Below are 42,779 nucleotides of genomic sequence, written 5' to 3'. Positions count from 1 at the left end.
CGACTGGCCCCGTTCGCCACGCGCCTGCCGCTCGGCCTCGCGCCGGGCGCGCTGCTCGGCGGCCATCTCGTCGCGCAGGCTGGCGCGCTGCGCAGCCGGCATGGACAGGAGCCGCGCCTGCTCGGCCGAAACGATCTGGTCGCCGGGCCGCAATGTCGGATCGACGCGGTTGGCAAAGCTCGCGGCCCACGATCCGCCGGGAGGCCGGCAGGTGCAGGCCGCGTCGAAACGGGTGCGGAAGCGCAGCGCATTGGGCAGCGAGGTATAGGACCTGCCGGTGGAGGACACCGCATTCTCGATGCGGTCGTCGCGCATGCGGAACAGCGCCACCTCGGTGCCGGGGCACTGCAGCTGGCACATTTCCTCCTCGTCCACCGCCGCGCCGGGGCGGGGCGAAGAGGTCATGGGGAAGAAGGCGCCGTCGCACAGGCGCACGCAGACGGCCCGATGGCCGACGCCGCGCGGCCGCTGCTCCTGGTCCTCGCCGAGCGGGCTCAGCGGCCGGTCGGACGGCGGCCGCTCGGCCACGGCAGGCTCCTCGGGCGGCAATTCGCGCCGGCCGCCACCGAACAGATGCTCGATGAAGCCACCAAAGCCGCCGCTCGGCGCCTGATAGGCGGTTTGCGGGCGGCCGCCGGGGCTTTCGTAGCGCCGGTAGATCTGCCGTTCCGGCGGCTCGTCGCCGAACCAGCCGCCGCGGGCCGCCTGGCGCGTACCGCCCCGACAGCCATTGGCGTCATAGGCCGCCATCAGCCGCGCCCGCTGGGCGCTGTTGCCGCCGCCGGCGCTCTGGGCCTGCAACTGGCCGAGATTGGCCTGCATGCGGCCGATATGCTGGCCGAGCGCGGCGCATTGGCCGCTCTGGAAGAAGCCGCCGCAGCCGGCCGCCTGGTACTGGCGTTGCGCATTGGCGATCTCGGCGCGCTGGCGATTGGCGAGAGCCGCGAACCGCCGGTTGCCGCCCGAAGGGGCCTGGTCGAGCCGGGCGAGCTGCGCCTGGATGTCGCGGCACACGGCCGGCGCCTGTGCCGAAGCGCTCCCGACCGTTGCGGCGAAAACCGCGACGGCGAAGGCCGCGAGCCGGATGCCCGCCGCTCGTGTCGTGCCCGTCTTGTCCTCGCCCATGCGCATGACCGGCCCGGTCACCTCCCGCTGACGTTACGCCCTCAAGCGGTCTAACCGCTTCATCAAGCCTTGTCATGGTCAAGACGGCGTAAAAATGAAGGCAATTTGATGTGATGCCGGCGAACCACAGCAAGGCTTGACTGTGGCAGCCGGCGCGCCGGCGCGGATGCCCGGAAAATGCAGGAAGCCCCTGCCTTGACGGAAGCCCGGCAGCGCCGGACAGTGGCCGGATCACCGCCATCGAGGCCTGCCATGACGACATCTGCGACCAAGCTGCTCACCGGATCCTTCGTGGCGCTCGTCACGCCCTTCGACAAGGCCGGGCAGGTCGATTTCGGCGCATTCCGCGAGCTTCTCGCCTTCCAGCGCGCCCACGGCACCGGCGCCGTGCTGATCATGGGCTCGACCGGCGAGACCTCGCTCCTCTCGCCCGAGGAGAAGCGCGCGATCATCGTCGAGACGGCCAGGATGAAGACCGCCGACATGCCGCTGTTCTACGGCTGCACCGGCAACAACACCGACACGACCATCGCCAATGTCAATTTCGCCCGCGACAACGGCGCCGACGGGGCGATCCTCGCCGCCCCCGCCTATATCTGCGCCGCGGAGGCCGATATCGAGCGCTTCTTCCTCGACGTCGCCGATGCGACCAGCCTGCCGCTCGGCATCTACAACAACCCGCCGCGGGTGAAGACGGACCTGCACTGGGACAATCTCCTGCGCATCTTCAAGCATCCGAACTACGTGGTGCACAAGGAATCGACCACCCGCGTCGGCCAGGTGGCGCAGGTGCTGGCGGCCCGGCCCGACGTTTCGGTGATGTGCTGCGACAGCCCCAATCTCGGCCTCGTCGTGCCGACCATGAGCCTCGGCGGCCACGGCACCGCCAATATGACCGGCAATCTCGCGCCGGCCGAGCTCGCCACCATTTCCAAGCCCTGGACCGGCTATGCCGAGGCCGACGGCTTCCGCACCGCCTATCTCGGTCTTCTGCCCCTGCTGCACTACACCTATTCGGCGATCAACCCTGTGGCGGTGAAATCGCTGATGAAGGCGGTGGGCCTGCCGGTCGGCGATCTCCGGCGGCCGCTGACCAACCTCGAGGGCGAGGCGCTGGCCAAGGGCCTGCGCGTGATCCAGGAGCTCGGCCTCGACAAGCGCTATGGCTACAAGCTCAAGTCGCCCCAGGCGATCGCGGCCTGAGACGTTCCGGGACGCCACCGACGATGAAACATCTGAATCGCCGTCGCCTGCTGGCGCTCGCCGCCGCGGCCCCTGTCGCCCTGCCCCGCCTCGCTCATGCCGAGACCTATCCCGCCCGGAGCGTCACCATGGTCGTGCCCCATGCCGCCGGCGGGCCGGTCGACGTCGTCGGCCGGCTCGTCGCCCAGGGGCTCGACGCTGAACTGCGCCAGGGCTTCGTCGTGGAGAATCGCGCCGGCGCCTCGGGCGTGGTCGGCGCCGGCTATGTCGTGAAGCAGCCGGCCGACGGCTACACGCTCTATTTCAACGCCTCGATCCACATCGTGAACCCGCTGACGCGCAAGGAGCCGGCCGGCTTCGACGTGATCAAGGATTTCACGCCGATCGCCAAGGTGGCGCGCGGGCCGGTGGTGTTTTCCGTGCCGCCCTCGCTCGGCGTCGAGACGCTTCCCGCCTTCGTCGCCAAGGCCAAGGCCGATCCGGCCAAGATGAACTTCGCCATTTCGGGCTTCGGCTCGGCCGGCCACATGATGACAGAGCTGTTCCGCCTGCGCTCCGGCCTCAGCCTGCCGCTGGTGCTCTATCGCGGCGGTGGCCCGGCGGTGAACGACCTGATCGCCGGCCATGTCTCCGCCTTCATCGACCCGATCCTGTCGGCCCTGCCGCAGATCCGCGCCGGCCGCGTCAAGGCGCTGGCAATCGGCGCCAAGGCACGCTCGCCGCACCTGCCGGACGTGCCGACCTTCGCCGAGCTCGGCTATCCCGGCCTCGACCTCGAGACTTGGTACGGCGTCTGGGGCCCGGCCGGCCTGCCCGCCCCGGTGGTCGCGACGCTCGAGACCGCGATCGCCAAGGTGGTCGCCGGCGAAACCTTCCGCTCGCGCCTTGGCGATCTCGGCTTCGAGCCGGATTCACTCGGATCGAGCGCCTTTTCCAGCTTCATATCGGCCGAATATGCCCGCTATGTCGCGCTGGTGGCGGAAGCGGGAATCGCGCCGCAGTAACGGCAGCCGATCGCACAACCAAGCCCGCCGGACCTTGGGTCAGGCCGAGCCCCATCTTGCCAAGGGACGCTCGCCTGTGTTTTGACGCGCTCGCTTGAGAGCGCGCCGACATACGGCGCGGAGCAGGAGAATGGCTTGATGGGTCTGGTCGCGCATGGCCTTGCCGACGTCGTCGGGGGCTTTGGCTCCTGGCGGATGTGGTGGATGCTGGCCAAGAACGACGTGGTGCGCCGCTACCGGCGCTCGCGTCTCGGCCAGTTTTGGGTCACGCTCAGCATGGCCGTGATGATCTTCGGCATGGGCGCGGTCTATTCCACCCTGTTCAACACGAAGATGGCCGACTATCTGCCGCATCTCGGCACCGGTCTGGTGCTCTGGGGTCTCATTGCCTCCACCATCAACGAATGCTGCGCGAGCTTCACCGAAAACGAGAGCATCATGCGGCAGGTGGCCCTGCCTCGCTTCACCTATCTCCTGCGCACGATCTCCCGCAACGTCTTCATCTCCGCGCACAATCTCGTTATCCTGCCGGTCGTTTATCTCATCTGCGGCACACCACTCGACTGGCACCTTCTCTTGTTCGTGCCCGGCCTCATTCTCGTGCTCGCCAATCTCGCCTGGGTCGGCTATCTCCTCGCCATCCTGTCGACGCGTTTCCGCGACATCCCGCAGATCATTGCGAGTATCGTCCAGGTGGCATTCTTCTTGTCACCCGTCATGTTCAAGCCCTCGCAGCTCAGGGCTGGCCATCCTGTGCTCATCCTGAACCCCTTCGCGAGCATGCTGGATGTGATGCGCGAGCCGCTGATCGGTTCCCTGCCGAACATGACCTCGTATCTTATCCTGATCGGCCTGCTCGTCGCGGGATGGCTGGTGACGCTCGCCTTCGCTGGCAAATATTCGCCGCGCGTCGTCTATTGGCTCTGAGGACATCATGGCACATGTCATCTTGGACAAGGCGAGCGTCGAGCTCGCCATCTACAATCCGCGCGGCCGCGGCCTGAAGCATGAGCTGCTGCGCCGCACCGTCGGCGGCGGCCTGCATAATGACCGAGACCGCAGCATTCAGGTCGTCCGGGCGCTGAGCGAAGTGAGCTTCGAGGCGCGCGACGGCGACCGCATCGGCCTCGTTGGGGGCAATGGGGCGGGTAAGACCACGCTGCTGCGCGTGCTCAGCCGGGTCTATCCGCCGACCGGCGGCCGCGCCGTCATCGAGGGGCGCGTCTCCTCGCTCATCGATCTTTCCATGGGCATGGATCCCGATGCGACCGGTTACGAAAACATCGAGATGCGCGCCGTCATGCTCGGCTTGACGCCGAAGCAGGCCGAGGCGCTCGTACCCGATGTCGAGGACTTCAGCGAACTCGGCGAATTTCTGGACCTGCCGATGCGCACCTATTCGAGCGGCATGATGCTGCGCCTCGCTTTCGCGGTGAGCACAGCGGTGCACCCCGACATCCTCATCCTCGACGAGATCATCGGCGTCGGCGATGCGGCCTTCACCGTGCGGGCCGAGAAGCGCATGCATGAGACCATCGAGCGCTCCAGCATCATGTTCCTCGCCAGCCACAGCAACGAGGCGATCAAGCGCTTCTGCAACCGCACGCTCTGGATGAATGGCGGGAAGCTGATGATGGACGGAGCGCCGGCTGAGGTTTTGGAGGCCTACGCGGCGCATAGCGGTGTGGGGAGCACAATAAACGAGCGGTCGTAGTTGCCGGTGCTCAGCCGGTTGTCGGAGTTGATCATACGCTGTTGGGCCGCAGACTCGGCACCGCAGGTCGCATTTTGGCCGACCACAATACCCGTATATAGAAGCGCAATTGCCTGGCGGCCGGCCAGTCGCCATTGCCCCGGCATAACGACATATTCGAAATCTGGCGGTGCGCAAGCGACAGATATTTGGCAGCTCACCGAGCCCCTCCGGTTATCGCCGGCCGCCCTACAGCGTTACCGCCAGCCCCTGAAGCCGGCCATACCGCGATGGATATGGCGTCAATTGTGGCTTTCATTTCGATCGCCTGCCCGGATATGTCGGAAGCAACGGACGCGTAATCGGTTTCAAACCGGTGCCTGGCTTCATCACGCTATTGGCGATGACGTTGCCCCCAGTTTTTATCCAGTGCTGAGTTCGTTTCTGGCGGTTGTGGAGCCCTTTGGGGCAGGTGAAGCGGCGAGTTCTGGCGCTGTGCTTGTCGCATGGCGCGGCGCCAGAGGCCGACGCGGGATGCAGGTCGAGGCGAAGACAGTTGGGGCCTGCCATCCGAGCTGCGAATGAGGGCGTGCGGTGTTGTCGTCGACGCGCTGGTTCGCCAAGGCCGTGCGCGCCCGCGACAGCGACGAGAACAGGGGCTCGTTGAGCAACTCGTCAGCCGGCCGTTGAAGCTTTCGATGAAGCCGTTCCGCATCGGCTTACCGGGTCCGATCCGCCCATGCCAGGATCGCGTTGCTGGTGAACTCGCTGCCATTGTCGCTCACGATCATCTTCGGCCTGCCGCGCTGGCGATCACACGGTCGAGTTCGCGTGCGCCCCGAAGACCCGACAGCGAGGTGTCGGCCACCAGCGCCAGGTTCTCGCGCGTGCCGTCATCCACGATGGCCAAGACCTGGAAGCGGCGGCATCGGTGAACTGGTCGGAGACGAAGTCGAGTGACCAGCGCTCGTTCGGCCGGAGAGGCACCAGCATTGGAGTTCTGGTGCCTATCGCCCGTTTGCGGCCACCGCGCCGACGCACCGCCAGCTTCTCCTCGCGATAGAGCCTGAAGAGCCGCTTGTGGTTCACGACATGGCCTTCGTGCCTGAGCAGGACATGCAGGCGCCGATAGCCGAAGCGTCGCCGCTCCCGCGCGATCTCGATCATTCGCTCCCGCAGAGCGCGGTCGTCTGGGCGTCCAGATTGGTATCGCACGGTCATGCGGCAGCAGCCGATGGCTCTACACGCCCGCCGTTCGCTCATCGCGTGATGCTGCACGAGATGCGCGACAGCTTTCCGCTCGGCGTCGGGCGTCACCACTTCTTTCCCAGAAGATCCTTCAGCGCGACGTTGTCGAGCATCGCGTCGGCCAGCATCCGCTTCAGCTTGGCGTTCTCGTCCTCGAGAGTTCGAAGGCGCCGGGCCTCGGAGACGTCCATCCCGCCGAACTTCGCCTCCCATTTGTAGATGCTGGCGTCACCCACACCGTGCTTGCGGCACAGATCGGCGACCGACACCCCGGCCTCCTGTTCCTTCAAGATCGCGATGATCTGCTCTTAGGAGAAGCGGCTGCGCTTCATGTTCTGGTCCTCGCAATGGGCCGGAACGAACTTCAAACCGGATTAGAACCGAGGGGCAACGTAACCACCGCTGTGCAATTCCGCGCGAAACCCACCGAGGCTCTCACGGGCGATGAACAACCTCCTCAGTCTCCACAACTAACCAGTCCCAACCGCTCGGACCACCGGACAAGCGTTCCCCCCGGACAACTGATCAGCGGCATAAACCTGCCCAAGGCAGATACAGCTTCTGCCTATTCAAGCGCCTCCGGGGAAAGATTAGTAATCACTGCCACAGCTTGTCCCTCGGACCGCTCGATCACGTCGAGCAAGCGAAACTCCGGATTGATACATTGAAATCGTGCCAACCACTGCTCTGGCATTTCGATCGTTAGGTGGCTATGAAAATCATCATAGCAGGCAATGATGTGGAATTGCATGGGGGCCGCGACAATGATGCGCATCAAGGCTTCTTGAAGCTGCTGCGGCGCAAGATGCTCTAGAAAATCGGCGGAACAAACGAGATCAGCGGCCGGCAAAGGATCTTTGGTAGCATCCCATATCTGAAATGAAACACCGGGCGCCGAATGCGGAAACTTAGGAGAAGGTGCCCAATCCAGACCAATAACCTCCGACCCCAAAGAGGCCATCGCGCCAGCGAACGCGCCATTACCAGTCCCGCATTCTACGACCCGCTCCGGCTTAAGGCGCCGGAGGACTGACGTGTAAGGAAGCAGCCAGTTATTCGCCATGTACGCAGGTTCAAATCGATGCAGACGCTCATAATAACTGCTCTTGGCAGAGGTGTTTAACCTCTGCTCGATCAAAGCCGATTGTGTCAACCGATGGCCTTCCACGACCTCGACCGAAAACAGCCCCACTCCCAAGGGTCTGGCATCCTCGTTTATTCCAAGAGACATCGGCGACTTGGGAGATATTACTTCAAATATTGCAACAAATAGAGAATTACAGCATTCAGGAGCAAAATTGATCTGAATAGACTGAGGGCCATTCGCTCGGTCAAGGGCCACCTCGGCGAAACCGTCCTTGCCAGGCGTACGAAGCCTGACAACCGGGGCGAAAGTTTTGTCTGACGCAAAAATTTGAAAATTTAAAGAAATAGTTATGTTTTGCTGCGAGGCCACGCGGAACGCCAAGCACGCATATTCGCCGCTCGACCACGCGCCCCAGACTTCAGGTTGATGCCAACCAAAACGCAACATGGCTGACGCCCGACTCCCTGCCGACACAACATGTGCTATTCCGGGCCCGATTGTCGGCACTGGTAGCGGTGAAATAGCTGCGTCCGCCAATGCGGGCCTTCCCAGCGCGCTCTCGATCAAGCTGCTGGTCGCATAGATGCGCTTCGCATCATCGAGTGTTCTAACGTCGCGATTGACGACTGATTGCCAAAAAGAACGTGAAAACAACACATCGGTAACATCCACCCAATCAGAGAGACTCTCGGGTAATATATCCGGACAATCGCGATCTGAAACAATGAGTGGAATAGTTTTAATCTTCCAGTATTTAGCCTCAACAAGAACACTGGATGACAAAGCAGAAATAAATTTTACATTTTTATCCAAAAAATACGAATAGGCGCCTCTAATTTCAAGAACACTATTCGGTATTTCCTCCAAAATCCTCTTCAAATTCTGCAATCGATCGCGCGACTGAGGATGCGGCACTACGTGTAATTCGTCCACGGTTGACGCAAGTTCCTTAATCCGACTGAAAATGTGATCATCCGCGAGCGTCGCCAATCGTTGTGCTTGAACAACGGCGAGGTCGAGATGCGTTTGTCCAAAGATTGCTCCTATCGAAGGGCCATCGAGTGTCTGGCCTCTCCACAATCGCCCCCCTCTCCCCGCCAGGTGCTGAATCTGTCTTGTTACGTCATCATCCGACAGTGACACGTTCGCAAGCAGTGTCGCGATTTCAGGACATGTTGTTCGCGCTCGCCAACACAATTTGTCACCGAAACGTAAGGGTGAAATTTCCAGATCCAGTATACGGATTCCAAAATCATCAAATGTCGCAATAAGGCCAGGCGTCAGACCGAATCCTACGACCAAGTCGGCTTTTTGATACGGCTGCAGTTCGGGCATTGTACTAAGTTCGAGGTGTGATACCATCTGAGCCCAACCGGCCGCGTCGCGCGAGATCCCTAGGCGGGTAAAAATCGCAGCGATGTCCAATGCCCCAGCATCGGCCACATCGAGCGCCAAACTAAGGTCGACGGGCAACCCCAGAGTAGCCGCCCCCAATAGCTCGTAGATCCAGCGTGCGTTTTCCGCTACCGATGCCAGCCCCGAAACGCGCCCTCGGAAAACATCCGACGTCACTATAATATTCAACAGTCGCCTCTCTCAACCCACTTCCAATACTGCCTATGACCTCGCGTGCTCATTTGGGAGCTATTGAGGTCGCGCCTCATTCGGCAGCGCCGCTGATGCTTCGACGGCGAGCTATTGCGGAGAATCGCCCTTTAGCCGCCATGCTCGTTAGCGTTGTGTAATCGATTTGTCACGATCGAAGAGCCATTGGTCAATGGAAGGCTGAGAGGTTGCTTGCGGAGTTGCCGCACCAAGCAATGCCTGCCGCCAATGAAGCGGGCGAACTAAGAACGCGCCAGTTGCGAGGGCATCCATTGGATCGGATCGAATAGCGTCGTTGACCTTTAAGGCCCAATCGGCGAGCTTCACAATGCGCGCGATCTGGCCTAGATCCTATCTATTTGACAATTTCGTACTAGGCACTGTTTCACACGCCCCATTCTACTTAAAGTTGAATCTAGGCATTTTTCCGCAAGAATCTTCTACATCGAAGTTGATCTAATGAAGATTGACCGATTAATATTTCGACATAACTGGCAGCCTCCGATCCGACCAATGGCCCGAATCAACTCCCATCTGCTTTGGAAACCCGATTCAGCTCAATCAGATCGAATTCTCCTATTAGCGAAGCGCATTGGCTGCCTAAGTGTGGGTTCTGGTCAGGTTGTTCCGGCGAGAGCTTGAGCCGGTGATCGCCGTTTTGACATCGGAGGAAGAGGCCATGGCGGTCGCCTTCCGCGAACACACGCTGCTGCCGCTTGATGACTGTCTTTACGCCCTGCAGGCGACGATCCCGCATCTGACGCGCTCGGCCCTCCACCGCTGCTTCCAGCGTCACGGCATCAGTCGGCTTCCCGCGAACGATGGGAAAGGGCCGCCAAGAAGACCTTCAAGCGCTATCCGATTGGCTTCTTTCGTATCGACATCGCTGAAGTGCGGACCGAGGAAGGCAAGCTCGACCTCTTCGTTGCCATCGATCGGACTTCGAAATACGCCTTCGCCCAGCTCGTGCCGAAAGCGACCACTCGCGAGGCCAGGGCTTTCCTCGACGCACTGGTGGCGGCGGTGCCCTACGAGGTCCACACCGTGCTCACCGACAACGGCATCCAATTCGCCGACCTGCCTAAGAACCGCCAGGGACCGACTGCCAGATTCCGCGGACACCCCTTCGATCGCGCCTGCTCGAGCCATGGCATCGAGCATCGCCTGACCAAGCCCAATCACCCATGGACCAATGGTCAAAGTGGAGCGGATGAACCGCATCCTCAAGGAGGCCACCGTACGGCGATATCATTACAACACCCATCGGCAGCTCCGGGACCACCTCGCCGCGTTCCTGGACGCCTACAACTTCGCCAAGCGCTTGAAGACCTTACGCGGCCTCACACCATATGAAGCCATCTGCAAAGTATGGGCAGATGAGCCCGAACGCTTCAGGCGCGACGCCGCCCACTTGACCTCGGGACTGAACACCTAGCATGCGGCCGGTGCTGGTTGTACCAGGCCAGCCATCGCGTGAGATCCGCGGTCCGGCGGGCGGACGAGGGGAACGGGATGGCATAGGCCCATTCCCTGAGCATGGTCTGAATGAAGCGCTCTGCCTTGCCATTCGTCTTCGGGGTGTAGAGTCGGGTGCGGATGTGCCGGATGGCGAGCATCCCCAGCGCTTTGCGGAAGAGCCTGGCGATGTATCCCGAGCCGTTGTCGGTCATCACTCTTTGCACGCTGACGCCCCGCTCCTTGAACCAGCGCAGCGCCCGCACGAGGAGCCCGGTGGTCGACCACCGCCGCTCGTCGGGCAGCACCTCGACATAGGCAAGCCGGGTCGCATCGTCGATGGCGACATGCAGGAAGTCGTAGCCAAGCCGCTGGCTGGCGCCACGCCGGTTGCCGGTGATGCGGTGGCCGACGCCTTCAAAGCGGGCCAGCCGCTTGATGTCGAGATGAAGCAGTTCGCCGGGGCGCTCGCGTTGATAGCGCCGCACCGGCTCCTTCGGATCAAGCGCGGACAGCCGGCCGAGCCTCATCCGCGTCAGCCAGCCGGCAACCGTCGATCGCGCCAGTCCGAGGCGGGACGCAATCTCCTCACCCGTCAACCGGTATTCGCGGCGCAGCTTGGCCGCCAGCCCGGGCCAGAACGCGCTCGTCGCCGATCGGGACCCATGGGGCCGGGACGAGCGGTTCTGCAGCCCGGCCTCTCCATCGCTCCGCCATCGCGACAGCCATTTGCGGGCGGTTCGTTCGCTGACCCCAAAGCCGGCCGCCACTTCGCCGACAGGCCGGCTCTCTCCTACGATCCGCCGGATCATCTCCGCTCGACCAAGCGGCGTCGTTCGCGCATTCTTGTGCGGGTTGTTCATCCTCGTGCCCTGCGGTGCTTCGTGTCGCAACGACCACCTTCTGGCTCTCACGGGCGATGAACAACCTCCCCAGACTCCACAGCTAAGCGCCCGCGATCGCAGCTTCGAGCCGACATTTGCGTGCTTCATCTCAGCGGAATATGCCCGCTATGTCGCGCTGGTGGCGGAAGCGGGAATCGCGCCGCAGTAGGTGATCCAATCGGACTATTTCGACGAATTGAAACACTTGTTTCATTTCTGACCAGACCTGCTAGGCTTCGCCGCCATGGACGAAGCCAAGCTTCTGAAGGCGCTGACCAACGACTACGACCGCCTGCCGCCGCAGCTGCAGGCGGCGGCGCGATGGGTGCTGGATCATCCGGCCGATGTCGCGCTGCTCGGCACGCGTGAACAGGCCAAACGCGCCGGACTGCCGCCGGCCACCCTGACGCGGCTGGCGCAGCGGCTCGGCCTTTCTGGCTACGACGTCCTGCGCCAGGCCTTTGCCGCCACGCTGCGCCGGCGGCCGGAGACCTTCCATGGCCGTGCCGGCGAGCTCGTTGCCCGCCACGGGGCGCAGGGCGATGCGGCGCTGGTCACCGACACGTTCGATGCGCTTGGCGCACACCTGAAGGACCTGTCGAGCCCCGATGCCGTCGCCAGGCTGGTGCGGGCCGCCGACCTGCTCGCCGCCGCAGCCCGCGTCTTCTGCTTCGGCCTGCGCTCGGCCTTTCCGGCCGCCTTCATGCTGGACTATGTGCGCAACCTGCTCGGCGCCGCATCCGTCCTGGCCGATACGGCGGGCGGGCGTGGGGTCGATGCCCTGCGCGGCATCGGGCCTGACGACCTCCTGTTCGCGGTGTCGGTCAAACCTTATACGCGCCTCACCCTGCAGGCCGCGCGCTTCGCCAAGGACCAGGGCGCGACGCTGGTCGCGATCACCGACAGCGCGCTGTCGCCGCTGGCGCGCATCGCCGATGCCGCGGTGCTGGTGCGCACGGAGACCCCGAGCTTCTTCCACACGATGACGCCGGCCTTCGCCGCCGTGGAATGCCTCGCCGCCCTGACCGCGGCGCGCCAGGGCGAAAACACGTTGAAAGCCCTGGCGCGCAGCGAAGCGCAGCTCGCCGCCTTCGACACCTATCTCACGCCGCCCCAGCGAAGGACCAGCCGATCATGACCAAGGTTCTGCATCGCATCATCGCCCAGGACTATCCGGTGGCCGCCAGCGGCCGCGGCGTGACCATCACCGACGCCGAGGGGCGCGACTATATCGATGCGTCCGGGGGAGCGGCGGTCTCCTGTCTCGGCCATGGCCATCCGGACGTTCTCAAGGCCATGCATGCCCAGCTCGACAGGCTGGCCTATGCCCATACCAGCTTCTTCACCACGGAGGTGGCGGAGGAGCTGGCGGCAACCCTGGTCGCGGATGCGCCTCATGGCATCAGCCATGTCTATTTCGTGTCCGGAGGATCGGAGGCCATCGAAGCCGCCATGAAGATGGCCCGGCAATATTTCGTCGAGCGTGGCGAGCCGCAGCGCCGGCACTTCATCGCGCGCAGGCAGAGCTATCACGGCAATACGCTGGGGGCGCTGGCGATCGGCGGCAATGCCTGGCGGCGGCGCGAGTTCGAGCCGCTGCTGATCGAGACGCACCACGTCTCGGCCTGCTTCGACTATCATGGCCGTCATGCCGACGAGAGCCCCGAGGCCTATGGCGCAAGGCTCGCCGCCGAGCTGGAGGCAGAGATCGCCCGGCTCGGTCCGGACACGGTCATCGCCTTCGTGGCCGAGACGGTCGGCGGCGCGACGTCAGGCGCGATCACGCCGGTGCCGGGCTATTTCAAGCGCATCCGCGAGATCTGCGACCGCCACGGCATCCTCTTGATCCTGGACGAGGTGATGTGCGGCATGGGCCGCACCGGCACGCTGCACGCCTGCGAGCAGGAGGGCATCGCCCCCGACCTGATGACCATCGCCAAGGGCCTCGGCGGCGGCTATGCGCCGATCGGCGCCGTGCTGGTGGCAGGCCATGTTCACGAGAGCTTCGCCACGGGGTCCGGCCTGTTCCAGCACGGCCACACCTATCTCGGCCATCCCCTGGCGGCAGCCGCCGCCCTCGCCGTCCAGCAGGTGATCAAGCGCGACCGCCTGCTCGACAATGTCCGGATGCAGGGCGAGCATCTCCGGCGCCGCCTCACCGAGCGCTTCGGCAACCATCACCATGTCGGCGACATCAGGGGGCGCGGCCTGTTCCAGGCGATCGAGCTGGTCGCCGACCGCGGCGCGCGCTCACCGTTCGATCCCAAGCTGAAGCTTCATGCCCGCATCAAGCGCGAGGCCATGGCGCGCGGCCTCATGGTCTACCCGATGGGCGGCACGATCGACGGCGCCCGCGGCGACCACGTGCTGCTGGCGCCCCCCTTCATCGTCGACGGCACGACCGTCGACGTGATCGTCGAGCGGCTCGCAGAAGCCGTCGACGCGGCCCTCAGCGGCCTTGCCTGACCACTCTCCAGAGGAAGAACGGGACCATGACGACCAGACGATTGAAACGGGCGCTCGCCGCCGCGGCCCTCGGCCTTGCCGGCCTGATGAGCGGACCCTTCGCCGCGCCGGCGACCGGCGAGGCACAGGCGCAGACGGCCAATGTGCTGGAACGCGCCAAGCAGCGCGGCTATCTCACCTGCGGCATCCATACCGGCCTGCCCGGCTTCGGCTATCAGGACGACCAGCAGCAGTGGCGCGGCCTCGACGTCGATCTCTGCCGCGCCGTGGCGGCGGCGATCTTCGACGACCCGACCAAGATCCGCTTCGTGCAGACGACCACCCAGACGCGCTTCATCGTGGTGCAGACGGGTGATGTCGACATGCTCGCCCGCAACGCCACCTATACGCTGGCGCGCGACACGGCGATGGGCATGGCCTGGCCGGTGATCAACTTCTTCGACGGCCAGGGCTTCATCGTGCGCCGCTCGCTGAACGTGACCAGCGTGAAGGGCCTGTCGGGCGCCACCATCTGCGTCACCCAGGGGACCACCACCGAGCTCAACCTCGCCGACTATTTCCGCTCCAACAACCTCAATTACGAGGTGGTCAGCTTCAAGACCAACGAGGAAGGCGTGAAGGCCTTCGAGGCCGGCCGCTGCGACAGCTTCACCACTGATTCCTCGGGCCTTGCCGCGGAGCGGCTGAAATTCGCCAATCCGAACGATTTCGTCATCCTGCCGGAGCTGATCTCGCGCGAGCCGCTGGGCCCGGCCGTGCGCCGCGGCGACGAGAACTTCGCCGCCATCGTGCGCTGGACCCACTACGCCATGCTGAATGCCGAGGATCTCGGCGTGACGCGCGCCAATGTCGCCGAGCTCGCGCGCTCGACCCAGAGCCCGGAGATCCGCCGCCTGCTCGGCCTCGACGGCAAGTTCGGCGAGGCGATGGGGCTTTCCAACGACTGGGCCCTGCGCATCATCCGCCATGTCGGCAATTACGGGGAGGTGTTCGAGCGCAATGTCGGCGCGGGCTCGCGCCTCGGCCTGCCACGCGGGCTCAACGCGCTCTGGTCGCAGGGCGGGCAGCAATATCCCTACCCCATCCGCTGAAGGCGGGCGCGGCTTGCGGATAAGTTGCCGGCCGCGCGCGTTCGGTTCTTGACACCCGAACCCGGGAGCCGCTAGGAACGCGGCTCCCCATTGGCGGGGCGCGTAGCTCAGCGGGAGAGCACTCCCTTCACACGGGAGGGGTCACAGGTTCAATCCCTGTCGCGCCCACCATTCCAGCTCCACGATCGTCCGACGGCTCATCGGCCTCGATGGCCCGCCTCCCCGTCCGATACGGCCACGGTCTCGCAGGCCGCGGCGTGAACGGCGCGCAATGTGAAAGCGGCGCAATCGTTCGAGCGCGAGCGATCGCCTTCGAGGATCTGCCGGATCATCTTGATGTCGTCCCGCATGAGGGCGATCGTGTCGCGTTCGGCGAGCCTATCGGTGCGGCTTACCCGTGCCGTGATCTCCCGCCCTTCAGCGCGAATGCGTTCGAGCGAATTCCTCTGCCCGGTGCCATATTCATGCACGCTGACCCGCATAGCAGTCGCGACAAGGATCATGCAGACTGCGGTCGCGATAACGCACCAGCAATGCAGGTGGCGTTTCGTCGTCATCGCGGCTCCCTCCTTCCCACATGTGGCAATGTCTCAACCGCCAATCTCGTCGCCGAGATTCTGCGGGCCAGCGTAGAGTTAGCCCATCAATTTCCGTTGTGGCCTTCGCAATCATGGACAAGGATGTAAGTAGGCGCCGAACGTGAGATACACATGAGTGCAGCAACCGGACCACTCAGCGTCCCACTAATTGCCAACCACCCGGCAGCGCGAACCTCAGCATTGCTTGATCATTTCAAGTGGATGGGAGAATACGTTGCGTCATTGCCACGATCGTACTTCGATGTGATGCACGCTTCCCTGGACACTCACTATTTTGGCGGCCAAACTGCCGAGCTTTTGGCCGATGAAGACTGGTTTATATACCAGTATATGGGGCAGCTAACGATCCGGCTGTCGCAAGCAGTTGAAAATTTTATTCCCTGGGTCGAGAATACAATTTCACTGAAAGGCAAACGAATCGTCGAAATTGGCTGCGGAACCGGTACAAGCACTGCCGCCCTAACTCGACGCGGCGCTGACGTTACTGCGATAGACATCTCAGCGGATGCAATCTGCTTAAACAAAATTCGCCTATCTGCACTCGACTTGCCAAAACAGAACTATATACACCTCAAAGACGACTGGCTGAGCGGCGACGAATATTTTGATTGGTCTTCCCTACGCTTGTCGACAGTCGACACCGTTGTTGCCTACGCATTGATTGAACATCTGATGCCAATGGAGCGGCTAATATTGCTTAGAAACCTCTGGGCCAGATTGCCAATCGGCGCTCATCTGGTCGTTTTTGAAACACCAAATCGCCTTGCGCCGATAGATTGGCATTCAACGCACCTTCCCTTTTGGAACATACTGCCAGACGACCTCGCCGCCCAGTATGCCAATCGCTCCACCCGGAACGATGTACCTCAGACACTAAAATGTGGCGATCGAGAATCCATGTATCGATTTGGTCGAGGAGTATCATTCCATGAATTCGAGCTAGCTTTGGATTCATATGAAATTCTTGCGGACTTCGAAGCGCCAATGGCTCCCGACCGGTCCAGTTTTGGGCAAAATCGCAATTACACTGAGGTGCTCAAAAATACCCTGAAGGAAATATCCATCCATAAAGGCTTTGCGGCACCTAGTCTAGATCTTATCATTCGAAAACTCTAGACTGTTGCGCCCGTTTGTAAAACAAGCCACGAGGCGCCGTCAAATTCAACAATAGCATAAGTATTTACGGATGAGAGCCAGACGATCTCGGCAGCTGACGCACTTCGAATTTTGATAGCTCCCACGCCAGTTGCCGAACCGCCTCGAATGAAGTGAAAGCGCTGACCTCGCCAACCGGCCGGCAATGTAACGATCGCGTCCGATGCCCCGACGACAGAAGTATAGCGCTGGACCAGCACATCAGTATCGGTAACAACCTGCGGCGGGTTCCCAGGATAGGCCAGTCCCGGCCGTGTCCGGACGGCAAGGCCGGTTGGAAGCTGCCGCCCTGTAAGGATCAGTGAGCGACCAGAAATGCGATCTTCGCGCGAATGAAGCACACCAAGATGGCCAACCCCACTAGAAAACGCATAAGGTGATGCCGTCTCAAATATGTTGTTTGTTGAGACGACTTCGCAATCGACATCACTTGTGCTGTGTCGAATTTTACTATCTCCTCCAGTGAACGTATTATTTGCTATCATCGCAATACCGGATCCGCCTGAGAAGGTTACACTCAGTCCAAGTCCAGTGTGAAATTGATTAGCAATGATCTGAACGACCGCACCGCTCGTAGACAGATCAAGAAGCAACCCCGCACACTGCGTCCCGTACCCCTCGAAAACATTGCCCTGCACCGTCGTCGCGCGCGGGCGGCCGATATAGCTGAGGGTTGCCTGTCCGGTTGCCGGCGGGGTGCCGAAATTCCAGACGTGGTTGCCGGTGATGATCCAGCCGGCCGATTGCGAGATGGAGAGGTTGTAGGCGTTGTCGTAGATGAAATTGCCGGTGAATTCGGCGTCGCTGATCACACATCTGAGGGTCGGGTCGTCGGCGACGAAGAAGCCACCGCCGCCATTGCCGTAGATCTGATTGTGCCGGTAATGATTGCCGTAGCGGCCGTTCAGCATGGCCGAGCCGTCGGCGGTGGTCGCCGGCTCGTGGAAGCCGAAACGGGTCGCGCCGCGGAAATGGCAGGCATCGACCTCCGATGCGTAGGAGCAGTTCACGAAGGCGTCGCGCGCGATGCCGGCAGCATCGAAGACGAGACCGGAGACGATGACGGGCGCCTGCGCATGGGTGGCGTTGTTCACCCAGTTCGCACTCGCCGCGAGATAGAGCGAGGAGCCGCCGGCGCGCTTCCTGATCGTCGCGCCGGGCTGGCCGAGCAGGCGGGGCATGCGCTGCTTCCAGGGCACCGGGTTCGATGCATATTCGGCATTGTCCGGAATGATCAGGTTGTCGACGAGATAGGTGCCGGGCGCGAAGACCAGGGCGAGGTTGTTCGCAACGCTCGCATTGACCGCCGCCTGCACCGCTGCGGTATCGTCCGCGACGCCGTCGGCCAGCGCGCCGAAATTGCGCACAGAGACCCATTCGCCGACGACCCGGTCGATGCCGCCGGCAAGGTCCGAAAGCGTTTCCGTGGCAGCCACGGGATCGATGATGGTGCCGAGCGTCGGCTGCGCGAAGGTGTTGGTCGGCAGCGCATAATGGCGTCCGGAGATCGGCATCGTCGCCCTCACGTCCTGATGATCTTGAACACATAGATCGACGGCTGCACGTTGTTGTGGCCGGCGCCCGACCCCGACCAGCCCGTCGTGAAGCTGTGCTGGTGCTCGCCGGCCCAGCCGGTCGCGATATTGGCGCTGTTGATGCCCGACCCGAAAGGCGGGGTCGTATAGGGACCGCCGACGCTGGCCAGAACGCCGGAGACCGCATGCTGGTGTCCGCCGCCGACATCGGTGACGCCACCATGCTGATGCGGGCCGTTCTCCGCCCCCGTCAGCGCGTGGACGTCGGCGCCCGAGGCCCAGCCGAGCGAATAGCGGGCCGCGCCCTGCGAGACCATCCGGCCGGCATCGGCGCCGCCCATCGTGTCGAGGCCGACGCCGATGCGGCCGCGATAGTCCGGCACGTTGAAGGTCGTCGACCCGTTGCCCGCACCGTAATAGCCGCCGATGACGGCGAAGAGATCGGCGTAGGTGGTGCGCGAAACGGCCTGGCCGTTGCACAGGAGCCAGCCCGCCGGCGCGTTCGGACCGGCGAAATCGACGACGGTACCGGTCGGCACGACGCCCGGGCCGGAGGCGCCGTTCTGCACCGTGAGCGTGCCGACCGTGAGCTGGCCCACCGTCATCGGCACATGCGCCTGAACGTCGGCCGTCGATGTCGAAAGGCCGCTGACGCCGCCCTTCACCAGCGCCGTGCGGCCGCTGATGCTGGCAAGGCCGCTGGAACTGTCGCCCGAAAAGGCAAAGCCCGGCGCCGCGGCGGAACCGGCAACCGACAGCAGCGGCGCCTGCATCGGCCGCAGGCCGCTGAGCGGCATCGAGGCGGAGATCTCGGCGCCGATGTCGGAAAGCCGCGTCTCGACCTTGCCGGCATCGGCCAGCGTGTTCGGCAGCACCTGGGTGCCGGGCGGCGGCGCATAGATGCCGGATGCATTGCGCGGCATGGGTTGCTCCACGAAAAAGCCCCGCACGGCGGCGGGGCGGATGGGAATGGACGGGCCGCTCAGTAGAGACCGAAAGGATCGAGCGGCTCGTGCAGACGGCGGCGCTCCGCTTCGAACGGATCGATTTCACCGATTTCGGAACGCCTGAACGTATCGAGATCCAAGGGCGCAGCCCCGCCCGTGGCGCCCGCCGGCGGGATCGGCGGCCACGGGCCGAGGGCCGAGGGCCAACGAAGCCCGTATCCATCCGCCGGCATTCCGGCGAGGCGCGGGCCGGATGGAGCGACCGGCGCGGTCCGTTGCCGCTCGAACACCTCGGCAGGGACACCGGTCGGAAAGGCCGGCGGCATGGCGGTTGCTGCGTGGCCGACATCGGCGCCGGCCGAACCGAAGCGCCCCGGCGCGCCCGCGGGTCGCGGCGAGGGCAGCGGAGCGCTCGGCCAGCCTTGCTCCGCCGGCGGCGCCGCCTGCGCGCGTTCCGCCTGCTCGAAGCGCCGCGTCTGCAGCGCGTAGACCTCGGCAACCGAACGCGGCGTGCCATCGCGCCGGAAGAAGATGCGCTGATTGGCACGCACCGCGTCGGGGCTGGCATAGTGCGTGGCCGGTGCACCAGGGTCCTGGGCGAGGCCGCGCAGGAAGCGGGGGCCGCCGGCCTGGCCGAGGAAATGCGTCATGTAGAGATTGCCGAAGGTCGGCGAGAAACCATGGCCGTCCAGGACCGCGGCGTTCTGCTCGGTCAAGGCCTGCGTCGCGCGCCGCGCCTGGGCGGGATCGGTTCGGCCGTCCACAGTCAGGCGGAGGTCCGGCCGCGCGCGCATCAGGCCGGCCCAGGTGCCGGTGGTGAACTGGCCGAGGCCGGTGGCGCTCGACGTCGCCGCCCGGGCCTGCGGGTTGTTGCCGCTTTCATGACCATAGAGCGTCTCGTAATAGCGCAGCATGGAGCCGGCCGGCTGCGGCTGCACCAGCGGGCTCGGCATTGCATTGTCCGTGCCCGGCCCCTCGGCCGGCCGCCCGGCGGGGCTCATCGCAGCAGGCGTCACAGGCCCATTCGCGCCGCTCGTCTCGCCGTCGAAGACGGGCAGCGGCGGGCCCGCACCGGGCCCGCGGCCGGGCGAACCGGCAAGGACGTTGCGCATGAGAATGTCGGCAAGCGCCTGGCGCCTCATCGCCCTCGCGCTGGCAGGGCCGCGATCGCCGCCCTGATCGGTACCGCCCGGCGGGGCGAAGGCTGCAGGCCCGGCTGGCCGGCCCGCAGCCGACCCCTCCCCCGCATGCCGCGCCGCGGGCGCCTCCCGCTCCAGTGCGGCGCCGAGCAGCGCCTGCGCAATGCGGTTGGCGCCTTGCGTCCAGGCGCCGACCGGCGCGCCCGACGTGCCCTGATCGAGCAGCATCCGCGCCAACGCGCGGCGCATGCCCGGCGAGCGGCCGGCCCGGCCGCCATCACGAAAACTGTCAGCCATTGCGGCGCCCCTTCCTGCTTGCGGTGGCTTTGACGTAGTCGACCGCCATCAGCCCTTCGGCGTCGCGGCCGATGGCCTCCGGACGGCGCCGCGCGACATCGTCGGCCATGAGCCCGATCTCGGGGGGCCCACCCGCGCGGTAGCGGTAGCGATAGACCGGCAGGCCGTTGTCGAGACGGCCGACCTTTTCGATGTCGGTCTTCAGGGCCGGATCGCTGAATTTCAGGGCGGCCGCGCCAAGCGTGCCGCCAAGCCCGAACAGCCCGCCCATCATCGCGTTCTGGCTGTTCACCTCGGCCTGCCACGCCGCCAGGTCGGCCTGATGCTTGGCGTTGACGAGGCCAGCATAGTCGACATTGGCGACGCTCGACTGCGGCGTGCTGGCGAAGGCCGGCTGGCGCACCTGGCTGCCCGACAGGAGGGCCGAGATCTCGTTGAGCGGCTGATTCCGTTCGGTCAGAAGCTCGTTGTAGGCCTGCTGCCGGCCGGTCAGCAGAAGCTGGTTGTTCTGGTCGTTCCGGCCCTGGTTGAACGACCGCATCTCGGCCTCGAAGGCCGCCGAGCCGGGCGCGATGCCCTGGTTGGCGAGGCGCGTGCGCAGCGCATTTTCCTGCTGTGCCTGCAAGGGGTCGAGCCGGGCCCGGCCGAGCTCCCACAGCCGTCCCTCGATGTCGTTGTTCGACGGATCGAAATTGGTGTTGAGCAGGTTGCCGATCTTGGCCGACTGCTGCTCGCCGATATTGGCGAGGTTCTGCTGGGTCTGCCTGGTCGTGTCGTAGATGCGCCGGTTGGCGTCGGACAGGGCCTGGGTCGCTTCATAGCGCGGCGTGCCGTCGGCCCAGCTGCCGATCTGGCGATAGGTCAGGGAGCCGTCGGGCGTCACCTGGTTGGTCGCGTTCAGCCCATACTGGGTGATCGCGGTTTCCTTGTTCATCTGCGTCTGGGCCGCCGCCGTCTCCTTCGGATCTGGCGCGGGCGGCGGTGACGGAGCGGAGACCATGGGGCCAATCCTCCTTCAGGATGCCGAAGACGACGGCGTCGGCGCCGTCGCCGTAATAGTTGCGCTTCACGCCTTCGCGGACGGCGCCGAGCCGTGGCGCCAGACGCATGACGCGAGCATTGGTCGTGCTGGTCAGAACGGTCATCCGGGCGCAGCCGAGCTCGCCGAAGACATAGAGGCCGACACGGGCGAGGAAGGCCCGCGGCCAGGCCAATGTCGCTGTCGCCGCCACCGACGCCTCGACGTCGCGGCCGGTGAAGCCGCAGAAGACGGCGCCACCGACCCTTTCTCCGCCGCGCGCGAGCACCAGCGCAGCCGCTCCCTTCGGAAAGGACGCGCCGAGCCGGCCGGCGACCCATTCGACCGCCGGCTCGCCCGTCTCGATTGTCCAGGTCACAGGATCGCCCCGCCCTCGGTGACAAGCGAGAATTCGAGCAGCTTCACGTCGGCCGTCAGGGCCGGCGAGCCGTCATAGATGTTGAGCCGGAACGCCGGTGCGAGCGCGCGACCGATGCCGAAGACGCTCTGCGTGAACTCGCCGACCCCGGTCGCGCCGCCCCAGACCTTCTGGTTCCACTGGCTTTGGCTCCAGATGAGCGCGTTGGAGGCAAGGCCGATGCCGGCGCCGCGGCCCCAGGTCGTCTCACCCCATTTCGACACGCTCCAGGTCCCGAAGGCGCCGATCGTATTCTCGAGCTCGAACTCCTCGAAGACCGGATTGAGATCGTAGTCGAAGGCGATGGCGAGATAGGGCCGGATGTCCGGCCGGCCGCGATAGGTCGCCCGCAGCACATTGGCCGTCTTGTAGGCGCCGGCATCATCGAGCGCGGTGAAGGCGCCGATGCCGAGGCATTCGATGATGCGCGTGCCGTCGATGGAGCCGCGCTCGGCCTCGTGGACGGCGCCCGACGGCCCGCCGAAATAGAGCCTGTCATTGTGCTCGACCCAGCAGGACGCCGGGACGCCCTGATATTCGCACCAGGCGCCGTGCAGCGCGTTCATGACGAACTGCCTGACCACGCCGGTCGCCGCATTCGGCACATTGACGAAGACCTTCTGCCCCCTGGCGAAGCCGATCGTCTGCCAGCCGAACGTGTCGGCGTCGTTGACGACGGCCGCGGCATAGGCCTGCCGGATATTGCGGGTCAGCGCGCCCTGCTGGGCCGCGGTGCGGTCGAGCTTCATGACCGCGCCAAGCGACATCAGACCGTCCTGGGTCAGGATGGCGAGGTCGCCGCCGAACCGGGTCAGGCAGCGCCGGCCGAGCGGCCGGCCGATCTGGTACCGGCTCTTGAGCTGCCAGCTTGCCGCGGCCGAGGGATCGCTGCCCGCAAAGATCAGGACCTCGCCCTCGGTAGAGAGAAAGACCGTGAGGTCGTTCATCCCGGAACCGCTGTCGGACGACCAGGTCCCGCCGGCGACGATCGCGCCGCCCTTGGTAAGCAGGGCGCCGAGCGGCAGCTTCACGGCCGCCCCGCCGATGGCGGACGGCCCGAGATACCATACGTCGGCGCTGCTCACCTGGCAGAACCAGAGGCGCGACTGCGCGGCAAAGACGTTCGCGAACGCGCCGCCGGTCACACCGGTGACAGCCGGCGCGTTAGAGATGGCGGCGCCGTCATAGACGATCGGCGCGTCCGCGCCATTGACCGCGACCAGGAACTGGCCGCCCGCGCTGGCGAAATTCGTCCACTGCCACTGGTCCGAGCTGGCGCCCGACCAGAGCGCCGCGCCGACCGCCCCGGGAATGTCGCAGCGGTAGATGTTCGCGCCGGTCGCGCCGAGCAGACGCTTGGTCGCGCCGGAGACATAGCTCATCAGCGTGTTGACCGGGCCGGCGCCGAGACCAGTCGCATGCTCGACATAGCCCGGCCGCGGGCTGACGCCGTCGGGCTCCGGATACCAGTTGCGCAGGACCGGCGCGGTCCCCGGCTCCATGGCCGCGAGGTTCTGCTCTGACGACCAGCCCCGGGTCGGCGCAGGCAAGGCAGCGGATCTCGCCCGCGGTGCCGCCTGCTGCACCGTGCGATCCCGTTCACGCGCGGAAGTGAGCATCAGACCGTCACCTTTGCGCGGTTCGCGCTCGCGGCGGCCTGTTCGGCCGGCAGGCGGAGCGCGCGGTCGGCCCGGGCATGATAGCCGACCGCCTGTTCGAACTGGTCGAGTTCGTCCTGGTAGGCTAGGCCCTTCAGCCGCTTCCAGCGCCAGACCAGGCCCTGAAGCAGGACTCCCTCGGGGATCAGCGAACGGTCGCTGTCGGCGAGGAACGTCGCGCGGTAGACCGGCATCGTATCCGCCGACTTGATCCAGAACGACGAGACATATTCGAGCGTCACCGGGCCGGCCGGAGCCGGGGCGACGTCGAGGACGGAGCCGAGCAGCTGAAAGCGCGGCGGCGACGTGACGGGCGCCGATCGTTTCAGGTTCATCTCGGCGTCCGAGAGCGCGCCGCGGATCGGCACGCGGCCGAGGCGGACCGGCGAGCCCTGCGTCAGCCGCTCGAAATCGCCGGGCACGGTCGCCGGCAGCGCCGTGAACTCGGCCGTGCGGACGAGACCGCCCCAGTCGTGCCGGCGCAGCAGTTCCTCGCCGCACTGAAGGGCGATCGTCAGGAACTCCTGCGGCGTGCGGGCGGCGGCCGTCACCACCGCCGAGACCGAGGGCTGGTTGAGGAGCCGCGCCGCGGCCTGGCAGACGGTCAGCAGGCTCATGGGGTCGCCTCCATGGTGCGGAAGCCGGCATTGGACCAGCGCGCCCTGGCATTGTCCTGGGCGGCGGCGTCGAGCGCATCCCTGAGGAGCCCGGCCGCGGCCTCGGCCACCGGCGCCGCCGACAGGTAGATCGCCGCCTCGTGCACGACCGCATAGAGGTAGATGTCCGGACAGGCCTCGAGCAGCCAGTTGGTCTGAGCCGCCTCGAGCGCCGGCAGCCTGCCGAAATAGGTCAGCGCGACAGGCGTTTCGGCCGCCGGCGCGAGGCGCAGGCTGCTGCCGGCGATCGTGTAGACCTGCGCTGGGCCGGACACGGCGAAACGCGCGGCGTAGCGGCCGGCCGCAGCCTCGATCGCCCGCGGCGGAGTTCCGGCAAGCACCTGTTCGACCTCGACGAAATCGGCCGGCAGCGCGCAGACACCGTGCGCGTCCGGCGACAGCATGGTCGTGACCAGCATTCTCCGGTCGCGCAGGCGGCGGCTGAGCTTGGCCTCCGCCATGGCGACGAAACGCGGCATGACGTCGACGAGGTCGGCGCGATCGAGATATTCGCCCACCGCGATGACGAGTTCGGAATAGTCGGCGAGAGCGGTCATCAGATCTTGTCCCGCGTCCTGAAGGCGGAGAATTCACCGTTGAGCAGATGACGGATTTTCGCGCGATCGCGCTGCATCAGCGGTGCCTGAAAGTGTTTCTGAAACAGCGTGTCGGGAATCGCGGCAACGACCTGGCCGTTGCCCCACGGCCGCCCCTCGTTCGCCTCGCGGAACAGCTTCGCTTCGGCGAGCACGGCCTCGACATCCTGCTCCCGCGTCTGCAGGATCGTGCCGTCGCCCATGTCCTCGTGATAGGTCGAGATCCGGCGAACCGGATCATGGTGCACAAGAATCCGGGCCATGGTCAGATCCACTCCACGACGCCGGCGCGGACGAGGGGCTTGGCGACGTCGGCGGCGAGCTGCGTCACGCTGCCCGCGGCAAGGCGGCCGCCCTCGGTCGGCCAGTAATCGCGCAGGATCCGCACGGGGATGACGGGCCTGTCCGGGGCGGCCGGCCGGGCGGCTTCGCGGAGCGCCCCGCCCTCCGGCTCTGGCGCCGCCTCGTCGAGCGCCACGTCGTAGGCGCGCGCCGCCAGGATGCGCAGGCCGTCCAGCGTCCTCCGGCCGACGGGCATCGCGCCGGTCCGGTCCTTGATGGCCTGGCGCAGCACGGCTTCGCCGGCCGCAAAGATCTCGTCGCGTGTCATGGAACTGATCCCGGTGTGAGTGCCTGCAAGGCGGCGCGCCGCCACGGTATCGAGCCGCCTGGTCCGCGCGGCGTGACATCCGGCCATTTCCGCGCTTTGATGCGGTCCTATCGATGCAACATGCGCAGCCGGTCGCCGTCCGGATGCGCATCCCCGCCAGCGATCCGGTGTGCCGACTGTGATGACAACATCCCCGCACGCACCCTCAGCGAACCCGACAGCCGGCGCCGACGCGCAGGCGGACGACATCGTCGTCAGGCTCGCGCCAGAACTTCTGGAAGCGCTCGACCGCTTCATCGAAGAGGATCGGCGCGGCACCTCGAGGGCCGATGCGCTCAGCGCGGCGTTCCGCGACTGGGCCGAGGACAAGGGTTATCTCGCACCGTCAACCGACTGAGCCGCAGCCGGTGGCCAGGGGCGGCCGGACTGGCGCCCCTGCCCTTGCCGGCATCAGGCGAGGTCGGCGATGACGCCGAGCGCTGCCTCGTTCTTCACGATCAGCGTCGCCTCGACGATGATGGCGCGCTTCTCGGCGTCACCGGTCTTGGCAAGCGTCTGCTTCTGGAACGAACGCAGGAAGCCGAGTTCCAGATAGTCCGGGTCGAGCAGCCAGGCGTCGCGCGCACGCTGCCAGCGATTGACCTGCACCGCGAAGTCGCCGAAGTCGCCGACATAGAGATTGGCGCCGCCGACGATCTCCGCCTGCTTGCCGTTGTCGACATCCTTGCGCAGCTGCGCGATGCCGGCAAAACCCGAAAACACGCGCTTCTGGGTCGGATGCAGCATCAGCACGGTCGGGCTCGCGCCGTTCGCGTAGCACGACTGATGCACGGTATCGAGCTGCGCCTTGGTGAAGGCGCGGGTCGTGCCGTCGGTGGCGGCGACGGTGAGCGAGGTGCCGCTGTTGTAGCCGCCATTGGCGCCACCGGCGCCACGGTCGGCATTGGTCGTCACCCAGGACGGCAGTGAGCCCATCAGGCGCGCGGTCGTCGCGCTGCCGAGGAGCGAGGCCGTGTTGGCGCCGATGACGGCCCGTTCGAGGTCGCGCTTCAGCGCCGCCATCTTGAGCTTGCCCTGATAGGCGAGCTCGGAGCTGCGGCCGGCCTTCTTCACCGCCTCGGTGGTGCCCGAGATGATGTAGGTCTCCCGCATGATCTGCGAGATGTTCGATACGCGCACGGTCGGGGTGACGGCGTTGTAGCTGTACTCGTCACCGTCGACCTGCGCGTTCGCGCCCGGCTGGCGGATCGTGTCCGTCTGCCATTCGTGCCGGATGTTCTCGATATCGCTCTTCCTGATCATCGCGGAGACCGGCACATCCTCCGGCGCGATATTGTAGATCTGGTCGCGCAGATCCTCGCGGAGGCCGCGCACCGCATAGGTGTCGTAGGTATTGGCGATCTGAGCCATGGGAAAGCTCCCGTCAATCGGCGCCGAGCCAGGCTTCGACCGCCCGCGCCGCATCTTGTCTGGTACCGCTGCGTTTGGCCTGGGCGAGCGCCGTTCCGAACCCGCTGCCCGTATCCTGCCCGGCCCTGCGGCCGGGCGGTTGCGGCGCCCGCTGCGCCGCCGGCTTCGGGCCGCCGCCGGCCGATGCCGCCCTGATCTTCTGGTAGCGCGCGGCGTCCGCGAGCACGCGGATCAGCCGGTGGTCGACGATCTGGGCGTAGTCGGCTTCCGAGAAGCCATAGGCCTCGACGGCACGGATCATGTCCTGGTTGAAGGCCTGCCGGCGCGCGGCATCCTTCAGTTCGGGGATCGCGGCGAAGAGCCTTTCCCGCTCGGCGTGGAGGAGGCGCGCCCGGCCGGCCTGGTCCGTCTCGCGCGCCTTGGCGGCAAGATCCATCCGGGCACGGGTGATCTCCTCCACATGGTTCATGGCCGCCTGATAGATGGCCAGTTCCTGGGTGTAGCGGGCAGGGTCGCGGATGGCGAGGTCGGTCGACGGCGGTGACGGCACATAGGCCTCCACCACCGCAAGCGCCCGTTCGAGGGCCTCGGCAACGGCGGTTTGCTGGGCCGACACCTCGCCCGCATAGCTTTCCAGCGTGCGCCGCTGCTCGGCGACCTCCTGGGTCTTGCGGGTATAGTCGGCCGTCCTCAGGCCCGCCTCGCGCCATTCCTGGATTTGTTCGATCGAGGCTTCCGTTCCGTCGGCCAGGCGAATGCGCGCCTGGAGCGGATCGGTCGCCTCGTCCGAGATCCCGGCATCGGCCTCTGCGGGCTTGTCCCGGTCGGAGCCGTCGGACGGATCCTCGGGGTCGGGCGCGGCGCCCGCCTGACGGTCGTCGGAACCGCTCTCCGCCTGTTCCTCCCCGACCTCGTCGGTCGACAGGAATGCCGAAAGCCGCTCGTCCGCCTCCTGGGCGAGGTCCGCGCGTGCATCAGTGTTCACCGCCGGAGCGATGCCTGCACCGTCTGCGTTGGTCATGGTTTTGCCTTTGTGGTTCGTGCCGCCCGTCAGGCGTAAGGCGACGGGCCCTTGGCGGGCTCGGGTGCTGGCCGGCCGAGGGCGGCCAGCCGAGCGCGCAAAGCTCTGATGGCGCGGGCTTCGTCGAGCGCCAGGCGCCGGATCTGGTCATCGGCCGGGTCGGCCGCGATGGCCCGCTCCACGGCGTCCTGCTCCAGCATGGCAAGGGCGGCGACCAGGACGGGATGTTCGGCAACGAAGCGGGCTTCCGCCGGCGTCGGCGGCGCTGCCGGGCCGGCGGCGACGGTCGTGCCCGTCACGGCCGCGCTCCCGGCTGCAACAGTTCGTCGGTGGCGCGGGTGATGCCGTCGAGCGTCGCCTGGACCGCCGGGTTCAGCGCCTCGTCCGGCGTCACCGACCGCAGCGCTTCGGCCTGAGCCAGGGCGATGCGGGTCTCCAGCTCGGCGCGCTTCAGCTCGCGCTCGGCCAGGAGCCGTTCGCGCTGCAGCTCGAGCGCCGCATCCGCCTTGATCCGTTCGACCAGCAGGTCGCGCTCGGTTTCGGCCGCGGCGCGGGCGGCCTCGGCGGCCATCTCAGCCTGATGCTTCTCGCGTTCCATCTGCATCATGGCCGCCGCCTGGCCGACGGCAGGATCGGGTCTCGGCGCCGCCATGCGCGCCAGCGCCTCGCGCGTCGGCTTCATGAAGTAGAGCTCGGGCGAGCGGAGCCCGGCCGCGGCCACGAACTTGGCCAGCGAATTGGCGAGGTTGTCGAGCGAGACCAGCGGATTGTCGAGCCCCATCGTGGCCATGATCTCCTTCTGGATCTGGCCCACCTGCATCATCATCGCCATGTCGCGCTCGCGCGAGCCGGCGCCGAGCCCGGTATTGATCGAGGCATCCATTTCCGGATTCCAGCGCGAGGGCTGGAAGGTTACCCATTCGCCCCGCAGCCGGATCACCTCGTCCTGGGGCTGCTGCTTGACGATCAGCCGCAGGATCGCACCGAACATCCGGCGAAGGCCGGTCTCGGCGAAGGTGCGGGCGATCATCTCGGCCCGCGCAGTCGCGGCATTTTCCAGGATGCGCGAAGCAGTGGCGGTCTGGTTCTGCAGGGCGTCGGGAGACAGTCCCGTCGAGGCATCCGAAACGCCGGTACGGTCGACCGCCTCCTGGTCGAGATATTCGAGCGCGCCGAGCGAGGCGGCAGCCGTGAACGGCACCTGGTTGTAGGCGAGCGCCGCCCGGGCATCGCGCCCCGGCTTCAGCCGGATCGGCTTGCCGAACTGCGGATTGGTGATGTCGCTCGGATCCTCGATGGCGCCGACATCGACGATCGGCTGCTGGGCGTTCTGCCAATAGATGTTGTCGAGCATGCCGCGGACGAGCGCGGTCTTCTTGCGCTGGACATCCTCGATGTCGTCGAACAGCGAGAAGCCCTGCCACCGGTGCGCGACGATCTCGCAGGGCAGGTCCGAGAACGGCATCTCGTCCCATTCCTCGTTGGAGAGGATGCGATGCGCTCCCGCATAGCCGGCGATGCAGATCCTGCGCAGTTCGGCATAGCCGTCGCCGTCATGGTCGATGCGGGCATAGACCTCGGCATATTCGACGACCTGCGTCGCCGGGCCGCCCATGCCGTGGTTTTCCGAGAGGCCGCCGGACCGGCCGAGGCGAGCCCGACGCACCTCGCTCTCGATGTCGCCGGAATGGCCGGGAATGCTGTCGACGACCGCGCGGTCGAAGCCCATGGCGACGAGGTTCGAGCGCGTCTCGGGAAAGCGATGGACGGTGATCCGCGCATCCTCGATCGTCACCGCCTCCGGATCGATCAGGAACTGCTCGCCGGGCACGGCCGCGATGCGGATCCCGGCCCTCATCCGCGCGCGGCGGACCCTGACGTCGTAGCGCTGCGCCTCGGGCACCACCGCCAGAATGGCCGGATCGGTTTCGGGATAGCCGCGGACCGCCAGCAAGGTCACCGCCGGATCGGCGAGAAGGCTTTCGAGATCGAGCGCGGTCAGCCGCGCATAACGCTCCACGGCGATGTCGGCCCGTTCGTCCCACCAATGCTTGATCACGCCGTTGCGCAGCAGGAGCGCATCCTGAAAGGCGGATGCAAGGACGCGATAGCCGCCCCAGTCGGTCCAGAACTTGTAGTTCACATAGTCGGTCGCCTGGGCCGCGAAGGCTTCGTCCTGCGGCGTGCGCGGCACATATTCCACCACCTTGTCGCCGCCGGCGAAGGTGCGCATCAGCGACGGCATGAGCCTGGCCACCGCCGCGCGAACGTCCTTCGAGACCGCCGAGGAACGCCCCTCGGGCGCCGGCAGGTCGCGCATCTCGCCGCGGTAATATTCCAGCGCCCGGGCGCGGTTGTGGCGCATCTCCTCGTCGTCATAGGCGACGCATTGCGCGATCATGCCGTCGACGAGCGCCAGCAGCTCGCTGTCGGTCATGGCTGTCGTATCGGCCATGGCGTGAATCTCCGTCCCGGACGATCGACGCCGGGCGTCAGGTTGATCCGATCAGGGCTGTCCGGCCCAACGGCGCGTGACGCTGCGGTCGACGCCGCGCCCTGCCGCAGCAAGGCCGTTGAAGGCCGCCCCGGCATAGTTCCCGTCGCTGTCGTCGTGGCTCGCCTGCTGCGGCCAAAGCGGTGCCTGCAGGGTAAAATTCACCAGCCCAGGTCCGGTCGAACCAAGCCCGGCGGTGCCGACCAGACGGCCGCGTGGTAACAACGCACGGCCGTCGCCCATCAACCATCCGCCGATCCGCTCCTGCCAGGTCGGATCACAAGAGCGCAGCTCGGGACGTCTCACGTCAGCCACCACGGATCCTCACGCATAGACCCCGACGGGCATTGTCCAGTTCTGCGGCGCGCCGGCGCCCGACATGCCGCCGATGCCGATGGCGAAATAGCGCAGCGCATCGGCCGGATGGCTCGCCCAGTCGTGCACCGGGCGCGGTTTCAGGACCTGGTTCTTCTCGTCATATTCGGCGCGGTAGAGCTTCAGCGCCTCGATGCCGCGCGCGCATTTCTCGGCATCGAACCAGAATTTGGGCAGGGCAAGGCGCACGGCGCTGATGCCGTCGTCCACCCGGTGATCGGGGCAGACCGTGATGTCGAGGCCGAGCTCCTGGAGAACCTCCTGCCGGCTCTTGCCGGTGCCGAGCTCCCGGGCCTTCACGTCTTGCGGCAGGATATGGCCGGCATAGATGTAGGGCCTGGCCTTGATCTCCCGCACATAGTGCGCGAGGTCCATCCCGGTCGCCTCGCAATAGTCGATGGCATGGAATTCCCGGCCGACGATCTGCACGAACCAGATCGCCGTCGCATCGTCCATGCCGAGATCCCAGGACGTCCAGACCGGGGCAGCCGGATCGTAGGGCACGCCGCAGACGCGCTTCTCGCGGACCGCTGCAGCCATCTGGCGGCCGTAATAGGCGCCGATCACCGCGGCCTCGAAGGAGCAGAAATATTCCTGCTCGATGAGCATGTCGGCCTGGTCGTCGCCAAACAGCGCGCGGTAGCCCTTGCGCGCCTCCTCGATCGCGGCCTTGCCGATGGCGCGGGTATCGTCAACGGTCTGCACCCCGACGAACCAGTTCGGATCGCCGCGGTGCTCCCGCACCATGCGCTCGACATGGTTCTTGCCGCGCGGCGTGGTGATGAACAGCGCCCAGCCGTCGTTCTCGGCGAGGATCGGCTGGATGTAGGCCCAGGCTCTCGGGTCGGCCAGGGCCCATTCGGAAAAGGTCACGCCGACCGGAGGCGAGCCGACGATGCCGTCATAGCTGTCGGATCCGACCACCTGCCAGGTCGCCCCGTTGATGAGTTCGATGAACATGTCGCTGTCGTTCGACCGGCTGCGGATGTCCTGCGGAAAGGCCTCGTCAACCCGCCGCCGCCCGGTATGGGGATTGATGGCGTTCCAGATCGCCTTGCGGCCCTGGGCATAGGCCGGCAGCATGTGCCAGTAGGTCGCCGGCCGCTCGATCATCGCGACCGCTGCGCGATGCAGCGCCACCTCGTCCTTGCCCCAGCGTCGGTGCGCCACCATCAGCGCACGCTTGCCGCCCCTCTCCAGATGGTTCCACAGGTCGCGCTGATACCATCTCGGACGCCAGCCGTTAGGGATTCGGATCGTCTGCGAATTTGACAAGTTCGACCGTCAGGTTGCCGCCGTGGTTCAGGTCCTGCTTGTCGCGCCACTGTTCGGGCCGCCGATTCTTCAGCCAGAAGATCGCCGCCGTCGTATCCGGCGGATAATGTTCCCGGTATTCGGCGCGGATCACCTGGCCCTGGTGGGTGAAGATCTTCACGGTGTCGCAGGAATAGCCCACGGCCCGCTGGTAGAGACTGCGCTCCACCTGGTCGTCGACCAGCCCCTTGCCCAGCCGCAGGGCGCCGCAGAAGGCTTCATGCTCCACCTTCCAGCGCCGGATGGTGCGCGCATTGACGGCAAAAAACTCGGCAAGATCGTCGTCGGTCGCGCCGAGCGAGCACAGCTTGGCGGCCTGGCGGGCGAAATCGTCGCGATATTTCGGCGGACGGCCCGGTGTGCCTCGCGCGGCCGCGCCACCGGCGGTCGAGGCGGCTTCTTCCGCCTCTCCTGCCGGCGGCGCGGCCGGCTCTGCCATAGCGGCCGGCGCCGGCACGACCGAAGGCTTCGACGCCCTGCGCGCCGCGGCCACCGCCGCCACGGTAGATCTGCTCATCCTGTCGAAGCCCTCCAAAGCAAAAAGCCCGGCAGGCGGGGCCTCCGGGCACGATGATGGGACGTTACATTTCTCGCACTATGACTATTTTCCTAGATCTTGTCAACCCCCAATTGCACCATGCATGGCCGGCCCGGGCTGCTCGCCGAGGCACGGGGCGACTGCTGACCCGCAGATTCCACCCGCTGTGTCACCGGCCGTCCGCGACAACCGGCCCTCCAGGAAAACTCTCGCGGACGATCGCCGCACGAACGCAAAGACGTTCCCCGAACGCGGTGAAAAACGAAAGATCCTGGCATTGCCCAAAATACCGACAACTTGCTACTGGCTTGGGCACGCGCGGGGTCCTGTCTCGACGCATCCGAACACCGACGGCGCCAGCGCGAGTTCCCCTTATGCATGGCATTGCATCCCTTCTGAAGCGCCTGGGGCCGGGGCTTGCCCCGGTCACACCGGTCGAACGCCTGCGCGCGGCAGTCGGCGCCCTCTGCGGCATTCTCGTCACCGGGTTCGCCATGCGCTTCGCGCTCGGGCCCTCCCCGGCCCTGCCGCTGCTGATCGCCCCGATCGGCGCTTCCGCGGTCCTCCTGTTCGCGGTGCCGGCAAGCCCGCTGGCCCAGCCCTGGTCCATCCTCGGCGGCAACGTCATCTCGGCGCTGATCGGCGTCACGGCGGCAAGCCATGTCAGCGATCCCATTCTTGCCGCCGCCCTTGCCGGCGGCGGGGCCATTGCCGCGATGATGCTGCTCGGCTGCCTGCATCCGCCGGGCGGCGCCGTGGCCCTGACCGCCGTGCTGGGCGGCCCGACCGTCACGGCCGCCGGCTATGGCTTCGCGCTCTGGCCGGTCGGGGTGGATTCGGCCCTGCTGCTCGCCACCGCGCTCCTCTTCAACAATCTCACCGGGCGCCGCTACCCGCATCGGCCGGCCCCGGTCCGCCGCGACCATCAGACGGCGGATCCGCAACCGAGCGAACGCCTCGGTTTCACCGCCGCCGATCTCGACGCGGCGCTGGCCGCCCATGGCGAACTCGTCGACATCAGCCGGGACGATCTCGAGGATATTCTTCACCAGGCCGAGGAACGGGCCTTCCATCGGCGCTCGGGCGCCATGACCTGCGCCGACATCATGTCGCGCGACGTCGTCACCGTCTCGCCCGACAGTTCCTGGCTGGAAGCCGCGGCCCTGCTCCGCCGTCACAGCGTCAAGGCGCTGCCGGTGATCGGCGAGAACGAGCGCGTCGTCGGCATCGTCAGCGCCACGGACCTCGTCGACAAGATGGTGTGGGGGCCGAAGGGTCCGCGTGTCGGCCTCGTCCACCGCCTGCGCGAGGCGGCCCTGCTGAAACGGCCGGCCCAGGCTTCCGTCGAGGAGATCATGTCCGCGCCCGTGCGCTCGGCGCGGCCCGAAACGCCGATCGCGGAACTGGTGCCGCTGATGGCCGACGGCGGCTGGCATCATCTGCCCGTCATCGGCGCCAAGGGGGAGTTGCTCGGCGTCGTCACGCAGTCGGACCTGATCGCCGCCCTGTTCCACGGCCGGATCACGGCCCGCGTCACGGCGACCGCCAAGGCCGCCTGAGCAGACACGCCCGGTCTCAGCCCGCGAGATAGCGCCGCCAGACCGCCTTGCCGAAGCGGTCGTAGCGATCCATGGCGGCGACCAGACCGGCCAGCGCAGCGACCGTCCCGAACGTCTCCGGCAGCAGAGGGTCGCGCACGATGCGCCGGACCGCGCGGCGGCCGAGCGCCAGCGTTTCCGCAGCGGCCGCGGCCAGATCGGCCTGGGCGAGCCGTACCTCGCTGCCGCCGAGCGCCGCAGCCATGTCGGCATGACCCGCGGCGATCGCAGGCCCGTCCCAGAGCCGGGCGAACCGGCCGGCGCGAAGCGCATCGACCTCGTCGGCCGTCACGATCAGCAGCGACCGCGCATGGCCGAGCTCGCCAAGCCGTGCCCGCATGGCCTCGGCTCCGCCGGCGAGATTGGCCGGCCGGACCCAGACATTGGTCTCGGCTTCGGCGAAGCCCTCGAGCGCCAGCGCCTTGAGCGTGCGCCGCCAGACCGTCCGGTCGGCCCGCTCTTCCGGCCCGGCCAATGCCAGCAGCCACTGGCCGCTCCAGCCGCGCCGGCGCGCCTGGACCGAGCGCCAGCCCAGCACGCGGCGCTGCAGCGCCTCGGCGGCCGGCCCCACGCCATAGAGGCCGCGCGCCTTCTGCACGAGGCGCCCTTCCGCCTTCAGCCGGGTCATCGCCGTCCTCATGCCCACGGCGCCCAGCCCGAAGGCCGCCCCGGCGCGCAGCAGATCGGCCGCGGAAAAGGCCGCCCCGGCATCGGTCGCCAGGAGATCGAGGATCACCGACCGCGCGCTGACATTCATGCCCGCGGCCCATTCGTTCATGTTGCGATCTTTGTCTATTATCGTCAAAATATGAAATATCCAACAACGGCCGGCGGTCAAGGCCGGCTGCGACAGGGAGCGCCCCATGAGGTTCGAGACACTGCTCTACGACACCGGCGACCGCACGGCGACGATCACGCTGAACCGCCCGGACCATTTCAATGCCATCGACGGCGTCATGCCGCGCGAGATCCGCGCCGCCGTCGAGGCGGCGGAAGCGGATCCGGACGTGCATGTCATCGTGCTCAAGGGCGCCGGCCGCGGTTTCTGCGGCGGCTACGATCTCAAGCACTATGCCGAACGCAAGGGCGAGATCACCGGTTCGCAGGACATGCCGTGGGATCCGACGCTCGATTTCTCGATGATGTGGCGCAACACGCAGGACTTCATGGCCTTGTGGCGCGCGACCAAGCCGACGGTCGCGCGCGTGCATGGGGCGGCGGTCGCCGGCGGCTCCGACATCGCCCTGTGCTGCGACTTCCTGATCATGGCGGAGGATGCCCGCATCGGCTATCCGCCGGCACGCGTCTGGGGCGTGCCGACCCCCGCCATGTGGGTCTACCGGCTCGGCCCGCAGATGGCCAAGCGCATGATGATGACCGGCGACCTCATCGGCGGAACCGAGGCGGCCTCGATCGGCCTCGCGCTCAGGGCCGTGCCCGAGCCCGAACTCGACGCGGCGGTCGAGGCCCTGGTCGGCCGGCTGCGCGGCGTGCCGCGCAACCAGCTGATGATGACCAAGATGGTGGTGAACCAGGCCTACGAAAACATGGGATTGAGCACCACGCAGATGTTCGCGACCCTGTTCGACGGCATTTCGCGCCACACGCCCGAGGGCATGTGGTTCCGCGAGCGCACCCAGGAGGTCGGCTTCAAGCAGGCGGTTGCGGAACGCGACAGCGGTGCGCCGATCGCGAGCCAGGTGTCCAAGCGTCTCCGGCCGATCGACTGATCCGGCCGCACGGAGCCCGTTCGAGACCGTCTATCTCGTCGTCCAACGCCTTCAGCCGACGTGCGTCGGATACTTCCATGCCGCCATAGCGATCGCGCCAGCTGTAGAAGGTCGCGTCGCTCATCCCGTGCTTGCGGCAGATATCCGCTACCGCAATCCCGGCCTGATGCTCCTTCAGCACCGCAATGATCTGCTCTTCGCTGAACCGGCTCTTCTTCATCTCCATCTCCTTCCGACGGAGTCCAATTCAAACCGAGGGCGCTTCAGGGGACAACGTCACCAGCCGCGATCGCGCCGGCCGCTGCCGCCGCAAATAGCACAGCGTCATATGCTATTTTGTTGGCCTTTAGCTGCTCTTCCTCCAGCCATAACAACTCTCTGACTTTTTTTGCCGACGAGAATCTGGTTGCGGATCCGGCCTTGGCGGTTCGGAATCATTGTCAGGGCCCCGTTCGGGCGGGGCGGCCCATCGCCGCCACCTCCGTCCCAATCCCAATCGTACGGACCATCGTCATCTGACGGCTTGAGCTTGAACTGCGAGTCCATCGAATTTCTCCACCACTCATTTATTGCCGACTGATCCAGGACGCCCTCCATCTCTGGAATTTCCACTTAAGCGAAACGTGAAAGACAACCCCAAATTCAACACATCCAACACTAGATAATCGAACAACATCATGATAATTATAATATGCGCATACTTCGCCTCGAAATAAATTCGACCGATACAGCATTGTCTAAAATTGACGCTAAATCATAGGTAAAAATCACCATGAACGAGAGAAAAACGCAGATTTCTATTTCATTGTTCTTTTTCATTGGAGTATCATTTTTTATTATATCCGCTGCACTTCACTTAATTTCATTAATATCGAGCACAACGATGAGCTATATTCAAATATCTGGCGCATCAATTATGATAACATCATTATCAATTGCGCGAATCTCAAATATATCAATAATAACACCATGGAATAAACATTACGAAAATAAATAATATATCGCAAAATCGAGATATAATCGTGTGTACGCTGTAATTTTGTGCAATATTATGCCCCTCTGAATATACGTCTCACTTGATCCATTAGGGGCCTCGTGAGACACGATAAAGTCGTCCGATCGCCGGTTTGCACGAACACCTGGGCAGGCACGCCGGGGATGATCTTCAGATCGCGGAGCTTGGAGAGTTCGGCCTCGTCCACCGCGCCCCGCGCAAGATAGAATGGCGCTTGATTCTGCGGGTCGCGCGCAACATCCGCCGAGACATGGAGTAGTCGCCCTCCCACCTCGCCCGGCACGGAAGTCGGCCGTCTTTCGAGGTCGACGCCCAGGGGCGCGGCCATTCTTGATGCCATGCGCCGGCCCAAAAGCAGGGAGGCACGCCCCATCCGGCCAAGTGTAGCCCGGGTCCGCGTCCCAAGCCTGAAACACGTCAAGCCACGCCGTTCAAACCGCTTTCCAACGGTCGCTCAGCGCTTGCGCTCGAGAAAGGCCTGCATATGCGCCTGGGGCTCGCCGGTGCCGAAGGCGCGCCCGAAAACCGGGATGCTGGCGTCGATCGCCTGGGAGAGCGGCAGTTCCTCCCAGGCCCGCAGCAGCTCCTTCTGGGCGCGCAGCGCCGCCGGCCCGCACGCCACGACCGGCAGAAGCGCGGTCTCGACCGCGGCATCCAGCGACGGCGCAGGAGCCACAACGTCGACCAGGCCCCACTCGCACGCGGTTGCGGCATCGATGGTCGCGCCGGTGAGGATCAGCCAGCGTGCCCGGGCCATGCCGATCAGGCGCGGCATCAGCGCGGCATGAATGACCGAGGGAATGCCGACCTTCACTTCGGGCATGGCGAACTTCGCCGTGTCGGCCGCGATCCTGAAATCGCAGGCCATGGCAAGCTCCAGTCCGCCGCCGAGACACCAGCCGTTGATGCGGGCGGCGACCGGCGCGGGAAACCGGCGGGCCGCCTCGCAGAGATCCCGCAAGCCCGTGATGAAGCGCTCCGCCGTGGCCGGATCGAGCGTGGCCATCTCCCTGATGTCGGCGCCGCCGATGAAGCTGGTTTCGCCGGCGCCGGTCAGCACCAGGGCGCGCAGATCCGCCTCCTTCGCCAGGGCCTCGATGCCCGACGTCAGCGCGGCAATGACCGGCGAGCCCAGGATATTGGCCTTGCCGGCATTGGTTATGGTCAGCCAGGCAATGCCGTGCTCCCGCCGTTCCACCGAGCAATGGTCGTTGAGCATGGTCATCGAGGCCTCCTCGCGCGTTTCCAGCCAGCATGGGCGGCGACGGGACACGCACGCAAGCCCGGCGCGGCGCACGGCCGCCCCGACGGCGCCGGCTACGTCGCTTGGCCGCGCAGGATGCGGGCGCTCGCCTGTTCGGCTTCGGCGGCGGAGGCGACGATCTCCGCCGGAATGCCGAAGGCCTTGACCGCCATCGCGGCCTGCAGCCGGAGCGCCGCACGTTTCAGCCCGTCGGGTTCGACGCCGACGAGGGCAAGGCACCTGCGCCCGAGCACCTGCCTGTTGCGCTTCAGCCAAAGGCCGCGCTGCTTGCGGTCCTCGTGGGTCTCGGCCGCCTCGTTGCCGGCCATCACCACCACGAATGTCTGGTCCTGCGCGAGCAGCGCATCCATCTCGCGCGACCATTGCCCGGCATAGCCCGGCTGGATCGCCTCCGCCCGGGCGTGGACGACGGGAAAACGGCTGACGTCGTGCACGACGAACGAGGCCGGATCGAGTGCCATGATATCTCCTGCGAACATGCGGCGGCACAGGTGGGCGTCGCCGCGCCGCATGATCGCGCGGTACCATCAGGTTGCGGTACCGCTATCCAGCCGATAAATGTCGCAAAATGGCCAAATCCACTGCCGGCATCAGACCATGCCCGACGCTTTCGACCGTGCCGACGGCCCCCTCGTCATAGCCCTGCGCGGCAACGACCGCGACGACGGGCCCTATCGCCTGGGAACCCGCGAGCTCGATTGGCACCGTCATGTTCGCGGCCAGCTCTTCTGCATCGAAAGCGGCCTCGTTCATGTCCGCAGCCGGCACGGCTCCTGGCTGCTGCCGCCGAACCGCGCCGGCTGGATCCCGCCCGGCAGCGACCACAAGGTCAGCCTCAGCGGCGTCATCAGCGGCTGGGTCGTGATGATCCGTCCGGACGGGTGCGGCATGCTGCCGGCCAAGCCGCGGGTCAGCGGCATCAGCGAGGTGCTGGGCGCGCTGGTCCGGCGAGCCGTCACCTGGGCGATGGCCGATACCCTGTCGGCCGATCAGCTGCGGCTCGCCGCGGTGCTGATCGACGAGGTCGCCCGGGCGCCGCGCGAGCCCCTGCACCTGCCGATGCCCCGGGATCGCCGGCTGGCGCGCATCGCCACGGCGATCGCCCGCCGGCCGGCCGATGCCCGCACGCTCGACGACTGGGCCCGCTGGGCCGGGCTCGCGCCGCGGACCGCCCGCCGCCTGTTCCAGGCCGAGACCGGCAGCAGCTTCGGCCGATGGCGTCAGCAGGCGCGGCTGGTCGCGGCGCTGGAGCGGCTCGCGCGCGGCGATGCGGTCGCCGAGGTGTCCGATGCGGTCGGCTATGCCACGCCGAGCGCCTTCATCGCCATGTTCCGCCAGGCCATGGGGGCTTCCCCTGCCCGCTATTTCGCGGGCCGGCCCGGGCGGCTCTGATCGCCTCCTACCAGAGATTCCTGCCGTCGATCGTGTCCACCGGGACGGCGTCGAGATCGAAATCGTCCAGCAGCCGCGTGTTGATGCTGATTTTCGGATTGTCGAAATCGGCCGAGCCGGACGACCAGTCGGGCGTCTCGACATAGGTGCTGCAGCCGCAGACCGTGCAGAAATGATGGGCGATCGTCCTGGTGTTCCAGCGATAGGTCGCGGCATGGTCGGCCGGCGCCGTCAGCCGGAACTGCGCCGGCCGGTAATAGGCCCACAGCGCGCCGCGCTTGGAGCAATAGGTGCAGGTGCAGCGCGTCACGGTGGCCGGCGCCTCGTCCACCTCAAATCGCGTCGCGCCGCAATGGCAGCTGCCCTTGACCGTCATGCCGTGCCTCCTCTGTCGTGGCCATTCGGCGAGGGACATAGCAGCAGCCTGCTGCCAGGGCGTGGCAGCAGGCTGCCGGAACGCCCGGCGACCGACGCGCCGCGCCCGGCCGGCGGTCAGGCGAGGCGCGCCACAGGCGGCCGGAAACTGCGCGAGGCCGCGATCGCCAACGCCACGAAGATGACGAGGGTCAGCCCCTGCGCCAGCGAAAACGGCAGTTCGGACTGGGTCGGCGCGGCGGCCTGGAGAACCGGGACCTTGGCGAAGGCCTGAGCGATCCCGACAAAGACGAGGAAATAGAGGCTGAACACCATTCCGGCCGCATAGATCCACCGCCACGGACCGGCGAGGCCGAGGCCGTAGCGGGCCACCAGAACCAGCGCCAGGACGGCCAGGGCGATGACCGAGACGACATGCGACGGCAGCACCCCGTTGAACGGGAACAGGAAACCCGTGGCGCTGGTGAGGATGGCCGTGGCCAGGAAAATGGCGGTCCAGAATCCGTCGGTCGAAGCCTTGAACAGCCCGAAGACCGCAATGGCGCCGGTGAGGATGGCGACAATGCTGATCGCGGTGTGCACTGTCGTCAGCGTGGTCAGATCCATGAGACGCCCCTGTCGCCACATGGCCGCTCGGCCCGGAACCCGCCTTGCGGGCCCGGACGGCCGCTCGCGGCCATCATCCCATGCACGTCAGGGCCCACCGAGGCGCCCGCACGATCTTGTCGCAGGCGGACCGCCGCGGCAAGCCGCTCCGCATGTCGGCGGCGCCGAGCCGTCTATATTCATCCTCAGCCAAAGCGGGCATGCTGGCCCCATGAATCGCGGGAGGTTTCCATGACGTTGTTCGACCTCGGCGGCAAGACCGCCATCATCACGGGTTCGTCGCGCGGCATCGGCAAGGCGATTGCCGAACGTTTTGCCGAACATGGCGCCCAGGTCGTCATATCCTCGCGCAAGGCGGCCGCCTGCGAAGCGGTGGCCGCCGAGATCAACGGCCGGCACGGCGCCGGCCGGGCGATCGCGATACCGGCCAACATCTCCTCCAAGGACGACCTCGCCCGGCTGGTCGCGGAAACCCGCGCCGCCTTCGGCCCGGTCATCGATATCCTCGTCTGCAATGCCGCGTCCAACCCCTATTACGGACCGCTCAACGAGATCAGCGACGACCAGTTCACCAAGATCCTCGGCAACAACATCATCGCCAACAACTGGCTGATCGGCATGGTCGCCCCCGGCATGATCGAGCGGCGCGACGGCTCCATCATCATCATTTCCTCCATCGGCGGCCTGCGCGGCTCGCCGATCATCGGCGCCTATTGCATCTCCAAGGCGGCCGACATGCAGCTCGCCCGCAACCTGGCGGTCGAATATGGCCCGCACAACGTGCGCGTGAACTGCATCGCCCCCGGCCTGATCAAGACGGATTTCGCGCGCGCCTTGTGGGAAGATCCGGCCGGCCTCGCCGAGCGGACCGCGACGACGCCGCTGCGGCGGATCGGCGAACCCGACGAGATCGCCGGGGCCGCGGTTTTCCTCGCCTCCAAGGCCGGCTCCTTCGTCACCGGGCAGAACATCGTCATCGACGGCGGCGTGACGATCTGACGACGATAGGACAGTGCGCCGCAGACCGTCGCCCTTTGTCGGGCGCGCCCGAAATGCTATGGCGCAGGCCATGCCGGACCGGGGATGCGCATGATACCAGGCGTGATGGCGAACCGCGCCGCGGTGCTGCTGGCCGCGACCCTGCTCGCGTCGGCGGCTCTGCCCTCGGCCACAAGGGCCCAGGCGACCGACGGCGAAAGCCTGCCGCAGACGATCTGCCGGCTGATCGAAACGGGCGCGCGGCGACACAACCTTCCGGTCCATTTCTTCACGCGGCTGATCTGGGCCGAGAGCAGCTTCCGCATCGGCGTGGTGAGCAGCGCCGGCGCGCAGGGCATCGCCCAGTTCATGCCGGGAACGGCGCGCGAACGCGGGCTGGCCGACCCGTTCGACCCGGAGCAGGCGATCGCCGCTTCGGCCCACCTGCTCGCCGACCATGTCAAGCAGTTCGGCAATCTCGGCCTCGCCGCGGCAGCCTATAATGGCGGGCCGACCAGGGTCGCCAATTTCCTGGCCGGGCGCGGCGGCCTGCCTGCGGAAACGCAGGACTATGTCTATCGGATCACCGGCCGAACCGCGCAGGACTGGGCCGAGGATACGCGCCGCGCCGCGCCCGCCGAAGCCACGGTCGCCCACGACCAGCCGCAGCAGACCTGCCTGCAGGTGACGGCGCAGCTGCGCCGCCCCGGCGGCATTCTCGCCGCGGCGGAGGGCCCCTTCGCCCCCTGGGGCGTGCAGCTTGCCGGACATTTCTCGAAGGCGATCGCGCTCGCCAGCTATGGCCGCGCCCGTGCCCGGCTGTCCGGCATCCTGGGCAATGTCCAGCCGATGATCCTTGGATCCCGGCTGCGCAGCCGCGGCACGAGCCCCTACTATCGCGTGCGGGTCGGCGCGCCGACCCGCCTTGCCGCGGACCGGCTGTGCGACCGGATCCGCGCCGCCGGCGGCGCCTGCATCGTGCTGCGCAGCGGCGGCCGAAGCTGACCCGCATTGCGCGCGACGGCTCTTGAAATCGGCCGCCGTTCCCGCCATTTCGTCGCTCGTCCGCAACAAACAGAGATCTGAAGATCGCCATGACGACCGCCGACGCCGCTGCCCCCGAAAGCCGCTCCTTCGAGGCCGATGTCGCCAAGCTGCTGCACCTGATGGTGCATTCGGT

At 66.0% G+C, this 42,779-nt stretch carries 42 protein-coding genes, 1 tRNA gene and 3 pseudogenes (1 of these 46 cut by a window edge); 17 read left to right on the top strand and 29 right to left on the bottom strand.

Features of this window, described 5'->3' with window-relative positions; all coding sequences use genetic code 11:
* On the bottom strand, positions 1 to 1,146 hold a 1,146-nt coding region (locus OZ671_RS09290), incomplete at its 3' end, for a DUF2865 domain-containing protein (RefSeq protein ID WP_268860494.1).
* Between the two features lie 231 nt (positions 1,147 to 1,377).
* On the opposite strand from OZ671_RS09290, the gene OZ671_RS09285 reads away from it, so the two are divergent.
* The 4 genes from OZ671_RS09285 to OZ671_RS09270 all read left to right on the top strand — a co-directional run bounded on the left by OZ671_RS09285 (position 1,378) and on the right by OZ671_RS09270 (position 5,046).
* On the top strand, positions 1,378 to 2,328 hold the full coding sequence (locus tag OZ671_RS09285; RefSeq protein WP_268860493.1) for a dihydrodipicolinate synthase family protein: 951 nt from the start codon (positions 1,378 to 1,380) through the stop codon (positions 2,326 to 2,328).
* A 23-nt stretch (positions 2,329 to 2,351) separates the two neighbouring features.
* A complete protein-coding gene (locus tag OZ671_RS09280) occupies positions 2,352 to 3,332 on the top strand; it encodes a Bug family tripartite tricarboxylate transporter substrate binding protein (protein ID WP_268860492.1) in 981 nt (326 codons plus the stop codon).
* Between the two features lie 138 nt (positions 3,333 to 3,470).
* Positions 3,471 to 4,259, top strand: coding sequence for an ABC transporter permease (locus tag OZ671_RS09275; RefSeq protein ID WP_268860491.1), 789 nt, complete (start codon positions 3,471 to 3,473; stop codon positions 4,257 to 4,259).
* 7 nt (positions 4,260 to 4,266) lie between these two features.
* The gene (locus OZ671_RS09270; protein WP_268860490.1) at positions 4,267 to 5,046 is read left to right on the top strand and encodes an ABC transporter ATP-binding protein; all 780 of its coding nucleotides are present in this window, start codon (positions 4,267 to 4,269) and stop codon (positions 5,044 to 5,046) included.
* A 401-nt stretch (positions 5,047 to 5,447) separates the two neighbouring features.
* On the opposite strand, the pseudogene OZ671_RS09265 reads toward OZ671_RS09270, so the two are convergent.
* Positions 5,448 to 6,575 (bottom strand): annotated as a pseudogene (locus OZ671_RS09265) (IS3 family transposase).
* A gap of 263 nt (positions 6,576 to 6,838) precedes the next feature.
* Positions 6,839 to 8,932 (bottom strand): class I SAM-dependent methyltransferase, encoded by a 2,094-nt coding sequence (locus OZ671_RS09260; protein WP_268860489.1) that lies wholly within the window; start codon positions 8,930 to 8,932, stop codon positions 6,839 to 6,841.
* Positions 8,933 to 9,608: 676 nt separating this feature from the next.
* Between OZ671_RS09260 and OZ671_RS09255 the strand changes: the two are divergent.
* Positions 9,609 to 10,400: pseudogene (locus OZ671_RS09255) on the top strand (IS481 family transposase); the annotation flags it as partial.
* On the opposite strand, the gene OZ671_RS09250 reads toward OZ671_RS09255, so the two are convergent.
* Positions 10,357 to 11,283 (bottom strand): IS481 family transposase, encoded by a 927-nt coding sequence (locus OZ671_RS09250; protein WP_268860488.1) that lies wholly within the window; start codon positions 11,281 to 11,283, stop codon positions 10,357 to 10,359. The pseudogene OZ671_RS09255 and the gene OZ671_RS09250 sit on opposite strands and share 44 nt — an antisense overlap.
* 265 nt (positions 11,284 to 11,548) lie before the next feature.
* Here OZ671_RS09250 and OZ671_RS09245 point away from each other — a divergent pair, with 265 nt between their 5' ends.
* From OZ671_RS09245 to OZ671_RS09230, 4 genes are all read left to right on the top strand, one after another.
* Complete coding sequence (locus OZ671_RS09245) at positions 11,549 to 12,442, top strand: MurR/RpiR family transcriptional regulator (RefSeq protein ID WP_268860487.1); 894 nt, start codon at positions 11,549 to 11,551, stop codon at positions 12,440 to 12,442.
* Positions 12,439 to 13,770, top strand: coding sequence for an aspartate aminotransferase family protein (locus OZ671_RS09240; protein WP_268860486.1), 1,332 nt, complete (start codon positions 12,439 to 12,441; stop codon positions 13,768 to 13,770). The genes OZ671_RS09245 and OZ671_RS09240 overlap by 4 nt, the downstream gene beginning before the upstream one ends.
* 41 nt (positions 13,771 to 13,811) lie before the next feature.
* Positions 13,812 to 14,861 carry an amino acid ABC transporter substrate-binding protein gene (locus OZ671_RS09235; RefSeq protein ID WP_442957063.1) on the top strand — a complete coding sequence of 350 codons (1,050 nt, stop codon included), beginning with the start codon at positions 13,812 to 13,814 and terminating at the stop codon, positions 14,859 to 14,861.
* A 96-nt stretch (positions 14,862 to 14,957) separates the two neighbouring features.
* Positions 14,958 to 15,032 (top strand) — tRNA-Val (locus OZ671_RS09230).
* A gap of 26 nt (positions 15,033 to 15,058) precedes the next feature.
* On the opposite strand, the gene OZ671_RS09225 is transcribed toward OZ671_RS09230, so the two are convergent.
* Positions 15,059 to 15,418: a hypothetical protein gene (locus OZ671_RS09225; protein WP_268860485.1), complete on the bottom strand. Its 360-nt coding sequence runs from the start codon at positions 15,416 to 15,418 to the stop codon at positions 15,059 to 15,061.
* A 153-nt stretch (positions 15,419 to 15,571) separates the two neighbouring features.
* Here OZ671_RS09225 and OZ671_RS09220 point away from each other — a divergent pair, with 153 nt between their 5' ends.
* Positions 15,572 to 16,576 (top strand): class I SAM-dependent methyltransferase, encoded by a 1,005-nt coding sequence (locus OZ671_RS09220; RefSeq protein WP_268860484.1) that lies wholly within the window; start codon positions 15,572 to 15,574, stop codon positions 16,574 to 16,576.
* On the opposite strand, the gene OZ671_RS09215 is transcribed toward OZ671_RS09220, so the two are convergent.
* From OZ671_RS09215 to OZ671_RS09170, 10 genes are all read right to left on the bottom strand, one after another.
* Positions 16,573 to 18,129 (bottom strand): right-handed parallel beta-helix repeat-containing protein, encoded by a 1,557-nt coding sequence (locus OZ671_RS09215; protein ID WP_268860483.1) that lies wholly within the window; start codon positions 18,127 to 18,129, stop codon positions 16,573 to 16,575. The two genes, OZ671_RS09220 and OZ671_RS09215, sit on opposite strands and share 4 nt — an antisense overlap.
* 8 nt (positions 18,130 to 18,137) lie before the next feature.
* The gene (locus tag OZ671_RS09210) at positions 18,138 to 19,073 is read right to left on the bottom strand and encodes a phage tail protein (RefSeq protein WP_268860482.1); all 936 of its coding nucleotides are present in this window, start codon (positions 19,071 to 19,073) and stop codon (positions 18,138 to 18,140) included.
* A 59-nt stretch (positions 19,074 to 19,132) separates the two neighbouring features.
* On the bottom strand, positions 19,133 to 20,533 hold the full coding sequence (locus OZ671_RS09205; protein WP_268860481.1) for a hypothetical protein: 1,401 nt from the start codon (positions 20,531 to 20,533) through the stop codon (positions 19,133 to 19,135).
* Positions 20,526 to 21,467, bottom strand: coding sequence for a tail fiber domain-containing protein (locus OZ671_RS09200; protein WP_268860480.1), 942 nt, complete (start codon positions 21,465 to 21,467; stop codon positions 20,526 to 20,528). The genes OZ671_RS09205 and OZ671_RS09200 overlap by 8 nt, the downstream gene beginning before the upstream one ends.
* Positions 21,349 to 21,930, bottom strand: coding sequence for a GNAT family N-acetyltransferase (locus OZ671_RS09195; protein WP_268860479.1), 582 nt, complete (start codon positions 21,928 to 21,930; stop codon positions 21,349 to 21,351). Before OZ671_RS09195 ends, OZ671_RS09200 begins: the two co-directional genes overlap by 119 nt.
* Positions 21,927 to 23,519 (bottom strand): hypothetical protein, encoded by a 1,593-nt coding sequence (locus OZ671_RS09190; protein WP_268860478.1) that lies wholly within the window; start codon positions 23,517 to 23,519, stop codon positions 21,927 to 21,929. Before OZ671_RS09190 ends, OZ671_RS09195 begins: the two co-directional genes overlap by 4 nt.
* Positions 23,520 to 23,587: 68 nt before the next feature.
* On the bottom strand, positions 23,588 to 24,244 hold the full coding sequence (locus OZ671_RS09185) for a phage adaptor protein (protein WP_268860477.1): 657 nt from the start codon (positions 24,242 to 24,244) through the stop codon (positions 23,588 to 23,590).
* Complete coding sequence (locus OZ671_RS09180; RefSeq protein WP_268860476.1) at positions 24,241 to 24,840, bottom strand: phage adaptor protein; 600 nt, start codon at positions 24,838 to 24,840, stop codon at positions 24,241 to 24,243. The genes OZ671_RS09185 and OZ671_RS09180 overlap by 4 nt, the downstream gene beginning before the upstream one ends.
* On the bottom strand, positions 24,840 to 25,154 hold the full coding sequence (locus tag OZ671_RS09175) for a hypothetical protein (RefSeq protein ID WP_268860475.1): 315 nt from the start codon (positions 25,152 to 25,154) through the stop codon (positions 24,840 to 24,842). The genes OZ671_RS09180 and OZ671_RS09175 overlap by 1 nt, the downstream gene beginning before the upstream one ends.
* Positions 25,145 to 25,489 carry a hypothetical protein gene (locus OZ671_RS09170; RefSeq protein ID WP_038311445.1) on the bottom strand — a complete coding sequence of 115 codons (345 nt, stop codon included), beginning with the start codon at positions 25,487 to 25,489 and terminating at the stop codon, positions 25,145 to 25,147. The genes OZ671_RS09175 and OZ671_RS09170 overlap by 10 nt, the downstream gene beginning before the upstream one ends.
* A 181-nt stretch (positions 25,490 to 25,670) precedes the next feature.
* Here OZ671_RS09170 and OZ671_RS09165 point away from each other — a divergent pair, with 181 nt between their 5' ends.
* Positions 25,671 to 25,886, top strand: a complete 216-nt coding sequence (locus OZ671_RS09165) for a ribbon-helix-helix domain-containing protein (protein WP_268860474.1) — start codon at positions 25,671 to 25,673, stop codon at positions 25,884 to 25,886.
* 53 nt (positions 25,887 to 25,939) lie between these two features.
* On the opposite strand, the gene OZ671_RS09160 is transcribed toward OZ671_RS09165, so the two are convergent.
* The 7 genes from OZ671_RS09160 to OZ671_RS09130 all read right to left on the bottom strand — a co-directional run bounded on the left by OZ671_RS09160 (position 25,940) and on the right by OZ671_RS09130 (position 32,620).
* Positions 25,940 to 26,899 (bottom strand): DUF5309 domain-containing protein, encoded by a 960-nt coding sequence (locus OZ671_RS09160; protein ID WP_268860473.1) that lies wholly within the window; start codon positions 26,897 to 26,899, stop codon positions 25,940 to 25,942.
* A gap of 13 nt (positions 26,900 to 26,912) precedes the next feature.
* Positions 26,913 to 27,920, bottom strand: a complete 1,008-nt coding sequence (locus OZ671_RS09155; RefSeq protein ID WP_268860472.1) for a hypothetical protein — start codon at positions 27,918 to 27,920, stop codon at positions 26,913 to 26,915.
* A 29-nt stretch (positions 27,921 to 27,949) separates the two neighbouring features.
* A complete protein-coding gene (locus OZ671_RS09150) occupies positions 27,950 to 28,219 on the bottom strand; it encodes a hypothetical protein (protein ID WP_268860471.1) in 270 nt (89 codons plus the stop codon).
* Positions 28,216 to 30,375 carry a portal protein gene (locus OZ671_RS09145; RefSeq protein WP_268860470.1) on the bottom strand — a complete coding sequence of 720 codons (2,160 nt, stop codon included), beginning with the start codon at positions 30,373 to 30,375 and terminating at the stop codon, positions 28,216 to 28,218. Before OZ671_RS09145 ends, OZ671_RS09150 begins: the two co-directional genes overlap by 4 nt.
* A gap of 51 nt (positions 30,376 to 30,426) precedes the next feature.
* Positions 30,427 to 30,729, bottom strand: a complete 303-nt coding sequence (locus OZ671_RS09140) for a hypothetical protein (RefSeq protein ID WP_268860469.1) — start codon at positions 30,727 to 30,729, stop codon at positions 30,427 to 30,429.
* A 9-nt stretch (positions 30,730 to 30,738) separates the two neighbouring features.
* A complete protein-coding gene (locus OZ671_RS09135) occupies positions 30,739 to 31,962 on the bottom strand; it encodes a hypothetical protein (RefSeq protein WP_268860468.1) in 1,224 nt (407 codons plus the stop codon).
* Positions 31,963 to 32,032: 70 nt separating this feature from the next.
* Positions 32,033 to 32,620: a hypothetical protein gene (locus OZ671_RS09130; RefSeq protein WP_268860467.1), complete on the bottom strand. Its 588-nt coding sequence runs from the start codon at positions 32,618 to 32,620 to the stop codon at positions 32,033 to 32,035.
* Between the two features lie 395 nt (positions 32,621 to 33,015).
* Between OZ671_RS09130 and OZ671_RS09125 the strand changes: the two genes are divergently transcribed.
* Positions 33,016 to 34,200, top strand: a complete 1,185-nt coding sequence (locus OZ671_RS09125; protein WP_268860466.1) for an HPP family protein — start codon at positions 33,016 to 33,018, stop codon at positions 34,198 to 34,200.
* A 16-nt stretch (positions 34,201 to 34,216) separates the two neighbouring features.
* On the opposite strand, the gene OZ671_RS09120 is transcribed toward OZ671_RS09125, so the two are convergent.
* Positions 34,217 to 35,017, bottom strand: coding sequence for a hypothetical protein (locus OZ671_RS09120; RefSeq protein ID WP_268860465.1), 801 nt, complete (start codon positions 35,015 to 35,017; stop codon positions 34,217 to 34,219).
* An 85-nt stretch (positions 35,018 to 35,102) separates the two neighbouring features.
* On the opposite strand from OZ671_RS09120, the gene OZ671_RS09115 reads away from it, so the two are divergent.
* Complete coding sequence (locus tag OZ671_RS09115) at positions 35,103 to 35,969, top strand: crotonase/enoyl-CoA hydratase family protein (RefSeq protein ID WP_268860464.1); 867 nt, start codon at positions 35,103 to 35,105, stop codon at positions 35,967 to 35,969.
* 16 nt (positions 35,970 to 35,985) lie between these two features.
* Here OZ671_RS09115 and OZ671_RS09110 read toward each other — a convergent pair.
* The 4 genes and pseudogenes from OZ671_RS09110 to OZ671_RS09095 form a co-directional block, all read right to left on the bottom strand.
* Positions 35,986 to 36,189 (bottom strand): annotated as a pseudogene (locus OZ671_RS09110) (transposase); the annotation flags it as partial.
* 104 nt (positions 36,190 to 36,293) lie between these two features.
* Positions 36,294 to 36,515 carry a hypothetical protein gene (locus OZ671_RS09105; RefSeq protein WP_268860463.1) on the bottom strand — a complete coding sequence of 74 codons (222 nt, stop codon included), beginning with the start codon at positions 36,513 to 36,515 and terminating at the stop codon, positions 36,294 to 36,296.
* A 923-nt stretch (positions 36,516 to 37,438) separates the two neighbouring features.
* Complete coding sequence (locus OZ671_RS09100) at positions 37,439 to 38,209, bottom strand: enoyl-CoA hydratase (protein ID WP_268860462.1); 771 nt, start codon at positions 38,207 to 38,209, stop codon at positions 37,439 to 37,441.
* Between the two features lie 92 nt (positions 38,210 to 38,301).
* Complete coding sequence (locus OZ671_RS09095; protein ID WP_268860461.1) at positions 38,302 to 38,709, bottom strand: hypothetical protein; 408 nt, start codon at positions 38,707 to 38,709, stop codon at positions 38,302 to 38,304.
* A 136-nt stretch (positions 38,710 to 38,845) separates the two neighbouring features.
* Here OZ671_RS09095 and OZ671_RS09090 point away from each other — a divergent pair, with 136 nt between their 5' ends.
* Positions 38,846 to 39,640 (top strand): AraC family transcriptional regulator, encoded by a 795-nt coding sequence (locus OZ671_RS09090; protein WP_268860460.1) that lies wholly within the window; start codon positions 38,846 to 38,848, stop codon positions 39,638 to 39,640.
* Positions 39,641 to 39,647: 7 nt separating this feature from the next.
* On the opposite strand, the gene OZ671_RS09085 is transcribed toward OZ671_RS09090, so the two are convergent.
* Both OZ671_RS09085 and OZ671_RS09080 read right to left on the bottom strand, forming a co-directional pair.
* On the bottom strand, positions 39,648 to 40,016 hold the full coding sequence (locus OZ671_RS09085) for a GFA family protein (protein WP_268860459.1): 369 nt from the start codon (positions 40,014 to 40,016) through the stop codon (positions 39,648 to 39,650).
* Positions 40,017 to 40,132: 116 nt separating this feature from the next.
* Positions 40,133 to 40,621 (bottom strand): hypothetical protein, encoded by a 489-nt coding sequence (locus tag OZ671_RS09080; RefSeq protein WP_268860458.1) that lies wholly within the window; start codon positions 40,619 to 40,621, stop codon positions 40,133 to 40,135.
* A 231-nt stretch (positions 40,622 to 40,852) separates the two neighbouring features.
* On the opposite strand from OZ671_RS09080, the gene OZ671_RS09075 reads away from it, so the two are divergent.
* The 3 genes from OZ671_RS09075 to htpG form a co-directional block, all read left to right on the top strand.
* Positions 40,853 to 41,620: an SDR family oxidoreductase gene (locus OZ671_RS09075; protein ID WP_268860457.1), complete on the top strand. Its 768-nt coding sequence runs from the start codon at positions 40,853 to 40,855 to the stop codon at positions 41,618 to 41,620.
* Positions 41,621 to 41,725: 105 nt separating this feature from the next.
* Complete coding sequence (locus OZ671_RS09070) at positions 41,726 to 42,604, top strand: lytic transglycosylase domain-containing protein (RefSeq protein WP_103168235.1); 879 nt, start codon at positions 41,726 to 41,728, stop codon at positions 42,602 to 42,604.
* An 89-nt stretch (positions 42,605 to 42,693) separates the two neighbouring features.
* Positions 42,694 to 42,779, top strand: partial view of a molecular chaperone HtpG gene (gene htpG / locus OZ671_RS09065; protein ID WP_268860456.1) — the 5' portion only. It continues 1,813 nt past the right edge of the window; the window shows 86 of its 1,899 coding nt (coding positions 1-86); the start codon lies at positions 42,694 to 42,696; its stop codon lies off the right edge, out of view.

Source organism: Phreatobacter sp. AB_2022a (assembly GCF_026847585.1).
Classification (GTDB): Bacteria; Pseudomonadota; Alphaproteobacteria; order Rhizobiales; family Phreatobacteraceae; genus Phreatobacter.
This window is presented reverse-complemented; position numbering and strand designations above follow the sequence as displayed.

What these genes read in the sequence shown, in the direction of transcription:
- OZ671_RS09115 (WP_268860464.1), top strand. Translation starts at nt 35,103, where the DNA reads ATGAGGTTCGAGACACTGCTCTACGACACCGGCGACCGCACGGCGACG.
- OZ671_RS09125 (WP_268860466.1), top strand. Translation starts at nt 33,016, where the DNA reads ATGCATGGCATTGCATCCCTTCTGAAGCGCCTGGGGCCGGGGCTTGCC.
- OZ671_RS09215 (WP_268860483.1), bottom strand. Translation starts at nt 18,129, where the DNA reads ATGCCGATCTCCGGACGCCATTATGCGCTGCCGACCAACACCTTCGCG.
- OZ671_RS09095 (WP_268860461.1), bottom strand. Translation starts at nt 38,709, where the DNA reads ATGGCACTCGATCCGGCCTCGTTCGTCGTGCACGACGTCAGCCGTTTT.
- OZ671_RS09200 (WP_268860480.1), bottom strand. Translation starts at nt 21,467, where the DNA reads ATGAACAAGGAAACCGCGATCACCCAGTATGGGCTGAACGCGACCAAC.
- OZ671_RS09205 (WP_268860481.1), bottom strand. Translation starts at nt 20,533, where the DNA reads ATGGCTGACAGTTTTCGTGATGGCGGCCGGGCCGGCCGCTCGCCGGGC.
- OZ671_RS09130 (WP_268860467.1), bottom strand. Translation starts at nt 32,620, where the DNA reads ATGAGCAGATCTACCGTGGCGGCGGTGGCCGCGGCGCGCAGGGCGTCG.
- OZ671_RS09070 (WP_103168235.1), top strand. Translation starts at nt 41,726, where the DNA reads ATGGCGAACCGCGCCGCGGTGCTGCTGGCCGCGACCCTGCTCGCGTCG.
- OZ671_RS09120 (WP_268860465.1), bottom strand. Translation starts at nt 35,017, where the DNA reads ATGAACGAATGGGCCGCGGGCATGAATGTCAGCGCGCGGTCGGTGATC.
- OZ671_RS09135 (WP_268860468.1), bottom strand. Translation starts at nt 31,962, where the DNA reads ATGGTGGCGCACCGACGCTGGGGCAAGGACGAGGTGGCGCTGCATCGC.
- OZ671_RS09280 (WP_268860492.1), top strand. Translation starts at nt 2,352, where the DNA reads ATGAAACATCTGAATCGCCGTCGCCTGCTGGCGCTCGCCGCCGCGGCC.
- OZ671_RS09185 (WP_268860477.1), bottom strand. Translation starts at nt 24,244, where the DNA reads ATGAGCCTGCTGACCGTCTGCCAGGCCGCGGCGCGGCTCCTCAACCAG.
- OZ671_RS09170 (WP_038311445.1), bottom strand. Translation starts at nt 25,489, where the DNA reads ATGACACGCGACGAGATCTTTGCGGCCGGCGAAGCCGTGCTGCGCCAG.
- OZ671_RS09180 (WP_268860476.1), bottom strand. Translation starts at nt 24,840, where the DNA reads ATGACCGCTCTCGCCGACTATTCCGAACTCGTCATCGCGGTGGGCGAA.
- OZ671_RS09220 (WP_268860484.1), top strand. Translation starts at nt 15,572, where the DNA reads ATGAGTGCAGCAACCGGACCACTCAGCGTCCCACTAATTGCCAACCAC.
- OZ671_RS09090 (WP_268860460.1), top strand. Translation starts at nt 38,846, where the DNA reads ATGCCCGACGCTTTCGACCGTGCCGACGGCCCCCTCGTCATAGCCCTG.
- OZ671_RS09160 (WP_268860473.1), bottom strand. Translation starts at nt 26,899, where the DNA reads ATGGCTCAGATCGCCAATACCTACGACACCTATGCGGTGCGCGGCCTC.
- OZ671_RS09275 (WP_268860491.1), top strand. Translation starts at nt 3,471, where the DNA reads ATGGGTCTGGTCGCGCATGGCCTTGCCGACGTCGTCGGGGGCTTTGGC.
- OZ671_RS09075 (WP_268860457.1), top strand. Translation starts at nt 40,853, where the DNA reads ATGACGTTGTTCGACCTCGGCGGCAAGACCGCCATCATCACGGGTTCG.
- OZ671_RS09105 (WP_268860463.1), bottom strand. Translation starts at nt 36,515, where the DNA reads ATGGACTCGCAGTTCAAGCTCAAGCCGTCAGATGACGATGGTCCGTAC.
- OZ671_RS09285 (WP_268860493.1), top strand. Translation starts at nt 1,378, where the DNA reads ATGACGACATCTGCGACCAAGCTGCTCACCGGATCCTTCGTGGCGCTC.
- OZ671_RS09250 (WP_268860488.1), bottom strand. Translation starts at nt 11,283, where the DNA reads ATGAACAACCCGCACAAGAATGCGCGAACGACGCCGCTTGGTCGAGCG.
- OZ671_RS09270 (WP_268860490.1), top strand. Translation starts at nt 4,267, where the DNA reads ATGGCACATGTCATCTTGGACAAGGCGAGCGTCGAGCTCGCCATCTAC.
- OZ671_RS09165 (WP_268860474.1), top strand. Translation starts at nt 25,671, where the DNA reads ATGACAACATCCCCGCACGCACCCTCAGCGAACCCGACAGCCGGCGCC.
- OZ671_RS09245 (WP_268860487.1), top strand. Translation starts at nt 11,549, where the DNA reads ATGGACGAAGCCAAGCTTCTGAAGGCGCTGACCAACGACTACGACCGC.
- OZ671_RS09080 (WP_268860458.1), bottom strand. Translation starts at nt 40,621, where the DNA reads ATGGATCTGACCACGCTGACGACAGTGCACACCGCGATCAGCATTGTC.
- OZ671_RS09210 (WP_268860482.1), bottom strand. Translation starts at nt 19,073, where the DNA reads ATGCCGCGCAATGCATCCGGCATCTATGCGCCGCCGCCCGGCACCCAG.
- OZ671_RS09240 (WP_268860486.1), top strand. Translation starts at nt 12,439, where the DNA reads ATGACCAAGGTTCTGCATCGCATCATCGCCCAGGACTATCCGGTGGCC.
- OZ671_RS09100 (WP_268860462.1), bottom strand. Translation starts at nt 38,209, where the DNA reads ATGACCATGCTCAACGACCATTGCTCGGTGGAACGGCGGGAGCACGGC.
- OZ671_RS09225 (WP_268860485.1), bottom strand. Translation starts at nt 15,418, where the DNA reads ATGACGACGAAACGCCACCTGCATTGCTGGTGCGTTATCGCGACCGCA.
- OZ671_RS09085 (WP_268860459.1), bottom strand. Translation starts at nt 40,016, where the DNA reads ATGACGGTCAAGGGCAGCTGCCATTGCGGCGCGACGCGATTTGAGGTG.
- OZ671_RS09145 (WP_268860470.1), bottom strand. Translation starts at nt 30,375, where the DNA reads ATGGCCGATACGACAGCCATGACCGACAGCGAGCTGCTGGCGCTCGTC.
- OZ671_RS09155 (WP_268860472.1), bottom strand. Translation starts at nt 27,920, where the DNA reads ATGACCAACGCAGACGGTGCAGGCATCGCTCCGGCGGTGAACACTGAT.